We start from the raw sequence: 52,161 nt of genomic DNA, 5'->3' as shown, positions 1-52,161 counted from the left end.
AATTTAATTTATCTGCCTTTGAGTTTTTATAATAAGAACGACTATTTAGGGTCGTAAACGGTCAGTGTTTCATAGCCTACACTACGACCTTCATCACCGAGAAATCCTTGCTGTCGCCATACCTCATATAAGCATATTGCCACACTATTCGACAGATTCAAACTGCGCGAATCTGCCAACATTGGCAGTCGCAGCCAATTGTCAGCGCCAATATCTTCACGTATATCATCTGCCAATCCCGCTGTTTCTGAGCCAAAAACCATCGCTATATTATGTCCTACAGACTCACTGTCTGCTTGTTTATCAACTTGCCCGCTAAAATCGTAGTCATAGAAAGGCTTACTTAACTTGGTCGTCAGCGCGGTGATTATATGACAGCCAGCTTCTTGCAGTGCCTGTTTTGCCATTGACCAATCGTCATGTACTTGCAGATCAGCATATTCATGATAATCCAATCCCGCACGGCGCAATTTTTTATCATCCAATTCAAACCCTAACGGCTTGACCAAATGTAGCTGTGCACCGCTATTGGCACACAGGCGAATGATATTACCTGTATTACTAGGCATTTTGGGCGCTACTAGCACAATATGAATGCTCATACTCTCTCCGTCGTTGCAATTGGGACTAAGGTTGTTATTCTGGCTTATATGGCAAAGGTAATTAAAAGTTACAGTTTACTGTCAATAATTACATTTTGATACTGGGCACTGATTTTAACTTTGATTATGATGGCTGTAACAGATAAAGGGATAATATAAAAATATTGTCATCGTCTGTTATCATTTTTCAGTGAAACTTAGGATACCTTTTAGATTTCACTGTTACCACACTACTTATATCTGTCTTTTTTGAGGAACACACTATGAAAAAATTAGTTATCGCATCTTTGGCTGCTATGTTTGTATTAACTGGTTGTAATACTTTTAAAGGTCTTGGTCAAGACGTATCAAGTGCTGGTAGCGCTGTAAGTGGTACTGCACAAGAAGTACAAAACAAAATCTAATTATTGAAATTGTTAGATTGCTTTTAAAGAGGCTTATCATTTATTTGGTAAGCCTTTTTTGTATTATTACTATTTTTTAGCATTAGCCAATCGATAAAAATATCCTATTATAAAAATTCTCTTAATATTTGATTGAGATATCTTTTACCAAGCTCGGTTGGTTGCAGATGTTGAGAATTATCTATTAGCAACCCTTGCTTAACCAATTGACTCACTTGTATTGCAATGCTGTCATAGCTAAGCCCTGTACGCGCTGTAAATAACGGCCAAGCAACCCCATCATGCAAACGTAAGACATTGAGCATAAACTCACTGACCAACTCGTCACTGGCAATTGCTTGCCAGCCAACCATTTTTGGTGCTGATATTAATGTATTGTCTTGCCGATCAACAGACTGATATTCCATATAGTCTTTTGGCATACGAGATTTACTAAAGCGATAGATAGCTGAACCATGGTTTTTATCATCAACGCTCCCTTCATTACCTATTACCTCATTGCTTATATTTTGTCTGATAATATCTTGCCCAATAGTAATTTTGCCATGAGCGCCCGCCCCGATTGCTAGATAATCACCAAACTGCCAGTAGTTGGTGTTATGACGACAAGGCTTATCTGCTGTCCCTGACCATGCCGACACTTCATAATTGTGATAGCCTAAATTCTGTAATAATTTTTGCCCTGCTTGTTCTATATCCGCCAAACGATCCTCATCAGGCAAAATTGGCTGACTGCGATAAAAGACGGTATTGGGCTCAATAGTCAGCTGGTACCAAGATATATGTGTCGCACCAGCATCGTGTGCCGTTTGAATATCCTTCAGCGCCTCATCCATAGTTTGCTCTGGTAATCCGTGCATCAAATCGACATTGACGCGCTCAAAGCCTGCCTCGCGTGCTGCTTTAATCGCAGATAACGCTTGAGCAGGATTATGAATACGTCCAAGCGTGGTTAATTGTTCAGCAGAAAAACTTTGCACACCTATCGATAGACGATTGATACCTACCGCTAAATACTCAGTAAATGGTGCATGCTCAAGAGTACCCGGATTTGCCTCCATCGTGACTTCAATGTCATGAGCAAATATAAAAATCTCGCGCAAACCATTAAATAAGCGCTGATACTGGACAATAGGCAGTAATGAAGGTGTACCGCCGCCAATAAAGATTGAGCTTATTTCACGCCCTTGGGCCAATACCTGCTGCATAGCAGCGTCTTCTAATAGCGCATCGACATACTCATCATACATAGACAGCTGACTGTCAATCGGTAACTCATGCGAATTAAAATCACAATAAGGGCATTTTTTCACGCACCACGGGATATGGATATATAACGCTAACGGAATGTCTGCCACCACGATGTCACTCTTATGAGCATCATAAAAAGGTTTTGTATGAGCAGATGGGTAACTTGATTTGATATTTGACATAAGCGGACTTATCTATAGATAGGTAACTGCCATCAATAGCAGAAAATACTGCTAGGATAACTTCTAAACAACGCAAAAAAAAGCCCAGCGTTAAGAAAATTCCATCATTAACAAGACAAATCATAAACGCTCCTATTAATAATGATTTGTTATAAGCAGAATAGCTGACAACATTTTATAAAAAAACATGCATAACCAACAATTATAAAAAGGATAATACCATGGCCTATTGGCTGATAAAATCTAATCCACGCTGTTTTAATATCAACGACTTACAACGTGCAGGCACCGAGATGTGGGATGGTGTACGTAATTACCGCGCACGCAACTTTATGCGCGATGATATGCAAGTGGGTGATAAAGCCTTATTTTATCATTCAAGCGCTAAGCCTTCTGGCGTAGCCGGTATCGTAACCATTAGCAAAGCTGGATATCCTGACACGACTCAGTTTCATCCGGAGCATCGGCACTATGACCCCAAAGCGACTGAAGAAAATCCGCGCTGGTATATGGTGGATGTGAGTTTTGAGCAAACCTTTAATGATATTTTGCCGCTATCAGAGCTAAAATTTTTGCCGGCGCTTGAAGATTGTTTATTACTCAGAAAGGGCTGTGAGCAATTAACCATCATTCCACTGGAGCCAAAACATTGGTATGCGATTCTGGATATGGCAGAAGAGCTGCATCTAATAGAGAATGCAGCGGACTCTATTTAAGTATTGATACGCTTGACCTGTAGTAAGCCACTCTAGAATATTGACATCATAGCTTCGCATCTTTACTATTCTATCAACTGATAACCTGTCAATTCATCATTTGAATTGACAGGTTATTTTTATTTTAGCGTCAGCGATTCTTTTCTACTCTGCTTATATATTCTTATTTAAAATGGGCTTGCTCATATTATTTATCGGAGTATTATCGTCGCACAAACCTCCTATTTTTCTGTCTCGCTATTGCTTTATTGATGCCCGTATTCGTTCATCAATAACCTTTAATTATCAAAAATAATTATCGCAAAGAATAAAAGTTGCTCATTATGGTTTTCCCGTTGTCTTTTGTAGATTTTAAAAGTTACAGTTTACGCTTAGGTATACTCGCACTTCCTATTTTAATCACCCAATTTTGTCAAGCAGCCCTCGGTGTTGTCGATGCTATCATGGCAGGTCAAGTCTCCGCACTTGATTTGGCTGCCGTCGCTGTCGGTTCTGGCATCTGGTTGCCGTTATTTTTACTCGCGACCGGTATTTTGATTGCCACCACACCCTTGATTGGTGAAGCCATCGGCAAAAACGATCTCAAACAAGTACCGCATATCACCCAACAATCATTATGGACAGCGGGTGTCATTGGTATCATTGGTTTTATCGTTGTCAATTTCGCACCCAATGTCCTGAGTGTTATGGGCGTCCCTGCCAATATACAACCGATAGCAACGCAGTACTTGCATGGGGTATCGTTTGGTTTCCCTGCAATTGCTGTTTATGCAGTATTACGTAGCTACTGTGAAGCACTCGGTCGCCCAGAGCCTGTGACGGTTATCAGTATCATCGGGCTACTTGCAGATATTCCACTTAACTATATTTTTATCCATGGTTTATTTGGTATGCCTGAGATGGGCGGTGCAGGTTGCGGGGTCGCAACTGCCATCGTTCTATGGATTAACGTTTTATTATTAGCAACTTACACCAGCTTTACTAAACGTCATCAATTTGCCAATACACGCTTTTTTTATGGTTTTTCTAGCCCCAATAAAGCACAAATCAAAAAACTTCTCAAACTGGGTATTCCTATTGGCGTCTCTATCTTTTTTGAAGCAAGCCTATTTAGCTTAGGCGCACTGGTCATCAGCCCACTCGGTGAGTTAGCAACTGCATCACATCAAGTTGCTTTATCAGTGACCTCACAGTTATTTATGATTCCCATCTCAGTCGCTATGGCACTGACTATTATGGTATCCAATCGCTTTGGTGAAAAGAACTTGATGGCACTGCGTCAAGTGCAAGCGACCGGTCTTATATGGACGGTGCTTATCGCATTTGCTTGTATGATTGGGGTTTGGTTATTTAGACCTCAATTGGCCGCGGCGTTTACTGACAACCCTGTGGTACGAGCACAAGCCATGCATCTGCTTATCTTTGCCCTTGCTTATCAGCTATTTGATGGCTGGCAAGTCAATGTCGCAGGGATATTACGCGGTATGCAAGATACCACCGTGCCTATGTGGGTGACGTTATTTTGCTACTGGATAGTGGCGCTGCCGCTTGGTATTTATCTCGTGCGCTTTACCGACCTTGGCCCGCAAGGTTTTTGGATGGCTTTAATTACAGGGCTATTTTTATCATCCATTTTATTGACCATACGCTTGCGCTATCAACAAAAGCGCTTATTGGCAATGTGGGGTTAAAAATGCTGGATTTATCTAAAGTGTATTGCTGACAATCATCACTGGCACTCACAAGCCACATAGACTATGATAAATCCTTGAGCATTTCTTTCTCAAACACGTGCTTACGTCATAATATGTAAAAAAACTCAGTTAACAACTGTACATCGATTGCTCATTGCCGTGAATATAGGTATCATTAGCAATTATCTGCACAATATTTAGTTACACTATTTTCTCGAATTTGGCACAAGGCAAACATAAAACTATGGATATTGAAAGAATACGCACCCTTATTGCACTCATGGAAGAAAGCGAACTGGTGAATTTAGAAATTAGCTCAGATGATGAGCATATCAGTTTGACTCGTCACTATGATGCCCCTGCTCCAACCATGATGGCCGCTCCTACTGCTGGCGCTGTTCCTATTGCCGATGAAGCGAAGCCTGCTGGCAAAGCCGGTAGCGTTGAGACCTCGCCTATGGTTGGCGTTTATTATTCAGCCCCTAGTCCTAATGATCCACCGTTTATTAAGGTTGGGCAAAAAGTACAGGCTGGTGATACGCTTGGCATCATCGAGGCGATGAAAATCATGAATCCTCTTGAAGCGACGCAAAGCGGTGTCATTGATGAGATTTTGGTCACGAACTCTGAAGTTGTACAGTTTGGTCAGCCTATCGTACGCTATAAAGCGTAACCTTATTCGCCAATCTTTACCCCGTTATGATAGAGAGTTCGCTATCGTATTTCTGCCGCGTTATTACACCATATCGTTACTTAGGCTATTTCAATTTAATAATCCTTAGTTTCGTAATTTTTTATTCTAATAATAAGGTTTGATAACGCCAAGATAGCGACTCTATCAATAAACGCCGCTTCAACAAGGATGACCCCATGATAAAAAAACTGCTCATCGCCAATAGAGGTGAGATTGCCCTACGTATCGTTCGCGCTTGTAAAGCCCTTGGTATCGAAACCGTCGGCATTTATTCTACCGCTGATGCCAACCTGATGCACTTACGCTTTGTCGATGAAGCTATCTGTATCGGTAAGCCTAATGCCAATCAAAGCTATCTTGACATCAATACCATTTTGACTGCGGCTGAAATCACTGGCGCTGACGCCATTCATCCCGGTTATGGTTTTTTGGCTGAAAATGCTGAATTTGCTGAACGCGTCGAAGAAGCGGGTTTAACCTTTGTCGGTCCTACTGCAGATCATATTCGTCTGATGGGCAATAAGGTTTCTGCTATCAATGCTATGAAAAAAGCAGGTGTACCGACCGTACCGGGTTCAGTGGGTGCTGTAACTCTACATAATGCTGAAGAGCAAGCGCGCAATATTGGCTTTCCGTTGTTGATTAAAGCGGCATCTGGTGGCGGTGGTCGTGGTATGCGTGTAGTTGAGCGCTTTGAAGAGATCATCGGTCAGGTACAAGCGGCTAAGCAAGAAGCTGAATTGTGGTTCGGTGATGACACGGTGTATATGGAGCGTTATCTTCAAAACCCGCGACATGTAGAAATACAGGTATTAGGCGACGGCAATGGTAATGCCATTCATTTATATGACAGAGATTGCTCATTACAGCGTCGTCATCAAAAAGTTTTAGAAGAAGCCCCTGCCCCTGATATCCCTGACGATGTCCGTCAGCCTATCTTGGATGCTTGTGTAAAAGCGTGTAAGCTGGTCAAATATCGCGGCGCTGGTACTTTTGAATTTTTATTTGAAAATAATGAATATTTCTTCATTGAGATGAACACTCGTGTGCAGGTTGAGCATACCATTACTGAGATGATTACAGGTATTGATGTGGTCGTTGAGCAGCTAAAAATCGCAGCAGGATATGGTTTATCTTATCGTCAAAGCGAGATCGAAATTCAAGGTCATGCGATCGAATGTCGTATCAATGCTGAAGATCCAGTAACGTTTATGCCATCACCTGGTACGGTTACTCAGCTGTATTCACCTAGTGGGGCTGGTGTGCGCTTTGACTCACATCTTTATCCTGGCTATGAAATTCCAAGTTACTATGATTCTTTGATTGGTAAGCTCATCTGTCATGGTCAAACGCGTCAGCAAGCAATTTCTAAAACGCTACAGGCACTTGACGAGTTGGTTATCGAAGGTATTAAAACCAACATTTCAATGCATCGTGATGTGATTTTAGCAGATGATAATTTTATCCATGAAGCACAAAATATTCATTATCTCGAAAGAGAGCTATTAACTGAGAAGAAGAAAGTAGATTCGATATAACTATTAAATTCCTCTTATATTAATCGCAGTTATCATAAAAAAACCGCTATCTAAACAAAGATAGCGGTTTTTTTATGGTAGGTAATTTTATCAAAAATGGTGATAACTATAACTGGCTACGGCAGGATTCTATTAAAGTTCATAAAACATTCTGTTCCATCAGGGTCGGCGCACCACTGCATTTTATTACCATCATGATTTAAAAATGCAATCAGCGCCTCGTCAGTCTGGTCTACCTGATTGCCTGAGCAATCTACCTCATTATTATCATAGACTGTCTTGATGGCGATAATAGGCAATCCTTCTTCACGATGGGTCACCAAGTAACGACCGTACGTCCACTCCTTACCGCTTACTGACCACATCTCATTATCGGCAGCAAAGTTATACAACTCACGGCATTGACTAGATTGCGCTGCTGCTGCCATCATTTTTTTATTGGTATTGGATTGAATATTAATGCTGCGCTTCTCGTCTTGGGTCAGTAGCCCAGCACCAGCATCGACTTTCGGTTCATTGGTTTTTATATTTTCACTGCTCTTTGACGCCGCTCGCCGAGCTGCGGCTTCTTTAGTCATGGTGATATTGCTATTTAAATCAATCTCCCACTGACCAGCGATGGCAGGACTAATATGAGTCGTAATTGTCGGCTTATCAACCTCTTCACCATTTACTGGCAGTGATGCCAAAATAGCAGCTAATGAAAATGACGCAAATGAGATAGGTTCCATAATTAACCTTTTTATTTATGTTTTAATAATAATTAATATTTACATTAGCGTAAGTCTTGGACATCAAAAATACAAGTAACATTATGCTATTAGTCTAAGATTGTGCAGTAAAAAATTATTATTTATTAAAAATAATAACGCCATAGCGGTGCTTGTTAAAACAAGGCGCTATGGCGTTATTAAGATAAACTGTAATTTTATAGTTAACTTATACTAAGCAGCAACGCTGTTTACTGCTTGAGCAAAGGCTGATAATGCGCCTTTTAACATTGCTGAAACTGTACTACTACAAGTACCGATACCTGAATACACTTCACCATCGACATTTAGCTGGATATAAGCTGCCGCATGGGCATTGGTTTTGTTATCGTTATTATTGTCATCGTCGATACCATTGCCGCTATTGTGCTGCGGATTAATCGCATGTTCAGCATAATTGATAACATGGATAGCTTTACCTGTATGCTGCGCTAAGCCATCGATGAACGAAGATAATGGACCGTTACCTTTACCATCAATAGTAATGGTATCGCCATTCATCTGTACTTGACCATCAAAGTAGACATCACCGCCTTTATTATTGACCGTATAATCTAAAAGCTCAAAGCTACCTTGCTGTAGATAAGTGTCTTCAAAAGTTTGTAAAATCTCATCATTCTGCAATTCGCGCGCCGCGGTTTCAGCTTGTTTTTGTACCACGCCACTAAAGTCGATTTGCATCCAACGTGGCAAGTTGAAACCGTAGTTACGCTGCAAGATATATGCAACGCCCCCTTTGCCTGACTGACTGTTGATACGTACCACATCCTGATAGCTGCGACCAATATGAGCTGGATCAATTGGCAAATAAGCCACATCCCAGATATTTTCAGTTTTCTCAACATGTTGTTCATTATAGTCGAGGCATTTTTTGATAGCATCTTGATGCGAGCCACTAAAAGCCGTAAATACCAGTTCACCCACATAAGGATGGCGCGGATGTAGAGGTAAGTTATTACATTCACTTACGACTTGTACAATTTCACTCATATTACTAAAATCAAGCTCAGGATCGATACCTTGGCTAAATAAGTTCATCGCCATGACCATAACATCCATATTGCCGGTACGCTCGCCATTACCAAGTAAGGTACCCTCGATGCGATCAGCGCCAGCAAGTACACCAAGCTCGGCTGCCGCAACTGCGCAGCCGCGGTCATTATGCGTATGTAGACTAACCGTCACATGCTCGCGTTTGGCAAGGTTACGGCAAAAATACTCGACTTGGTCAGCGAATACATTGGGTGTTGATGCCTCAACCGTTGCAGGTAAGTTTAGAATAACCTCTTGACCATTTTCAGGCTTCCAGATATCACAAACAGCGTCACAGACTTCTACGGCATACTCAGTCTCAGTTTGGCTAAAGCTCTCTGGCGAATACTGGAATACCCATTCTGTTTCAGGATATTTAGCAGCATATTCGACCAATAATTTTGCGCCAGTAATCGCAATTTCTTTGATTTCAGCTTTATCTTTACCGTATACTTTTTCGCGCTGGATACGACATGTTGAGTTATAAACGTGAACGATAGCACGTTTAGCACCTTTTAAAGATTCAAAAGTACGTGCAATCAAATGCTCACGCGCCTGTACCAACACTTGCAAAGTCACATCAGCTGGGACATGACTTTCTTCAATTAATTTGCGAGCAAAATCAAATTCGACTTGCGCCGCTGATGGAAAACCAATTTCAATCTCTTTAAAACCCACACCAACCAAGGTCTCAAAAAAGCGCATTTTTTGCTCAATGGTCATCGGATCAATCAGCGCTTGATTGCCATCACGCAGATCCACACTTGCCCATATCGGTGATTTCTCAAGCGTTTTGCTCGGCCATGTGCGATCTGGTAACAGTGGCGCAAATGCAAAAGGACGATATTTACGGAAATCGAAAGCGGCATTTTTTGGTGTAATCTTTGCAGCAGATGCTACAGGGCGTGTTGTTTGGTCAGACATAATCAATCCTTAGATGGCATGAGGGTTATATTTTTAATGAGGCAATCAATGCCAAAATCCTACTTTATCATACGAGATAATACGAATTTATGCCATTATAATAACAAAGTTTGTGAAGTGTATATCCGCTTTATAACGAGTATATTTAAACAAAATTAGTGAAATAATATAATTTAATGATTATAATTAGTGTAATTCCCTAATATTATAACTTCCTATGCAACATACTCACTCTAGAACTCTATTAGCCGCAGATATTGATGATACCGATAGACGCCTATTGCGCTTATTGCAGACCGATGCCCGTATAAGCATTACTGAGCTTGCTGAGCGGGTCAATCTATCGGCAACACCATGTGCGCGTAGACTCAAGCGCTTAGAAGATAGTGGCGTTATCACAGGTTATCATACCCAAACCGATGCCCAAAAACTCGGTTATCCTTTAGCTGTATTCATCGCCATTAGCATGGATCGTCATACCGCCGATCGTTTTGAGCAGTTCGAAGATAAAATCCAAAGTTTTGATGAGGTGATTAGCTGTAGTATTGTCACCGGTCGCACCGAAGACTACCTTATTAAAGTGCGCGTACGCGATATGGCACATTATGAGGAATTTTTATTACACAGGTTAAATCGTATCGAGGGCGTGGCACAAGTACATACCAGTTTTGAGCTGCGCGAAGTGTTTAATCGCGGCATGCTGTAAGTGCAGTATAAAAACGATATAGCAGGACTGGTATGGGTTTATCCACTTAAACGCTTGCTCTTGTTAGTAGAGTTGATTGACGCCAAAAAAAGAATACTAAAGCCAATCCTATCAGCAGTCCCACAGCGGCTACCAATAACCCTGCATTAAAATTATCATTTTCCCCCGCCAGTGCTACCGTCACTAATGGACCTACAAATTGCCCTAACGCATATGCCAATGTTGCCAGTCCCATTAACAGATTAGAGTAAATCGGATTAATATTCTTCATTAAGGTAAGCGTCATAGAAACCATACCGACGAAAGTTAATCCCAAAATCATAGCATTAGCATATAAGCCAATAGCCCCATCAATCCCTATTGGCAAATACATGCCAAGCGCTTGCAATAAGGTTAAACCCATTAAGGTTTTGATCTCACCAATACGCTTGGCAAGTGCGCCCCATATCGGATTTGAGAGCATGGCAAAAATACCCACCACCAACCAAATAGACAATCCGGCATAGGCTTGTGTTGTCAAACGTTGGGCTGCCATAACTGGCAGAAAGGTTGCCGAGGTAATATAGCCAAACCCTGCTAGCATATAGCTAGCTAGTAGCAAAGCGATAGGCTTGCTATGACCTGCAGCTGCCTCATATAAAGAGCGTTTAAAATTGATATAGGTTTGGCGAATTGAAGATGTCTGATGATTATGAGGCTGTGAGGTAATAGAATCTGTCGGACGGATGGCATATAGCAGCCACAAGAGAGGTAAGCTTATCAGACCAGCATTCAGCCATATCATCTCAAAATGATAGCCAATAGACAATAACCACCATGTTAATATGGCAGAGGCGCTGATACCAACGCCAATACCCCCATAATGTACCGCTGAGAGCACCGAGCGGCGCTCATGATTGAAGCTTTGAATAACTAACGATGAGCTTAAAATCATCGCTACACCGCTTGCGATACCTGACACTAGCCGAATGACATACCATAGATTTAATGACATATTTGGCACGACTAACAGCGTCGTAGTGATGACACTGACGGTCGTCCATAAGATAAGCATACGCCATGTCAAACGCTGCGGCACAAACATCGAAATGAAAGCACCGATAAAGTAACCAATATAATTGATGGAAGCCAGCCAGCCAGCTATGGTCGTCGATAGCGGCAATTGGGTCATAATATCAGGCAGGGTTGCTGTAAATAAAAAGCGCCCAAACCCCATCACTACTGCCATACAGTACATACCAATCAACGCAATCGCCGTTTCATTGGTGATACTCATAGCAGCACGGCTTTTGAGAGCAGTCATCATGACAGAGCCATTTTGTGGCAGTAAGCACACAATCCTTTGTGTTAAAACAGTTAAAAGCAATGATAAGCAGGTGATTATTTACAGTACGAACTACGCATTACATACTGTACTGACTCAGTTGCTTAATCTTATGTTACCTACTAAAAAGCATCTAGAATTAAAAGCTATTTATATCTGTATGTTTTATTACTAAACCGTTTCAGCGTGTCCCAGCATCTGCACGCGCTGATCACTAAACATATCCATATCAGGGGCAAGCGTGCGCATAAAACGATCAAAATATAGCATCTGCTTGGTCAATAAAGCAAAATCACGTGGAAAATGAATACCATGACGCTTACCAACGTCAACAATTTCAAGCATCATTTTATTGAGTTCATCAGCTTGCTCTTTGGTATTAAAAGGCACACCACTGGTAAAGGCTCTATCCTCTGCCATGATGGACTTCATCATACGCTGCAAGTCATCACCCAATGCCACGACATCGACCTGATTGTCGTCATGAGTCATTTCCATATCGACCATATTACGCGCCATCGCATAATAATCATTATCTTGCATCGCTTGCATCATGCCCATGCAGGCACGCCAGCTTTCAGCTTTTAATTTACCGACGATACCAAAATCTAAAAACCCAATACGTCCATCAGTTAGCAGCATAAGATTACCTGCATGCAAATCCGCGTGGAAGCTATTACAAAGCATCAGGCTTGCAAACCACGTATTTAGCGTATCAGCCATTACTTGTGCAGGGTCAGCACAGTATTGACGCATCAGAGACTCATCTACCATAGAAACGCCATATAAGCGGCTCATGGTCAGCACACGCTTGGTAGTCAGCGCTTCGTATACAGTTGGTGCAACGACGCGCGTGTTGCCCGATACTGCCAAAAACTGCTGAAAATCACGAATATTTTGCGCTTCAGCAATAAAATCTGTCTCTGCAAGCATCCGCAGACGAATCTCATCGATAATTGGTGCAATACTGGCAAATTTCATCGATGGCATCAGCAGCTCAACCAGTTTTGTCACGCCATGCAATACGCCTAAATCCGTTTGCATGATGGTCTCAACGCCAGGTTTTTGCACCTTTAATACGACCTCATCCCCATTATGCAAGCGTGCGGCATGGACTTGTGCGATAGACGCAGATGCCAATGGTTTTGAGTCAATATGCGCAAACGTATCTTCAAGGGTCAGTCCATCAACGGCCAACTCTTCTTTTAAAACCTGCTCGATATAAGCATAAGACAGTGGCGTCGTTTGATCCAAGCAACTTTGAAAGGCTTGTACATATTCGCGCGGAAATAATGACGGTGTACTAGCAATAAACTGTCCTATTTTGATATAGGTAGTACCCAACTGCTCAAAGGTTTCTTTAAGCAGCATCGCATCAGGTTTTTCACCTTTTGCCACTCTAAGCGCTGATAAACCGGCGACACTTGCCGTTTGACGAACACGATTAACGACATTAAAGGTATGCTTTAATAAATGCGGACGATGTATTTTCATAAAAACAACTGTGCTTATATAAAGGATGTTTGAGGATGGGTGATGATAGCGATCAAAAGACAAGCGATCAAAATTAACAAATATGATTGCAAATAGGACACTCTACGTCTTTTCGATAGCCCATCAATCGTTGCTGCATCTGACTACCATCCCATATTAACAGCTTATTCTTTAGTGGGTTTTTAGTTAAACCTAAATATTGTAGAGCAGCATTAGCTTGCAAATTACCCATTATAGCTGTGGTACTAGCAAGCACTCCTGAATTGGCACAAGTACGCTCATCAGCTACGGCATCTAATACCACCGAACCAAATACGCAGTGATAGCAGCCGGTATCTAAATGTGGCTCATACAGTGCCAACTGCCCTTGCATGGCAATAGCTGATGCCGATAATAACGGAATCTGATAACGCACACTAATACGATTAATGATATCGCGAGTCGCAAAATTATCTGTGCAGTCTAATAGCAAATCTGGCTTACTAGATACCATATCAAATAACTCATAAGCATTGTCTTCACTCAGACGCGCCACTGTACCGCGAGCAGTTATCAAAGGATTGATACGCTCTAGCATCTTAGCAGCTGTCAGTGCCTTAGGCTTACCGATGTCTTCAGGTAAAAATAGCGTTTGCCGCTGTAAATTACTGGCTTCAATTACATCATCATCAATCAGATGAACGTACCCAAGTCCCGCACGCACTAAGGTTTCAGAAGCCGGACAGCCAAGACCGCCTGCACCTATCATGATGATACGCGATGATTTTAGTCTTAATTGGGCATCAATATCCCAACCATCTAATAATATCTGCCGCGCATAACGCAGTAGCTCATCGTCTAATAACATCTCTGTTTCTACAAGCTCACTCATATTTACGACCATTACTTAAGATTAAAGCGCATATTTAATAAACTGTCCAAGCGTTACTCTATCGTTGCCACCAAAATCTTTAATCGTTTGTACATCAGCAAAGTTATTATCAATAAACAATTGATGTACTACTAACCCTTGATCAAAGCCGTGCTCAATCGCCAGTAGTCCGCCTTCTTGCAAATATTTTGGTGCATATTTAATAATGTGCTCAATATCAGCTAAGCCCTGATTGGACGCACTTAAAGCACTAATTGGCTCTGCTAACAAACCAGCCAAATGCTCATCTGCTTCATCAATATAAGGCGGGTTAGAGACAATCACATCAAATAGTTGTTCATCTTGAGTAGACAGCGCCTCATACCAAGTACTATAGACAAATTCAACATCTACCCCATTACTGACAGCATTATGCTGAGCCACCTTTAAAGCCTCTGTTGATAGATCAACAGCAACGACTTGCCAGCTTACTTGTTTCAATTTACGAGCCAGCTTTAACTCATGGGCAAGACTAATAGCAATACAACCAGAACCCGTGCCCAAATCAAGCAGACGCTTATTGCTAGTATCAGCATTAGGCACAAGCTCTTTATCAGCAGTATTTATCCAATGCAGTACTTGTTCAACTAAGACTTCAGTATCCGGTCTCGGTATAAGCGTATGCTCATTCACTTTAAAATCAAGCGACCAGAATTCCTGTTTGTTCGTTAAATAAGCCAACGGTATGCCCTGCTGCATTTTGGTCACGCCAGCATTGAATTGTGCAAGCTCTGTAGCACTCAGCTGATAATCTTTATCCATCATTAAAAACAGCGCTGGCTTATCAATGACAAACAAGAGCCAATCTGTTATCCAAAATACTGGAACCGCTAAATCTTTAGCAGTTTGCATTGCTTGCTGTTTTATTTGCTCTACTGTCATATCTGCTGCTTTAGGCGCTGTCATAAACGATTCTTAATAGTTATATGCATTTTATCCTTTGTACTCTCCATTCTATTCAGAAGCGCGTGGTGGCTCATTGGTATTTGATAAGTTAGGGTTGGCTTTGACTAATTCAATACCTTTGCTATCTCCACTATTATTATCGTCATCACTATAGATATCATCGTTATCACCAATGACAATATACTTATCAACATAATAAATAAGCGCTAAAATAGGAATACCAATTAAAAAGGTGAAGATAAAGAAGAATTGATAGTTAGTATTATCAACGATAGTGCCGGAATAACCACCTAAGACCTTGGGTAATAAAGTCATCAATGAAGAAAAAATCGCATACTGTACAGCGGTGAAACGAATGGAGGTCAATGCTGACAAAAAGGCAATGAATACAGCACTGGCAAGACCAGCGGCCAAATTATCAAGACTCACTGCCAAATACATATAAGGCAAACTACCTGGATGATAGGTCAATAGAACAAATAGTAGATTGGTCACGCAGGCGAGGATCGCCCCAACCATCATGGCACGCATGATGCGCATTCTTTGTGCTAATAATCCACCTAAAAAGCCACCGGCAATGGCCATAATGACCCCGAATAACTTCACCGCATTGGCAATCTCAATCTTAGTAAAACCCATATCTAAGTAGAAAACATTGGAGATTACTCCAGCGACAATGTCAGAGACACGGTAGAGACCAACTAATGCCAGCAATAGCAATGCTTTTTTACCATAACGACGGAAGAAATCAGCAATAGGCTCAACCCACATCTGCATGGCCATTTGTTTTTTTACCACACCCGCTTTTACTAAACCATAACCAATGATCACAGCAGCGGCTAAGCTTAATGCTAGGTGTACTACCTCTAACAAGAATCCCAGCACTGCACTGTCAGTTTCGGGCAGTAGCGCACCAGCGGTAATAAATGCCCAGACAAAACCAGAAACAGATAAGACAAATACTAAAAATAAACGCGCGTAGTCTGATGTTTTGCGAGGCATCTGAAGCTGATCGCCGTCTGGTGTATTGGTAGTGAGCACCTGACTAGTAGCAGGCTCATGAATAATCAAGGTGGTTACAACGCCCGCTCCCATGACTGCTGCCATGACCCAATAGGTGTTACGCCACGCTTCATAGCTATACAAGGATTCGGTAGAGCCAAAATAATCAGCCAAATACAATGCCCCAGCTCCCGCGACAATCATGCCTATACGGTAGCCTGCGACATACATGGCAGACAATACTGCTTGGAGGCTAGGTGGTGCCAGCTCAATACGATACGCATCAACCACGATATCTTGCGTCGCTGATGAGAATCCGAGCAGTACCGCACCAACTGCCATCAGCGTGAGACTATCCTCAGTAATCGGGTTGACACTTGCCATGATACAAATCGCCAGAATGATTAATAGCTGTGCGACCAATATCCAAGCACGCCGACGACCCAGCAGTTTGGTCAATATCGGCAAGGGCACCGCATCGACCAAAGGCGCCCAAATAAACTTAAACGAATAGCCAAGCGCTGCCCAACTAAACATCGTCACGACGCCACGATCAATCCCTGCTTCACGTAGCCACAATGACAGACTGGAGAAAATGAGCATAATAGGAATGCCAGCGAAAAAGCCCAAGAACAGCATGATCATCGCGCGGCGGTCAAGATAAGCTTTAGCCGCCTCACCCCATGGTTTTTTGACGACTGGAGGATTAGGCGAAATAGGTTGGACAGCAGACATAGAAAATCACCGAAAATTTAGACAAAAATACGACAGCGCGCTATCTTTTATCCAAAAATATTATCTACTGGCAGTCTTCTATTGCTACTATCAGGATAAAAAAGGACAAAAAATTGCCTAGCTCTGTACAAAGAAAATGACATTTGCTGCAAAAGTGAATAATGGTACTTGAGAACGTCTATCTTGACTAGGTGTTTTTGCATTAACTGCTTGATTGAGCTTCTCGGCTACACTCTATAGCCTGCCTTGTTAATTCAATGTATCTTAACCTTTCTCGACTATAAACCACCCTCTGCTATTTATAAAACTTCCCATCAAACCTCTGTATAAGAGGCAGATGAACAACCTTTTTATATTCCATATATGTATAAATAGATACCTATTTATTATATACAAGAATAATAACTATAATCTACACTATGTTCTTGTTATATTTTTTGGGCTTTAGCTTTTATAAAGACGACTGACGCTTTATATAATGGAATTAATTTATGGCAATCGACGTAGTAGTCAATCAACGACATTTACAAATTCAACTCAAGCAGTTGGAGACAGTGTGGCATACCGTAATTAATGGCTATAATTTAAGTCAGGCAGCCACAGTATTGCACACCAGCCAATCAAGTCTATCAAAGCATATCGCGGCGCTTGAAAATCAGCTTAAAACCGAAGTGTTCGTGCGTCAAGGCAAACGATTAACCGGACTTACTACAATGGGCACTGCGCTCATGCCGCATATCGAATCTATTTTTGCCGAGATTCGCACCATTGAAAACTTAAGCTTAGATTTCAATAATCCCAATATTGGCACACTGACGATTGCAACGACTCACACACAAGCGCGTTATGTCCTGCCAGAGGTAGTGAAAGCGTTTAAAGAGCTTTTTCCTAAGGTTAATCTAATTCTACAGCAAGCCGATCCCGAAACCATCGCTCAGATGGTGATACGTGGACAAGCTGATATTGGCATTGCCACTGAGTCTTTATTGCATAATAACTATCTACGTTGTTATCGCTATTATGATTGGACGCATCGCGTTATTGTGCCAAGCGACCATGAACTTGCCGGCTTGACTTCTATTGACTTGCCTACCCTTGCCAGTTATCCGATTGTGACTTATCACGGCGGTTTTACCGGACGCGGCGCGATTGACAAGACCTTTAGTGACGCAGGCCTTGAGCCAGATATTGTACTCGCCGCACTTGATGCCGATGTGATTAGCACCTATGTAGGCTTAGGTTTGGGGATTGGTATTATTGCAGAAATGGCGTTTGAGCCAAGTCATTATCAGAACTTAACGGCGATACCAGTTGACCATTTCGGGCGTTTTACCAGTTGGATGGCGGTACGTGATGATGCGGAGATTCGTCAATATGGACGTGCCTTTATGGAGCTATGCCAAAAGCAATTTAGTCAGTAGTCTTGTTACGCATATCACTATCGCCAATCCTTATAGCCATTTTTATAAAATTCTGGAGAATAGATTGGTTATAGTTTATTGCCGTCTAGGGCTATAACCCACTTATCATCTCGATTTTGACTTTAAATGATCCCAAGTGTAAGTTGAAGTCAGATGAATTGACTCACTCATTTAGTTTTTCTTTGCGCTCTTATTGAGTATCAAAGGTTTTATTATTTTAGATGACCTACTATTGAACTGCTTGCGATACCACTTTGCCCTATCTTCGAAAAACTTAGGATTAAGCAAGTGCTCGCCAGCCGCATATGGCGGGCACGGGTCTTCAACATAACATGTGGTTGACAAGCCTTTAGGATCAAAGCTTTGGTACAGACCCGATTGCATATAGCGCTCATCAAACATCTCAAAAACCTTTCGAGCCTGTACGTCATCTTTAGCTAGCACGTGTGCATCTACTTTATCCAGCAGTGCCAAAGCGACCAGTTTTTGTGTGGCTGCATTCTTATCATCTTGATATTCGCTTATTACACGCTCAAGGAGCTGCAGATGCGCTGCAGTTTTTCCAAGGTTTTTCATGGCGGAGCTTTGATTGAGCAATAAGCCTGCAACGACTGTTCTTAAATGTGGGTCAGTATGCTGCTCGAAGCGAACTATGGCAGCTTTTGCCACTTCGCTTGATTCGGCATATTTCTGCTGACTATTTAGCAAATAAATCCGATTATTCGTGCTGCGCGCAGCCAACTCAAGCAATATATCTGAGTATGTCATTGACTTTTCTGCCAGCTCAGCAAAACGCTGAATAGCGATGTCAGAATTTCTTATACGACTAATCTGATTGAATTCAAGCTGCTCAGGTGTCAAAGAAGAGAAACATGTACACACCGTGAGTATCGTCAAAATACAAAGTGTACGAGACATATCACTACCTCTTAAATTTACGTGCTATCAGTAAAATATCTAGTTTAGTCAATAGAGCGCATAACCTTTAAGTTTCAAACTTAGCATAAAATTTAGCACCTAATGTAAAAAAGCACTCAAGATTAAAGTCTTGAGTGCTTTTTTACAGCTATTTTTAGATAATAATAAGCTATTGAGCTATTGAGCTATTGAGCTATTGAGCTATTGAGCTATTCTTTACCAACCATGATACTGCTAGCTTTGATGATAGCAACGACTTCATCTCCGATACTAAGGTTTAAGCTCTCGGCAGATCCTGTCGTAATACTAGAAACAACCTCTGCACCATTTACGTCTATCACTACTTCTGTAGACACAGGTCCCGTTTTAATCTCTTTTACCGTACCTTTAAGCTGGTTTCTTGCTGAAATAATCATATAGCTACCTTAATTACAGTGAATCATTATAATTTTTAAAAATCTAACCTCTAATAGGTTATTCAAAAAAAGCCATCAAGTAATTGATTTGAATGGTTACCACTATACTTGCAGTCATTACCCTCTGTCAAAAAATGTGCTGCACCTCAATACTTTTAAGGTATTAAAACATGATTAAATGGTGAGATTTGTTATCGGTAGTGATAAGACCTTTTTATCTCGTTGATTTGCCCCATTATAGAAGATGTGAATCATTCAGCACCTGTTTCGTTATTAGTAGATTGCAACAAAGCTTCTAAGAACAAGACTGATTTTAAAATAAAAATATCTGCTGAATATTATAACCACATGATTCTATAATAAATAATACTACCATTAACCATATGGTATTTAAAAATAGGTGATTTATGAGTAACTCCATTCCTTTATCTTTCTTAGACTTAGCCCCCGTTCCTACTGGCAAGACCATTGCTGAAGGTATTGCCCAAACCGTTGAGATAGCACAAAAAGCAGAAAAAGGTGGCTTAAACCGCTATTGGATGGCAGAGCATCACAATATGCCAGGTATCGCGAGTGCAGCGACCTCGGTATTACTGTCGCATATTGGCGCTCAGACCAAGCACATACGTATTGGTGCAGGCGGCGTGATGTTACCAAACCATGCACCACTTATCATTGCAGAGCAGTTTGGTACTTTGCAGGCCTTATATGGCGACCGTGTAGACTTAGGATTGGGACGTGCGCCCGGTACAGATGGTGCTACCTTTCAGGCATTACGTCGACAGATGCAAGACGCTGATCGCTTTCCACAAGATGTCCAAGAGTTGATGTATTTCTTGGGCAATGGCACAGACGATAGCCCTGTACAAGCATTCCCAGGTGCAAAATCGAATATTCCTATTTGGATACTGGGTTCATCACTCTTTGGTGCGACGTTAGCCGCACATTTTGGGCTACCATATGTATTTGCCTCACACTTTGCCCCGCAAATGCTTGGGCAAGCGATTACCGCTTATCGTGAGCAATTTAAGCCATCGGCTTATTTAGACAAGCCTTATGTGATGTTAGCTGCAAATTTATTGCTGGCGGACGATGAAGCGACGGCACAATATCACTTTACTTCAGCACAGCAGAGCTTTGTACGTTTGCGCCGTGGTGAAACGGGTCAAATGCCCAAGCCTACTCATGATATGGATAGCATTTGGAGCCCTGCTGAGAAAATGATGGTAGATAGCGCTTTATCAGTGTCGTTTATCGGTTCCGTTGAAACGGTCAAACCAAAGCTTGAGGCGTTCCTTGCTACTTATCAACCAGACGAGCTGATTGTGACGGCAAATATTTATGACCAAGCGGCACGTCTGCGCTCACTTGAGCTAGTTTCGGAGCTACACTTATTTACTTTACAATAGAGCGTAGCACTCGCATAATTATCAGATAAATCTGATGGGATTACGGTTATGGAACCCTCTGCTGCTATTGAATCATCAATATTTTTATATATTTTGGCTTTTATCGCAGTCATGATTGTTGCTGGTTATTTTACTTATAATATTAGTCCTCGCGGGAAAAAACGTCGCGAAGAGAAACGTAATAACCGCCGTTAGCCAATATATAATCGTAAAAGCCTCCTATTCATATATGAATAGGAGGCTTTTTATATTTATTTTTGATAATTGTAATCAGTACGACTGATTTTTGTTATTAGCACATGTTAAGAACTTAGGAAAGTGCAACCTTTAAGATATCCCAGTACCTAATATAAAAAACACCTATGATAGAGCATCATTTAAAACAGAACAGTACCAAGATTTTTCTTCTGAGCCAATTGCATCATATATATTGCCACTGCAGCATCAAAGCTTGCGGCACCGACTGATTTAAATAACGTAATACCTTTGTCAGATTCAGAGCTCGTTTTTTCTTTTAATTCACCTGTCACCAAAGATTGTAAGTCGCCACTGAGAGCGTCCCATGTCCACGCACAGTCTTTTGCGTCATGCGCTTGGATTAAATCACCAGCTTCATGACGACTGCCTAGCAAATCATCGACCACAACTAGCTTACTGCTTGCAATTATATCATTACTAATCTCTTTCATAGAAGGTTGATAAGCACCGACTGCATTGATATGAGCATCAGGCTTTATCTGAGCTTTATTAAATAACCCGCTCTCAGCACGCGTTGCTACGTTGATAATATCAGCATCCTTGATAGCAGCACTTAACTCCTCGCAAACAATCAGCTCAACATTCCATTGTGCATACTCTTTAGCAAAGCGTGTTTTGAATGCCTCTGCGCCATTAATGTTTCTATTCCATAATCGAACTATTTGGATATCAGGGCGTACCGTGAGTACCGCATTTAGCTGCTCGTAGGCCATACCACCACAACCAACGACAGCAGCGCTTTGACAGTCTGCTTTTGCCATATATTTGGTGGCAACTCCTGATAATGCTGCCGTGCGCACTTGGGTAATATAGACCCCATCCATTACTGCTAAAATCTCACCATTGGCATTATCAGACACGGTAATAATCGCAGTGGTGGTTGGCAAATTACGGCTTGGATTATCGGGACAAATAGTCACTAACTTGACTGCAGAAAACTCCCTTTTACCATCATAAATCGTCGATGGCATCGATAAATGAGAGCCTGTACTGTTTTTATCATCTTCAGTAAACGTCTCAATAACTAAACGTTCAGGCGCTTTGACCCAATTTGGATGCGCTGCTTGTAAGTGCAGCAATGCCTCAATCGTATCAATCGTTGCTTGCATCGTTAAATGCTCGCTAACCGTCTGTTTATTTAACCATTTCATGATAGTGATTCCATTTATTTATAAGGGTTGTTAAATCAAACCCATGGCGCGCAATATGGCGGCGCCGATAGCCATACCAAACATTCCTACCACCGTAGTAAACCCTAAAATATTGGCCGCTAATACATCATTACCACCCATCGCTTTTGCCATGACATAGCTTGCTGCTGCTGTCGGTGCTGCTGCCATTAAAAACAGCACACCCATGTGCATACCGGTCAGTCCAAAACCAAGCCCTACCGCGATTGCTATCAGCGGCGCAATAACGATGCGACCTATACTTGCCTGCATTGATATCCCTGAAGGGCTGAGCATAGACTTCAAATCAAGACTGGCACCTGCGCAAATTAGCGCTAATGGTAAGGCAACTGCTGCAAGCAAATCACCAGTAATATGAAAAACGCCCGTTATTGGCGGTAACGATAGCGCCTTATAGGTAAAAGCAGCCACTAAGGCAATCATCAGTGGATTAGTAGCCAATTTTTTGACAATTAAAATAGTGCGATTTATCCAATTATCACTTGGACTTTTAGATACACGGCTAAGGGTAATCACCGCTAAAATATTAAACAATATGGTAACAATGCCCATATATACTGCGCCGATACTTAAACCTATTTCTCCATAAGCGTTGGCAACGGTTGCTAGACCAATAATCGCCATATTGCTGCGGAACACACCTTGTACAAAAACCCCTTGGTTAGCAGGGTCGCTGATAAATCGACTGGCATACAGCTCAGAACCAATATATAAAATAAAGGTAACAATAATGCCCGCAGCTATCAATAGCACTTGCTTGGCATAATCGACATCACTATCGACCACGCTAAAAAATAATAAACATGGCAAACAATAATTAAAAACAAAATTAGACGCTTGATCGATAAATAGCTGACTCGCCTCGCCGCGTCTTTTCATAAAAAACCCCAAGCCCATTAAGGCAAGGTTTGGCAAGACAATGGTTATAGCAAAGACAATAGCAGCAATCATAAACAGGCTCAATTCGGTGATAAGCCCATCATATTATGGACAACAGCAGGATAAAGTAATGAATAACAGGTAAGCTGGTTTGTGACATTAGTATAGAGACAAAACAGTAAATAAGACAAGCCGGTAGACGGCTTTCTTTAGATAACGGTAATGTTTTGGCAATAAAAAAACCCATAACGATTTCTCATTATGGGTTTTTTTGTGCCTAAGCATTTGAAGCTTTGAGCTAATATTTTTCGAAATATTATTATATTACCTTCACACTTTTATCTTTCAAACTATTGCTACGAAGCATTCAGTGCTGCTTGTACTTTTTTCTGTTTTTTGACTGTCATTGCGAGCAGCTGAATAGCCGCAGGTGTGACGCCGCTAACACGCCCAGCTTGCGCCAAAGTTGCCGGACGAATTTGCGTCAATTTTTGCACAATCTCATTGGACAATCCAGATACCACACTATAATCAAAATCCATTGGTAGTGCGGTGTTCTCCAAACGCTTCATCTGATCGATATCTTCTTGCTGACGGTCGATATAGCCGGCATATTTAACCGATATCTCTATTTGTTCTCCAACTTGGCTATCGACTTCTGAGCCTGTAATCTCAGCAATATCATTAAAGTGAATTTGCGGACGTTTAAGCAAATCATAAGCAGTTGATTCTTTAGAAAGCACTTCTCCTGTTTGCGCTGTAACTTTCGCCCCTAACTCATTGATAGGTGTTGCCCAAATATCTTTAAGACGTGAGGTTTCTGTGGCTATCGCTTCCATTTTTTCTTGATAAGCTTGCCAGCGCACATCATCAACCAAGCCAAGCTTGCGACCGGTTTCCGTTAAGCGCTGATCAGCATTATCTTCACGCAACAGTAAGCGATATTCGGCGCGACTGGTAAACATACGATATGGTTCAGTGGTGCCATGAGTAATCAAGTCATCGACAAGCACACCAAGATAGGCTTCATCACGGCGCGGTGTCCAGACATCAAACTCACTGTTTTCACAGGTGACTAGTGCCGCATTGGTACCGGCTAACAAACCTTGCACACCTGCTTCTTCGTAACCCGTTGTACCATTGATTTGACCGGCAAAGTACAAGCGCTCAATAGATTTGGTTTCAAGCGTTGGCTTTAGATTTTGCGGGTCAAAATAATCATACTCAATCGCATAACCGGGACGGGTAATATGCGCATTCTCTAAGCCTTTCATGCTATGGATAAATTCTAACTGCACATCAAACGGCAAACTGGTTGAGATACCATTTGGATATAGCTCATGGGTGGTTAAGCCTTCTGGCTCAATAAAGATTTGATGACTGTCTTTGTCTGCGAAGCGGTGGATTTTATCTTCAATAGACGGACAATAACGTGGACCTACCCCTTCGATTTTGCCAGAGAACATCGGCGAGCGATCTAAGTTTTCACGGATAATGTCATGAGTGCGGGCATTGGTATGGGTGATATAGCAATTGACCTGCTCAGGATGCATGGACACATCACCCATATAACTCATGACCGGTAGCGGCGTATCGCCCGGTTGCACTGTCATCACACTAAAATCAACACTACGCGCATCAATACGGGCTGGCGTACCTGTCTTTAGACGACCAACAGGTAGTTTGAGCTCACGTAAACGATCAGCAAGCTTGATAGAAGGCTGATCCCCTGCGCGCCCGCCTTTTGAGTTCTCAAGACCAATATGAATAACACCGCCTAAAAAAGTACCTGAGGTCAGTACCACAGTTTGAGTGTTAAAAACAATACCAGTCGCGGTCACAACTGCTGTTGCACGACCATTTTCGACTACAATATCATCAGCAGCTTGCTGAAAGATATCAAGATTTGGCTGATTCTCAAGCGTATGACGAATAGCGGCTTTATAAAGAATACGATCTGCTTGCGCACGCGTAGCACGCACAGCGGCACCTTTGCGACTGTTCAGTACACGAAACTGAATGCCAGATTTATCTGTTGCCAATGCCATTGCGCCGCCAAGCGCATCAATCTCACGCACCAAATGCGATTTACCAATACCACCAATTGCAGGGTTACAGCTCATCTGCCCTAGCGTCTCGATATTATGCGTCAACAGTAAGGTTTGCGCCCCCATACGTGCGGCCGCCAAAGCAGCTTCGGTGCCAGCATGACCGCCACCGATCACTACCACGTCGTAATTTTTTGGGTATTGCATGTAATGCCTCACTTGACTCTTAACGTTGCCTTTAGCCATAAACGATATCGAATAGTATGTATAAAAAAGCTTGGCTGCCGGCAAATAAACGTCAGTCGAATTTAAAAAGAGATAACGACTCAGACAAGCCGCTAAAGATAGATTAGATAACCGTTAATTATAACAATTTTTTGCCATTTAAAAAACGTTATACGAAAAACTATTGAGATTAACTCGCAAGGTATTTTGATAAATATCGATAGCTTAACAAGCGACCTTGATAAAAAGGTCTTACGATAACTTATTTACTAGCATTTATTTACCAGGGCTTAGCGGTACAATACGATCCGCCTGCCCACTCGCCAGCATATGTTGGCTACCATAACCTTCTGGATTAATCTGCAAATAGGCATTCATCTGCCCAATTGCATCGCCATCATCACTCGCCAATATAAGCTGTTTAATCATCTCAACAGGTGGCAGTGGCAAGTTTTTTAGTAATGCCAAACGCTGAGTGTTATCGCCTTTTTTGACCACCATCTCAATAAGCTGACGCGCGTCAATCGGCAAGTCCGGCGTATTTTGCGCCAATAGCGCCAAATGATAAGCACCTGCAGCATCTTGATCGGCAACAATACGCTGTTCAATCGCCACGTAAGTTGCTTCGGTTGCACCGCCCGCCACACTTAGCTGATGAATACATTTAAGCGCTGAATAAGGCTCGCAGGCAGCAATATCAATGATACGTAGCGATTCACTTTTTAGGTACTCACGACGTTTTTCAATGGCGGCTTGTTCAGCATCTTGTAATGGTGCTTCTTGGCTGTTTTCTACTTTATTTGTCATAGAACTCTCTTATTATTAATTCAATTATTGAGCGTTAGCATTAGGGCTTATATGGGGATAAAACTGACAAAAACAATCAATCTTGCCAGCAATATACCAATACACATTGAAGAATAAAAAATCCGAGCAACCTTTCATAAGGCTACTCGGATTTGGGTGCTTAAGCTTTATAATTCAATTATATATCAATGCCTTTAGATCACCACTTTTATATCAATGCTTGAATACTACTCAAAGTGCTAGACATAAACGGCGATAGAAAGTGCAATCGCTATTAAGCAGCTGGGCTGTTTTCTTCAACCAAAGGCTTAAGCTCGCCTGATTGGTACATTTGTAAAATAATGTCTGATCCACCCATCAATTCACCACCAATCCACAGCTGCGGAAAAGTTGGCCAATTAGCGATTTTTGGTAAAGTAGCGCGGATTTCTGGGTTTTCTAAAATATTAACAAACGCAAATGGACGACCAATTTGGGTCAAAACTTCAATCGCCTTGGCAGAAAAACCACACTGCGGAAACTGCGGCGTGCCTTTCATATAAAGAATGACTTTATTGTCTTTAATTTGATCACGAATCAGCTGTTCAACATCATTTGCAGCAGTATTTGGGGTTTGCTCGCTCATAAAAGCTCCTATTTATTAAAACTATTTATCAAAAAAAGTTATGTCAATTAAATTTGGCATGTTGCTGCTAAATGGGGCAATCTCAACCCTATTTCAAGCACTTTTGATAGCTGGCAGCAATCAGATGCACTGACATGCTATTGTAAATTAAATGCCAGACGTATTCGGCACCAATAATACCATGGCATTGGCCATAATGCCCTCTTGCCGACCGGTAAAGCCAAGTTTTTCAGTAGTGGTAGCTTTAACACTGATGTTGCTGACGTCAGTTTGTAAATCACTGGCAATATTGGCACGCATGGCTAAGTTATGTGGCGCCAGCTTTGGGCGCTCACACATGACGGTAATATCAGCGTTGCCCACAGTATAACCTGCGGCTAACACTTTACCATACACATAACGGAGTAGGACGCGCGAATCTAAACCAGAGTTTGCGGCATCGGTATCAGGGAAATGCTGCCCGATATCACCAAGCGCCAAGGCGCCAAGCAAAGCGTCAGCAAGCGCATGCAATACCACATCGCCATCAGAGTGCGCTAACAAGCTATGCGTATGCTCAATTGGCACGCCTGCTAGCACCACGTATTGCTGCTGCTGACCATTATTATGAAACGCATGTACATCAATACCTTGACCAATTTTTATCATTGTCACTCCAAGTAAATTCCTGGTGATTAGAATAAATTAAAACCACTATCTAAATTTTTAAAGCTGTTTTATAGGTAGTAGGACGCCTTAGCTCGCCACCAGTTTCAATTAACTGGTATAATATGACGCTTATTTTATCATAATACCAAATCCAAAAGATAAATCGGTACTGCTAACTTGCTAGGCTCATTATCATAGTGCTTGCATTAATTATTAGTACCATTATAAAGCTTGGATAACGTATAAATAGTTGAGCCGCTCTATGTCAGCCATGCCAAACACCTCAAGCCTACCCGTTTCAGATTCTTTTAACGCTCATCGTCCTTTAACACTTACCGATATCGAAAATCCTAGCGAAAAGCATGTCATCGTCGGTATGTCAGGCGGCGTCGACTCTTCTGTCTCTGCCGTCTTGCTGCAGCAAGCAGGCTTTAAGGTCGAAGGTCTGTTCATGAAGAACTGGGAAGAAGATGACGGTACCGAATACTGTACAGCGATGGAAGACTTAGCAGATGCGCAGGCTGTGTGCGATAAAATCGGTATCAAACTACATACCGCTAACTTTGCCATGGAATATTGGGATCGAGTTTTTGAGCATTTCTTAGCGGAATACAAAGCTGGACGTACGCCTAACCCTGATATCTTATGTAATAAAGAAATCAAGTTTAAAGCGTTTTTAGATTATGCTTTAACGCTTGGTGCTGATTATATTGCCACTGGTCACTATACCCGCCGCAGTATCAATTATAAAAATAGCGATGGCGTAGAAGTCGCTCAGCTATTGCGTGGTTTAGATAACAATAAAGATCAAAGCTACTTTTTACATGCAGTCGGCGGTGACAAAATTGCCAAGACTCTTTTTCCAGTCGGTGAGCTTGAAAAACCAGTGGTTCGTCAGATTGCTGAACAACATGACCTGATTACTGCTAATAAAAAGGACTCTACCGGTATTTGCTTTATCGGTGAGCGCCGTTTTAAGGACTTCTTGCAACAGTACTTGCCGGCACAAAAAGGCGATATCGTCACTGATGATGGCATCACTATCGGCACCCATGATGGGCTGATGTATTACACCCTGGGTCAGCGCGGCGGCATCGGTATCGGCGGTGTCAAAGACCGTCCGGAAGAACCATGGTTTGTCTTAGCAAAAAACTTAGATAAAAACCGTTTAATTGTCGGTCAAGGTCACGAGCATCCGATGATGCTGAGCAATGAGCTGCACGCTTATAAGCTCGATTGGGTCGATGGTCTACCGCCTGCAGATATCTTTAGTAATGAAGGCTTACGCTGTATGGCAAAGTCTCGCTATCGCCAGCCCGACCAAGCTTGTACCGTATTTGCTAGTAATGAAGATGGCTCTGAGGTACGAGTGGTATTCGATGAGCCACAGCGTGCGGTCACTCCGGGTCAATCAGCCGTATTTTATATTGATGAGGTCTGCTTGGGCGGCGGGGTGATTGCGTCTATTGATGCGCCGTGTGGGTTTTAGAATAAATATAAAGAGCAAAAAAGATGGTTATCGTCGTAGCTACTATTTGGATCTCAATCTTATTATTGCTCGTTTTTAAGCTTTTCACATTCGCCAATAAAAACAGTCCTAAATACTCTAAAAATAAATACCTCTTATTATGGGCAGCTTTACTTATCCATATTGTTATTTTACTCGCTTTTATAATGCTCATATTATCGTTTTCTGATACAGCCACTTCTATTTGAGCAAAAAGCAATAAGTCTCAATTACTACCTAAATGTTAAATTAGTTTTATTTTGCCACTTCAATTCTTGTAACGTTAAAAATTAAATTTAATTACACTCACTGACTAAGCTAAAGGATATTTATGACCACCTCTTTATCTGCTTTAACCGCCCTATCTCCAATCGATGGTCGCTATGCGTCCAAAGCTGATAGTTTGCGTCCTTATCTATCAGAATTTGGTCTGATTAAAGCCCGCGTGACCGTTGAGATTCGTTGGTTACAATCATTGGCTGATAATAGTGCCATTGTTGAATTGGCTGCATTTGATGCCGATACCAATGCGTTTTTAAATGCTATCGTTGATAATTTTAGCGAAGCCGACGCGCAAGCGATTAAAGATATCGAAGCGACCACCAATCATGATGTAAAAGCGGTTGAGTATTTTATCAAGGACAAGTTCCGTGGTCAGGATGCTTTGATTGACTCATTAGAATTCATCCATTTTGCTTGTACCAGTGAAGATATTAATAACTTATCATACGCATTAATGCTCAAAGACAGCCGCGAAATCGTCGTTGCCAAAATGCAAGAAGTGACTGATAGCATCGTTGATTTGGCGCTTACTCATGCTGACCAGCCAATGTTGTCACGTACGCATGGTCAAACCGCTAGCCCAACGACGCTTGGTAAAGAGATGGCTAATGTGGCTTACCGCCTAGCCCGCCAAATCAAACAAGTCGGTCAAGTCGAGCTATTGGGCAAAATCAATGGCGCGGTTGGTAACTATAACGCTCACTATGCCTCATATCCTGATGTTGATTGGCAGACCCATGCAGAACGCTTCATTGATGAAAGTCTTGAGCTGACTTTTAACCCTTATACCACGCAAATTGAGCCGCATGATTATATTGCTGAGCTGTTCGATGCAGTAAAACGTTTTAATACTATCTTAATCGATTTTAACCGTGATATTTGGCAATATATTAGCTTAGGCTATTTTAAGCAGCGCCTAAAAGACGGTGAGGTCGGTTCTTCTACCATGCCGCATAAAGTCAACCCAATTGACTTTGAAAACTCAGAAGGCAACTTAGGTGTAGCCAATGCGATGCTTGCTCATCTAGGTGAAAAGCTGCCAATTTCACGTATGCAGCGCGATTTGTCAGACTCTACTGTGCTGCGCAATATCGGTGTTGGTTTAGCACAAAGCATGATTGCCTATGATGCTTGTTTAAAGGGTGTGAGTAAACTTGAATTAAACGCTCAGCGTTTAAATGATGACTTAGATAGTGCGCAAGAAGTGTTAGCAGAACCGATTCAAACGGTTATGCGTCGCTACCGTGTTGAAAACCCTTACGAGAAACTAAAAGCACTCACGCGTGGTAATGCCATGACTCGTGAAGCAATGCTGACGTTCGTTGAAAGTGATGAATTATCTGCGGTTAGCGATAGTGATAAAGCGCGCTTACGTGAGATGACACCTGCGACCTATATTGGTAATGCAGCTGAGCAAGCACGTACCATTAAAGAGTGGATTGCTAAGATTTAACTAGCAGCAAACTCATCGTTATAAAATGTAAAAAAAGATATAAATGAGCACTCATTTATATCTTTTTCAATAAAAACCTTACTCTAAACACTATGATTTTTTGAAAAAACATAGTTGATGGGTGAGGTTTTATTCTTTATCGTCTTTGTCTTTCTTATCACTGCTGTCGCCCGGTATGATAGCTTTGGTAACCGCAACAGTGCCTTTGACCACGCCTTTGGTAGTTTTGTAGGCGACCTTTACAGGTACGGTAACAATCTTATGCACACAGGCTTGTAATAAAAACATGCTGGCGATAATGACGATAAAATGCAGTTTTTTCATAAATTTCCTAGGATTAATGAGATGCTCTGACGATAATCATCATGTAGGTGATAGTCATCAGACAGACAATAAGCATAAACTATTAAAACCTTCCTATAAAGCCTCTCTTATTATTAATACCCTACCCATTCAACCATACGGATTTATCCATGACTTCTATACCACTTTGTTTACCCGATACTATTACTCCTGAACAGTTTTTAAGCGATTATTGGCAAAAAAAGCCACTACTCATTAAGCAAGGACTGCCACTACTCATTGGTATGTTCGAGCCGGAAGATATTTTAGGTTTATCAATAGATGAGGACGCTACCGCAAGGCTATTGACGCAAGCTGCTTGCAAGCAAGGTAATCAGCCACAATGGCAACTTAAAAAAAGCCCGCTGACTGAGGCAGATTTTGATAATTTGCCTGAGCAATGGTCGGTGCTAGTACAGAACCTTGAACAGTGGTCGCCGGAGCTTGGTGCTCTATGGCAAGCATTTGATTTTATTCCGCAGTGGCAACGCGATGATATTATGGTCTCTTATGCGCCAAAAGGCGGCTCAGTTGGAAAACACTATGATGATTATGATGTATTTTTAGCGCAAGGGTTTGGCTCTAGACGCTGGCAGTTAGGTAAGTTTTGTGATGAACAGACTGAATTTGTCGCCGATGAGCCGATACGACTGTTTGATGATATGGGTGAGATTATCTTTGATGAGATTTTAGAAGCCGGTGATGTACTTTATGTGCCACCAAAGCTGTCACATTTTGGCGTAGCACAAGACGACTGTCTAACTTTCTCGTTTGGCTGTCGTCGTCCTAATTTGATGCAAATCATTGATAGCCTCGCCGATATCGCCACCAACGATAGCGACTTATTTATCCCAATGCTATTGCCACAAACAATACAAGCATCAGGGGAATTAAAGGCGGATAGTATTGAAGCAATTAAAAGCCAATTGCTACAAATGCTGCAATCTGAGCGCGGTGATATGATTATTTGCCAAGCCGTGTCCGAGGTAGTTAGCAAGCGTCAATATGATGCGCTGATGCCAGAAGAAACGTTGGATACCGATGAGCTGATGCAAGCCTTGACTGAGGGCGCAACGCTACAAGCAGATTATAGCAATCGTCTTTTATATAGTCAGACGGATGATGGCATCGTACTATACGCCAACGGTCAGCGTATTGATGGTTTAGATGATTCAGCCATAGCGACTTTGGTGCGCTTAGCAAATGGTGAGCCTTTGCAAGCCAGTGATGTCGCTGCTATTGACCCTGATGAAGTGATGGAATGGCTAGAGAATGGTTGGATATGGCTTAATTATCCGGAGTAATGCCATCGTTATTAGCTAATTTGTACAGCATATTGGCTATTAAGCATTATTAAAAAACCATCAGCGCCTATTTACCAAGATTTAAATATCTTAATAAATAGGCGCTGATTTTCATATAAAGACTCTTATTTAAGTAACCTAACTTAAGCCATTTAACTCAAGCAAAAAATATTTTTAATATTTTCCGCTACGCAGTAACTGCTTTTTTATAACGACTGACACCAGCGATAATCGTTTCTTCAATGACTCTATCATCACCTAACATCATCAGCACAAATAACTGCTCATCAAGCGTCTTAGTTTGTGTCATACGGCGCTCCATTAAATCAGTACCACCCATATCTATCACTACAAAATCTGCTTCTTTATTAGGCATAAAGTTACCGATTTTATCGTCTAACAATAATGACTGGGCGTTGCCCAAGGTGATTTGATATAAGCCTTGATGCGCTGATAACGGATTACTCTGTAATTGCTGAACTTTATAGGCTTCTGATAGCGTAGTCAGCATCGACAGACTAGTCCCTGCGCCCACATCCGTTGCGATACTAACGCCGGTATAACTTAGAGTCTTAGATAAATCAAACAGACCGCTGCCCAAAAATAAGTTAGACGTCGGGCAATGGGCTATTTGAGTGCCAGTATCACGTAACACTTCATACTCTGATGTCGATATATGAATGCCATGCGCCAACGTCGTATGCCTACCAAGCAATCCCATATCATGATAAACGTCCAAATAACCTTTATGATTGGGATAAAGCTCACGTACAAAGGCGATTTCGTCAATATTTTCAGCCAAATGCGTTTGTAGATAAACGCTGTCATAGCTACGATATAGCTCACCAGTCATTTGTAGTTGCTTCGGCGTTGAGGTAATGGCAAATCTTGGCGTAATCGCCACATGCTGACGACCGCGCTCATGCCATTTATCAATGATGTTTTGCGTATCGCGAATGCCCTGCTCTGTTGGTACACACAGATGTTCAGGGGCATTTTGATCCATCAATACATTACCCGTAATCATACGCGTATTCAGGCGACTGCTTTCGTTAAAGAACGATTCTACTGATTGCGGATGGCTAGTGGAGAACACCAAAGCGCTGGTTGTACCATTAGCAAGCAGCTGATTCAAAAAGAATTTTGCCGTATCATCAGCAATCTTTGCATCGCCAAAATTGGCTTCGGTTACAAAGGTATAGTTATTCAACCAATCAAGCAATTGCTCACCAAAGGCAGCAATCATATCTATCTGCGGATAATGCACATGAGTATCGATAAAACCTGGCATGATAAGCTTATCTTGATAATCATGAATTTGTACTGGCGCTTTGCCTTCTCGGCTACTGGCGTTGCCGTACTGCGCCATAATTGACGCACAGTTGCCATAATCTACTACACAACCGGTCGCATCGTCGACTACTAAGGCACAATTAGCGATATATTCAGGATAAATTTTGACACCTGCTACAACGGGTAGCAAAGTGACGTTCTTCTCTACTACCGTGATGCTAGGACGCTCAGCATTGGTTAAACTAGAATTGGTTGAATCATCCGTATCTAAATGGGCACGCTTGGCTCTGTCAGCCAAATTTTCTTCTGTTAAATAATGCAGCAATTGTGCTTGATAAATATGTATGGTCATAAGAAAGTCTCACAATAATAGATAAGTATTTTGGTTAAAAATTCATCCATATTATGTGTCTACCCTAATACAATTATAGAAATACAAGCACAAGGTTACTGAACGCAGCCTATATCGTATGATGGCTGACGACGCTGAGAACTATGTCTTACTTTCTTAATGTCTTGAGGGCAAACCGATAAATAGAGAATTCAAAAATGGTCAATTAGGATTAATATTAGTTATAAATCATTATAAAGCTGCATTACTTGCGCCGCGATAGAGATAGCGACTGCCATTGGCTCTTTTCCGCCAGTATTAAGTCCGATTGGCATGGTCAATTTATCGACGATTTGCTCATTATAGTCACGCTGCAGCAGGCGATCTCTGAAACGCTTGGCTTTGGTGGCTGAACTGATACAACCGAGATAAGGTAATGAAGTTAATGTGCTACTGTTATCAGAGCCAATTTTTACATAAGCATCAAGCGAGGCACGTACCAAATCAAAATCGAGGCTGTGGTCATGAGTCATCACTAGGATAAAATACTGAGTACCCTTTTTCATTGAAGCATTTACTGATGCGCTTCTCATACTATTAGCGACAAACGGTTGGATAAAATCAACCGGATCTTCATCAATATGTGGGCGAATATGTGCCGGTAACTGATAAGCTGCTTGCTGAGCAGTCGCGACAGACTCTGGCGTTAGATAACGCTGAAACATTTCAGGACGGCTATCTACCCAATCGACCTGACAAGGTAGCTCAGCAAGTATGGTCATTAATGCCGCGGCAACGTGTCCGCCACCAAAGACCAGCAATGACATAGGCGGTATCACGTTAAAGCATTCAAACATGACGGTAACACTACCACCGCAACATTGAGCCAATTTGGCACCCAATGGATAATGCTTGGTATAGACTGCATCGCGGCGTACGGCTTGTGCCTTTTCAGACTTGCCTTTTTTTAATGGTTGCGGGCTTCTAGCGTCAGTGGCATTAATTTCGCCATTGAGCAGTTGCCGCGCTGTTATCGTCACGTCATGTTCGAGGCTACCGCCGCCCAAGGTATCGCAACGGTCATCAAGGGTGACAATCATTTTAGATTGCAGCTCTCGGGGTGCCGAGCCATTCACAGCAACGACAGTCGCCAAAACATGCGCAATACCTTGATGCTGATACTGCGCAAGTCCGTCATACCATTTAGTTGGTGGCATCGGCGTGATAAGTGACTTATTCACTATGAGCCGGTCCACGAGCCGTCGAAACATTAGGGTTTTCTATAGCTTCAGGCTGCTCGTCAAATAATTGACCTTCAGACTCTGGTGGATTTACATCCTTACCATGAGGCACTTGCTGCGGCAACACTCGATCATCATCGATACCACAATCGTCATCATCTGGCGTTAAGCTCTGCACAGTTTTCGCTTCTGCTTTAGTAGCGATTTCCCATTCTTGACCTTGGAGACGCATGACTGCTTTTAGTACCGCCTCTGGCGTGGCAGGCATAGTCAAATCTGGATTTTTCTTATAATCACCTAAACTTGCCACTGCATTATTAATCGCACACCAAACACTGGCTGCTAGCATAAATGGCGGCTCACCAACGGCTTTGGAGTTATAAATAGTCTGCTCTTCGTTTTTGCGATCAAACAGTTTGACGCTCCATTGCTTAGGCAAATCATGCGCTGTCGGAATCTTATAATTGGCCGCGCTGTTAGAAGCTAAATTACCTTTTTTATCCCAAATCAATTCTTCAGCTGTTAGCCAGCCCATCCCTTGTACAAAAGCACCTTCGATTTGACCAATATCGATAGCAGGATTAATCGACTGCCCAACATCGTGCAAGATATCACAGCGCAATACTTTATATTCACCGGTTAAAATATCAACCTCAACTTCGGCACAAGCAGCACCTAAGGCAAAGTAAAAGAACGGGCGACCCCACGCTTTTGAGCGATCATAAAATATCTTGGGTGTTTTATAGTAACCAGTAGAAGACAGACTAATACGATGCTGATAAGCCAATAAAACAAAATCGGCAAAGGTAAGCACTTCTTTGTCGCCTATATGCACATGATTACATTCAAACTTGATATCTTCTGCAGCGACTTCGAAATGCTCAGCGGCAAACTCAACCAAGCGATTTTTAATCGTGATACAAGCATTTTGCGCCGCTTTACCATTCATATCGGTACCCGACGAGGCAGCCGTTGGCGAGGTATTTGGCACTTTATCCGTGCGAGTGGCAGTCGCTTTTACGGTATCTAAATCAACATCAAATTCATTAGCAACGATTTGGGCAATTTTAATATATAGCCCTTGACCCATCTCAGTGCCACCATGATTGACCTGAATGGTGCCATCAGTATAGATAAGTACCAAGGCTCCAGCCTGATTCAACGTCTGCACGGTAAATGAAATACCGAACTTCACAGGCGTTAGCGCAAGACCCAGACGCTTATCACTACCCTCAGCTTCAGCCTTTTTATTGGCTTCTGTAATTTGCTGACGACGCTTATCATACTCATTGTCGTCTGCTAGCGTCTGCATAATAGTAGCTAAGTCAAAATGCTCAATCGGCTGACCATAATGGGTACTTTGTCCGTTTTGATATAAATTTGCCAGTCGTACTTGTAAAGGGTCTTTGCCTAAAGTGTAGGCGATATGATCCATCATATATTCAGCAGTCAGCAGACCTTGCGGACCACCGAAACCTCGATAGGCAGTATTAGATACGGTATGAGTCTTGCAGCGGTGACCGGCTATCTGTGCAGCTGGATAATAATAGGCATTGTCACAGTGGAACATCGCCCGATCGACGATAGCATCAGACAAGTCTGGTGAATAACCACACAATCCTGACAGCTGCATATCAACGCCAAGTACCTGACCTTCATCATTGACACCGACATCATATCGATTAGAGAACTCATGACGCTTACCAGTTACGACCATGTCATCTTGACGATCTAAGCGCATACTTACTGGCACGTTTTGACGTTTGGCAACGATACCGCAAAGACACGCCCATGCAGCGGCTTGGGTTTCTTTACCACCAAAACCACCACCCATGCGGCGCACAACTGTCGTTACAGCATGAAAAGGCAAATCAACCACTTCGGCGACCAGCTGCTGCACTTCACTTGGATGCTGCGATGAGGTATAAACTTCAAGACCACCATCATCACAAGGGACGACATAAGACACCTGCCCTTCCAAATAAAAATGCTCTTGCCCAAGCATATGAATATGCCCTGCAACACGTGTCGGTGCAGCCTCAAGCTCAGCTTGAGCATCGCCGCGCTCCATAAAATGGCTGGGACGCACAAAATGCTGTTGTTTTAACGCATCCTCTACTGTGAGAATTGCTGGTAATGGCTCATACTCTACAACAGCGTTAAGCACGGCTTTTTTAGCTGCACGATGGCTGGTCGCAACCACAGCAAATAGCGTTTGGCCGACATACTCTGTAATCTCATCAACCATCAATGGATCGCCGTCAAACACCGCACCGATATCGGTTTTGGCTGGTAAGTCTTTAAAGGTGATGACGTCAATGACCCCATCTGCTGCTCGTACGGCACTCAAATCCATATTCAGTACGCGGGCGTGAGCATGCGCGCTTTTTCCAACCGCTAAATGCAGGGTACTTTCTGGCTTTAGCATGTCATCCACATAGGTGGCTGTGCCCATCACATGACTAATAGCACTATCATGTTTGGCTCCGGTACCGATTTTATTTTTAGGTGGACGTTCTCGGCGAATACTATAACTGTCAAATAATGAAGAATGATGGCTCATGATGGCTCTCTCTTATATTTTTTGCAAAACCTATAATGTCTGCTTATAGCGTTTTGACGGTATGGTGACAGCTATGTGGCAACTGCTCTTCAAGAGGCTATTTAAAAAGCTGCGTTGCAAAACCATAGCGCTCATCAATAATATTTTATGATAAATATCAGTATTTATAGCAAATATCGATGTCTGGCTATATCTACGTGAAAGCGGACTTAGATGTTAAAAGGCTCTATGCAACGTTAATAAACGTTAAGCACTCACCGTCTGTAAATCAGCAACTAATTGCTTACCACACTTAATAAGCAGACGCTGCATCACATGCATACGATACTCTCGGCTGGCTCTCACATCCGTCATTGGTGACACATCACTAGATAGCATCTGTGCCGCCTGCTCAAAGCTAGCAACCTCAACGGACTGTCCAATGAGCGCTTGCTGGCAACTTTCTGCCAATAACGGTATCGCCGCCATGCCACCAAGTCCAAATTTTGCATTTTGGATAGTGGTACCATCTGCTGACAAATCGATTCTTGCCGCCAACAAGCATGCTGAGATATCATCCTCGTAGCGCTTACTAATTTTATGAATATAGAGGTGCTGATGGTCTTGCATCAGCGGAACATGAAGGGACACCACGTAACTACCAGCACGTAGCTTGGTCTTTTTATAATCTAAAAAGAATTCAGATATAGGAATGATTTCATCAATGCAAGACGCTTGCTTTGAATCATCATCAACAGCCGCACAATGACGTATATGAATATGAGCATCTAATGCCAATAAAATTGGCGGTAAATCACCAATCGGTGAAGCGTTAGCGACATTACCACCGATGGTACCCATATTACGGATTTGCGGTGAAGCAATACGCTCAAATAAGTTGGCAAACTCAGGAAAATGCTGTTCAAGAACTGGCAGCATGCTCTTATAGCTCATGCCAGCGCCCAATACTAAAGACTGTACTGCAGAAGACGCTACTGCCGACTCTACTTGGTTATGCCCTCTTGACTGCGCATCAGCATTTTGACCTAAATCTTGTAGTGACCAAGACTTTAGCTCGTCAATCGCTGACAGTTGGACGATAACATCGTGATCAAACAAGTGTTGCGTCACACTCAAACCCAAGTCCGTACCACCTGCCCAAATCGTCGCTTTTGGATGAGCAGCGAGCACTTGATTGAGCTCAGCAATAGACTGTGGAATGAATAACTTACGTGACCCTTGAGTAAGCGCAGGCGCGATAGTGCCCGTTTCGCTTGAAACGGCTTGTCTGCTATTTGCCATCGCATCTGTCGCTAAACTTATGCTCAAGTCTTTGGCTATGGTTTGATTAGCATCACGTTGTCTACCAATCTCACTCATTGCTAAGCCAGCATCGATAATAGGACGATAGCCTGTACAACGGCAAAGATTGCCACCAATTGCAGCCACGATATCATCGTAGCTTAAGTCGTCCGTGATGGTTCCTTTTGCGACTTGCAGACGATGATTCTCATAGGTACTGGCCAGTGTCATCACAAATCCAGGCGTACAAAACCCGCACTGCGAGCCATGGCATTCGACCATTGCTTGCTGCGCTGGGTGCAATAAAGCACGATCTGGATGATTGGCAGGGTTGTCCGCGATATAAGCTGACGTCATTATATGATGACCATCCATCAATGACAGTAGAGTGATACAGGCGTTAAGGGTATAAAAGGGCAAATCAGAAGAATCTTCACCACTGCTAGGCAAGCGCTGTGCCATCACCGTACAAGCGCCGCAGTCGCCACTGCCGCAGCCTTCTTTGGTATCAGTCTGGCGTTCGTGCAAGCGTAAATACTCAAGCACCGTGGTATTCGGATTGAGGTCAGTTAATTGCTTATATTGACCGTTCAAATAAAAATGAATCATAGCAATGCTCAGCTGTCAAAATAAAAGGAAGATAAAAAACACTTTATCTTTAATCGAATAATAAAATTTTAACAATCAGTATCTTAAAGAATAGCCGCACACAAATGGGCTGTCCTTAAGTTAGTACTTAATTACCATGTTAATAAAATTTATACGATGATGATCATCATACCTACATCAATACTGATAGTTATAACTGTATTGAATAAGCTGACTGCCTATCTGACTACTGACTTGCTCAGGCTTAATCTGTTTGCGGTTTTAGCTCTTTGATTTACCAATGATTACGAGCATCTTCAGTAAAACCAAAAGCGTTAATGGGGGTTTGGGTATCGTCTTAACTACCCTATCGGAAAATCGAGGAGTATAAGCACCGTTAAAACATCCTGTTGTGGCTTAACTTACATCAACATTCCATGTCAAAGGGAGTTATCAGCCATTTAGTAAATAATTGCTGACTAAACAGTTAAACTCATATTATCACTATCTTTATTTAACTTACAACTCAAAAATTTGTCCTTTCGGTTGGAAAGCCAAAAAATTTATAACAATAGTCATTATTTACTAAAACGCTTAACTATCCTTGCTCCAATTTATTCATTAAATTTAAGAATAAAAAAAACGATCAGCAACTATTCACCAAAGTTCTGAGAATAATTGCTGACCGTCGTTTTTAGTATTAAAGCTATTTCTGCATTAACAACGATTTTTTTAACTATCTACAAAACCATTAAATACTCAGACTGCTATGTACCAAGCTCTAACAAGCTTGCGTTTCCGCCAATCGCCGTCGTATTAATCGTTTTTACACGCTCAGTGACGAAGCGGTATAGATAATCAGGCGTTAGCATCTCTGATAAGCCGTCCATATCTGTGACACTAATAACTTGCGTTAACATACCATCGGTCTTTGCAAGCTCTTGACTGACAGCCTGCACTTCTTGTCGATTACCAGAGACAGCTACTTGCGCGAGACGATCGATATATAAAAGCGTGACGGTTTGCGAGTCATTTGCCACACTCAGTACATCATCACTGATGCCAGCCTCATACAGAATTTTTGCCGATTCAATACACATCTCATCTTGGCTTGGGCAATGCAATATCACCTCATTACCCGTTAGTAATGCTGCTAGCAATTGCCCGAGTACTGCGATTGCACGAGCAGATTCGCCGCCGATGACCATAGTTTTACCGCGACCTGTTACATATAGGTGATTGGACTCGCCCGTCGCGCCAGTCATACGGTGCTCTTCATCTAGCATGGGTGCGGCGCTCAATAAATGATTGAACAGGCGCTTTGCTTTATTGGCATCACCGGTCAGCAATGCCAGTCTTGGTGCAGCTTCTTGTAGATAAGTAGCGCGATTCACCGCACCGAGTAAACTCCAGGTTTCACAAACTTGGCCATGATTTTTTTTGAATTCAGTCGCCATAGTGCTACTCCTTATACGGTTGTTGTTTGAGTGATGGTGTTGATGCTAGTGTCTATCGCAGCTGCTTGCTTATTAGCTAACTGCTCAGTCGTTAATGTCATGAGACGCGCAACATAGTGCGGACCACCGGCTTTCGGACCAGTGCCTGATAGACCACAGCCACCGAACGGTTGTACGTTGACCACTGCACCAATTTGGTTGCGGTTGATATAAGTATTACCGACAAAGGCACGGCGCTCAATATGCTCTACGGTGTTTTCGATACGACTATGAATCCCCAAAGTCAGACCAAAACCTGTGGCATTGATGGCATCAATCAGTTTATTCAAATCACGTGCTTCATAACGCAGAACATGCAGAATAGGACCAAAATGCTCGCCGCCAATTACATCGATACTTTTTACTTCAATCGCCGTTGGCAATACAAACGTTGCTTGATCTTGACTGACTTCTGAGCTATCACTCATCGGTGTCTGCGCCAAAATCGTAGCCGTTGGCTCAGCGCGCATGCGTTCGATATGCGCTTCAAGTCCACGCTTGGCATCGACATCAATCACAGGACCGACATCTGTGGTCGCATATAGTGGATTACCAACGATTAGTTCAGCCATATTGCCTTGTAGTAGCTCAATCAAATCATCGGCCATCTCTTCTTGCACACACAATATACGAGATGCTGAACAGCGCTGACCTGCTGAGCCAAAGGCAGATAATACTGCATCTCTAACCACTTGCTCAGGCAATGCTGTCGAATCAACAATCATGGCATTCTGTCCGCCAGTCTCGGCGATAAACACAGGCAGCTCGCCACTGACTTGGGCATGAGCGTTTAAGCTTTGGTTGATGCGCTGTGCCGTTTGGGTAGAGCCAGTAAATATCACGCCTGCGATATTATCAGCGGCCGTTAGTGCACTGCCAACATCGCCCGCACCAATCACAAGTTGTAACGCTTCTACTGGCACGCCAGCTTGATACATCAGCTGCACAGCAAAATGCGCAATCAAACTGGTTTGCTCAGCAGGTTTTGCCACCACCGTATTACCTGCAGCTAGAGCAGCAACTACCTGACCGGTATAAATAGCCAATGGAAAGTTCCAAGGACTGATACAAATAAAGGTGCCACGAGCCTTATACACTTGACGTGATGGCTTGCCTGACAAATCGGTAAACTCGTAAGTCACATCGTTCAAACGCTCGGCTTCATCCGCATAAAAACGGCAAAAATCTACCGCTTCTTTGATTTCATCAATGCTATCTTGTAAGGTTTTACCGGCTTCCACTTGACACAATGCCATCAGCTCTGCATAGTTTTCTTCATACAAGTCTGCTATTTTACGCAGTATTGCTGCACGCTTAGTAGCGGCAACCGCTTGCCACTCGCTTTGTCCGGCGATTGCTGCAGCGATTGCTTGTTGTGCGATATCTGCATTAGCATAAACGACTTCACCGGCGATAACTTCATGGTTCCAAGGCGCACGTACGGCTTGTTTATCAAGCTGATGAGTATCGCCGTCTAACTTATTATTACCATGGACTGAGCTACCATTAATAACAGAAGTCGCTGACCACGTTTTATGCACATGCTTGTCGATAGCGGCTTTCAGCGGGAGCCACTGCGACTCTACAAAGATGTTGGGACCGAAGCTGGCTTGGCGCGCGCCATAAATAGCTAACGGTAATGGAATATCGGGATTGTGTAGCGTTGCATTGGTCAATAGTTTGTCGTATGGATGCACCGTTAGCTTGTCAATTGGATAAGACTTGTCTAATAACTGATGGACAAATGAGCTATTGGCACCGTTCTCAAGCAATCGACGTACTAGATACGGTAGCAAGTCTTTGTGGGCACCAACTGGTGCATAGATACGTACAGGGATTTGATACGCTTGCAAAATATGGTCATATAATGCATCGCCCATACCATGCAGACGCTGAAATTCAAAATCTCTATGCGCACTCATGGTCATGATTGACGCTAGCGTATGTGCGTTATGAGTCGCAAACTGTGGCCAGATAAGACCGCGCAGATGCTCTGACAATAAGAAACGCGCGCAAGCAAGATATGCCGTATCCGTGCCTTCTTTACGTGTCCAAACCGGATAGCCTGATAGACCTTTTTGCTGAGCAAGCTTGATTTCTGTATCCCAATACGCGCCTTTTACCAGACGTACCGGAATACGATCGCCAACCTCAGTCGCCAAGCGCGCCATCCATACCAAAATAGCAATCGCACGTTTCGAGTAACCTTGTACCACTAAGCCTAAACCATCCCAATCCGCCGTCAAATTGTCACGGTATAAAGACTCAAATAGTTTTAGCGATATCTCAAGACGGTCGGCTTCTTCGGCATCAATACTAATATCAACATTGACCTCACGAGCGGCTTCAATCAACAATAAGCAACGTTGGCGCAATAGCCCCATGACTTGCGCCTCTTGAGTCGCTTCATAGCGTGGGTGCAATGCCGATAATTTGATAGATACTGACGGCTTAGGCATGCCCTCTTTAACTTTGATACTTGCCGTGGCTTTAATGGCATGCAAGTAATCGTTGAAGTACTTTTCAGCATCTTTATGAGTAATAGCGGCTTCACCCAGCATATCAAACGAATAGGTATAGCCTTTATTGCGATACGGTTGGCTATTTTTATTAGCGCCCTCAATCGTCTCGCCAAGTACAAATTGATGTCCCATGATACGCATGGCTTTTTGCATCGCACTTCGAATAACAGGCTCGCCCATCTTCTTCGTCATACGATCCAAAAACCCAGATGCCGTCGTACCACTATCGATACTGACGACACGCCCCGTCATCATCATGCCCCACGTTGAGGCATTAACCATAAAACCATTATCGTTTTTTAGATGTTTTTTCCAGTCAGCCACGCTCATTTTGTCATGAATCAGCGCATCAGCCGTGTAATTATCCGGCACTCGAATCAAGGCTTCTGCCAAGCTCATCAGCAAGATACCTTCTTGGGTATCAAGGCTATACTCAAGCAATAATGAATCGACCATCTTGACCGCTTTACCATCATTGCGTACGTGCTCAACCAACTGCCTTGTCTGCGTGGCAGCCGCTTCACGTTCTGCATCGCTAGGCTTAGCAAGTGGCAACAACTGCGTCAACCAGCGCTCTTCATCCACGCTATACAAAGGCGATATACGCGTATGCAGCTCTGTTGACGACTGAGTCATATAGTCTGGTGACAATAAATCGATAGGATTAAATAAAATTGGCTCTTGCGGGGTAAATTGCTCTACTGGGTTCATAACAACTCCATAACTATCGTTTAAAATCCATCATGAATGATGCGTTGCGACGTTTTATTGCCTTTTATTATTAAAAACCATTGTCAGATGAACCAAGCAAACGACTGTATTTAAAAAACAAGAAAATCCAGCATCAGCTGGAAAAAAATCAAGTAAATCGTTTGTTATATGAAACGGACTACGTTAACAATATAAAGGCAACAACATAAAACTAAGCAGCATTAGTGCCTTCTTCTTGTTAGTAGTGAAAAGAGAGTGATTGCAATGTCAAATAACAACATGCAATGCTAATTCACTGATAAGAAAAACCTCTACGGCGTTGATTGAGGTGATGCGCTTAATATCCGCATGGTAGCATGAAAAAAAATATCAAACTAACAATATTACGTATTTACACCAATCATAATAGTGTTAAAAAACAAATAGTTATTGAATGCAATTTAAATGTGACGCTTTGGTTATAATTCATAACTTGCTACTCATTATGAATTGCTCTATGAATCAAACAGTTGCGATGCTAACGAAAAATTGTGGTGATATTTAGCATAAAAAACCCTTCTTATCATAGGATGACAAGAAGGGTTTAAAATTTATCGCTTTATTAATATCAGCTTCGCCTAAAATCCTGCATCAGCTGATATAAGACACTAGATAAAGACAATCTTAGCCAGTAAGACTGCCGTCAATAACCAAACAGGAATGCTGACATCAGAGAATTTACCAGCTACTACCTTGATGGCAGTAAAGGTGATAAAGCCAAGCGCAATACCGTCAGCAACAGAATAGCTCAAAGGCGTAAATAACAATACCACTACGACTGGCGCCGCTTCTGTTAAATCATTCCATTTGACGTCTTTTAATGTTTCCATCATCAGTACAGCGACATAAAAGATAGCGCCTGCTGTCGCATATCCTGGAATCATACCAGCAAGTGGTGAAAAGAATAAGCTGAGTAAAAATAACACGCCAACGGTCACTGCCATCAGTCCAGTACGACCACCTGCAGCAATACCTGATACACTTTCAACATAACTGGTCGTTGATGACGTACCAAGTAACGTACCTGCCACAGTCGCCGTCGAATCTGCTAACAGCGCTTTACCCATATTCGGGATTTTACCATCTTTACCAATCAAACCTGCTTGAGTGGTGGTTGCAATCAACGTGCCTGCGGTATCAAACAAATCAACGAATAAGAAGGCAAAGATAACACTAATCATGCCAACATCAAATGCACCAGCAATATCAAGCTGCATTAGCGTTGGGGCGATAGGTGGCGGCGCTGAGATAATACCGGTGAACTGCGTATTACCCGTGATAAGGCTAATGAGCGCTACCAACAAAATACCAATGGTAACCGCACCTGGTACTTTTTTATGTGACAAACCAACGATGACGATAAAGCCAAGGGCTGCCATTGCTGGGGCAAACGTGGTCATATCACCAAGCCCTACTAGCGTCGCATCATTATTGACGATAACGCCTGCCGTTTGTAGCGAGATAAAGGCCAAAAATGCGCCAATACCAGCAACAACGCCTTGTTTAATACTATCCGGAATAGAGTTAATAATGACTTCACGGATTTTAAATAAACTTAACAGGATAAAGATACAACCGGACAAAAATACCGCGCCAAGCGCCGTTTGCCAAGCGTAGCCCATCCCTAAAACCACACCATAAGTAAAGAAGGCGTTGAGCCCCATACCAGGCGCTAGTGCCACTGGCAGGCGGGCATAAATGCCCATAATAAAACAACCAATCGCCGCGGCAAGACAGGTGGCTACGAATACCGCGCCTTTATCCATACCTGCATCAGCAAGTACGTTAGGGTTTACAAATATAATATAAGCCATCGTCAAAAACGTGGTTATACCAGCTAAAATCTCTGTTTTGATCGTGGTGTTTTGACCATCGATGCCAAAATATCGTTCAATTGCGTTCATAGGAGTCGCTTCCAAATTGCAGTAAGTAAATTATCATTATCATTATCAAATGGTACTGATAACTGTCGCTTCCAAATTGCGACGGTAAATGCCGCTTTTAACTCAAACATAAAAAAGATACACCCAAATTGCGACGATAAATGACGCTTCCAAATTGCGACTGTAAATGACGCCTACATAACTACGGTTGGAGATGATGCTTTTAGTCCTTTAGCCACACATGATTTGCCAAAAATAAAACCACCACGAAAGATTATAGCAACAAACCATAATATTTTATTGAAATCAATACATAATTTCAACGGATGAAATGATCTTGTAAGTACAAGAACAAAAATTAGTTGACGATATGGACAATATTATAAAATCCAAACGCTGTCATCATTTATTTAAAAAAACTTCATTCCAATAGGTAATTCACACATTATTAATGATATTTGCCGAGATTAGCAGTACACTAGGGGGTTGATATGAATGCGCCAGCTAGATTGGTTATTATTAATTGTCCATGAGTCTTTTACATGCCTGAATCCTTAAATATTATCGACCTTATTACTCAAGCGAGCCTATTGGTTCAGATCGTGATGGCTCTGTTGTTATTAGCATCTTTACTCAGTTGGGTGATTATTTTTCGCATGAGCGCGCGCCTTGGCACTGCTCGAAACTTCGACCAACAGTTTGAGACATGGTTCTGGTCAGGTGAAGATTTGGCAAAATTGTACCAAGGTATTCAGGGCTCACCTGAGCGCCAAGGGCTTGAGCAAATTTTTTATGTTGGCTTCTCTGAATATTTAAGAATGCATAAAAAACGCCAACCAAAGGATGACATCATTGATGGCGTTGAGCGTAAGTTAAGGGTTGGTTTAGGTCGTCAGCAGCTGCTTTTAGAATCTGGACTGACGACGCTTGCCAGCATTGGTTCCGTTGCGCCCTACGTCGGTCTATTCGGCACCGTCTGGGGCATTATGAATGCCTTTTTGGGTCTATCACAAAATGAGCAAGCGACTTTAGCCGCTGTGGCACCGGGTATCGCAGAAGCCTTGATTGCCACTGCTATGGGTTTGTTTGCTGCTATTCCTGCGGTATTGGCTTATAACCATTTTACTGCCAAATCTAGTCGTTTATATGATTCACGCGCCTTATTCTGTGATGAGATGACTGGTATGCTGCAGCGCGAAACCAGTAATGAAAGTCCGCTACCTAGCACTCAAGTAAGCCAAGCCAATCTAAGCACTCAGGTGGCAGGTCTATGAAACAAAGTCCCTATCGCCGTGAGAAAAAAGCGCTGAATGCGGAGATGAACGTTGTTCCTTATATTGATGTGATGCTGGTACTGCTAGTGATATTTATGGTAACCGCACCGATGCTGATTACTGGTGTCGAGGTTGACTTACCAAAAGAGCAAACCAATACCATGAGTCAAAGTCAACTACCAGTGATTGTATCTCTGACCGGTAATGGCGAGATTTTTATCAGTTACGATAGCAATGTTGACTTACCGGTTAGTGAGCCTGAGCTGATTGATACGCTCGCTACCTTGCAAAATCAAAGCAGTGATGCCGGTGCGCAGCCAGTACAAGTAATGATTAATGCCGATCAAAACAATCAATATGGCGCTATCATGACCTTGATGGCAACCTTGCAGCAAGCAGGTATCCAAAAGGTTGGGCTATTAACCGGCGCGCCCTTGCCTACACCGACACTATAGTCGTTACGGTAATGTTAAAAGCTGCCTGTTTGGTATATTGAGCCAGAGCGAAACCGGTAAGCAAATAAAGCAGATAAGCGAATAAAGCTTGTTTTTTAGTATCACGTTTTTGAGTATCACTACCATGCATAAGGCTCCAACCGTTTATGTACCAACCGAACCAGAAGGCAATGGGCTAACCTTACCCACATTGCTTAGTTTGTTGGCACATGGTCTTGTCATTGGCATCCTTATTTATACCTATCAAAATATGGACGTTGAGACCGCAGGTAGCATTGAAACCACCATGGTATCTCCCGAACAGTTGGCAGAAATGCAAGGGCAAATCCTTGCCAATCGCGCCGCGGCAGCAAGCGCTATGCAAGCGGAAAGTGGCTCAAGCAGTTCAGCTACGCCAACCGAAGCCTTCGATAGCAATCTTCCACCAAATCCCAATCAATCAAATACACAGTCTGTCCCAGTCTTCACTCGCTCTAATGAGTCTTCCAGTGCTCCTATGTTGATGAGTGAAGAGCAACAGCAACGCCTGCTTGAGCAAAACCAAGACTACGAGCGCAGTATGGCTGAGTGGGCATCACAATTAGATGAATCAGTCTTAGAAGAGCATGACCAAATTGAAAAAGAGAAAAGACAGCAGCTCATTGAAGAACAAAAAACCCTTGGCGACTTTCGTAATAAACAAAACAATCCTCCCAAGATTAAACGTCCAACTGCCACCGATCGTAATATAGAAATCAATACGGGCAGCTCAGGTCAAAACCTAAGCTTATCAAGCGATGGTCAATCGAGCCTATCTGGTGATAGCACAACCTCAAGCCCTTCAAAAGGCAGTAGCCGCTCCGCATCAAGCGGTGCTCGCGGTGCCAGCAACAGTGAAATCATCAACCTCATCAAGCGCAATTATAGTCCACCGACCGCAGCAAAAGGCTCAACTCAGCGTACTACTCTCACGATTACGGTCAATGCCAGCGGTAATGTCATTAATGTTACTGCGTCAGGACCTGACGAAGCCGTCAATGAAGCGGCAAAACAAGCGGTTTTGAGTACCGGTAGTTTACCAATCGATGCTGACGACCCGAAATACCCCACCTTTACCGTCCAGTTTAAGGGCAGCAATTAATCAGTTGCTCATGCTTTATATTATTGATAACGTTACCTTAAATAACTTGTACTGTAGAAGGCACTGCCTTATCTTGATGGCGGACTAATAACCTATAAAAATGATACTCATATTGCTTTAGGAGCTTAACTTACTCATGCGCACCCATAAAAAACTACTCATCTCGTTACTTGCTAGCGCCTCAAGCTTGCTGATCGCGCCAAGTGTATTGGCAGCGCCCATCGTTTTAGAGTTAGATTACGATATTCCTGTACAAAAAAGCCAAGTGGCTTTTGTGGCTTTTGCTGGTGATAGTGTGTTATCACCTATTATTTTAAATGACTTGAGCAAAACTGAGCTAAAAATTACCAACCAAAATCTACCGCAGCAGCCGCGCAGTAGTAGCGAGCTGGCAGGGACATTGCCAGTATGGCAAAGTATGGGCATCCCCTATCTTGTGGTAGGCAGCACGCGCAGTAGCCGCGGTAAAGTGGTCACCGACTATGAAGTGATTGAGGTTAAAACAGGACGTGTGATCGAAGGTAAACAAACTTTAACCGCTGATAATAACAAAGACAGCATGCGCTATGCCGCTCACGTTATCGCTGATAAGGTCTATGAATTGATTACTGGGATCCCAGGTGATTTCTCAGGGCGTATTGCTTATATCGAAGAAATTGGCACTGGCAAAGCCAAAGTATCAAGTTTAAAAGTGATGGATGCCGATGGCGAAAATGCTAAAACTATTACTGAAGTTGCAGGCTCTATCTTTGCACCAGCATGGTCACCTGATGGTAACCGTATCGCCTATTCGGTGCAGCGTGACAAATCTTATCCTGTTATCTATGTACAAAGCGTCAGCGGCGGCGGTGCAACGCCATTAACACCTTTTCCTGGTAGTAACTTAAGCCCTTCATTCTCACCAGATGGCAGCAAAATCCTGTTCTCTAGTAGCTTTGAGGGTAGCGCTGATATTTATGAGATGAGTGCTAGCGGCGGTCAACCAAGGCGTTTAACCAACTGGCCAAGCAGTGAAGTACAGCCAAGCTACGCGCCTGACGGCAAATCTTTTGTCTTTGTCTCTGACAAAGCCGGGTTTAACAAGCCGCAGATTTATCGTTATGAGTTTGGTTCTGGGCGCACCACCAAGGTATCCAATAGTGGTTATGCGACCAGCCCGCAGTTTAGTAGCGATGGCACGCAAATTGCCTTTTTAAATGGTCGCTCAGCAGCTGTTATGAATAGTAGCGGTGCGGTCACTGCCAATTTAGGCAATACTGGTATCGATGAAGCACCAAGTTTTTCGCCTAATGGTAAGCGTGTCGTTTATGCCTCAAAGCAAGGCGGTAAAGGTATATTAACTATCAAATCATTAAACGGCGGCGAAGCCTTTGGTAAATCTGGTCAAGGTACTATCCGCTCACCAGTATGGTCATCTAGCCCTAAATAACTCAGCAATCTTTATATCGTAGAATATAAATAAGGCGTGTTCAACGTTTACAAACAACAAAAGCGCTCGATAATAATATCGGGCGCTTTTTATTTCGAAAGAAACAATGAATCGCTTTTTCTCTTAGTAATTAACACTTAAAAGTGATTAGCTAAAAGTAGAAATAACAACCTTACTCATCACTTGGATCGCCAGCTGATGGATTGGCGTGTCTGAGTTTTGCGACGTCTTCAGCTGTGACTGTATCAGTAAAAACATTTAAATCACTGACCACATATTGAGTAACGGCTGCCATCTGTTCATCGTTCATCATGCCATGGAACGATGGCATTCCACGAAAGCCATTAATCAAGATATCAATAATGTAGTATTTCGACTGCATTTTACTATTATTAGCCAGCGGCGGATAATATCCTGCTCCTTTTGCGCCCTGCCCTTCATGCATATGACAGCCCGCACAAGAATCATGATACAGTTTTTTACCATCCGTAGTTACAAAGGCATTTGTGCCTTCAAACTTTGCTTCCCACTCGGTAATACTTGAGTCGTTTTCCATAGTCGGTAGTGAGCTGTCGTCCACGATATTATTCGGAGGGGCTGCGAGCTCCTCACGACTCATATAGACACTGCCCCAACTCCCTGTATTTCGGCTTGCCTGATTGTCAGTCGTTTGTGCATCGTGCTTACTAGCCAAAGTTTCTACACCATCTGCCTGATGGCTACAGCTTAATAATGCCGTACTGCTCATCATAGTCAGCAACATCGTAGTCAGCATTTTGGGTGTCATGTTTTTCATGATTGTTTTCTTCACGATTGGATTGTCCATGATAGCCTCGGAATTTATTATAGTTATCCATATTAACCAAGTGTTTAACCCAGCATTTTCGCTTTTTTGTGTAAACGTTTCGCGGCATCCATGCCAGATAAAATGGCGCCTTCTTGCCATGCAGGAATGTGAGAGCAATGCTCGCCTGCTAGTACAATACGGTTGTCTATACTGCAAAGTGTGTCGTAATACTGACGACGAGTCGATTCATTCCAAATACCATAACAACCAAGTGTCCACGGTATACGGTGCCAAACTACTGACGTACCCGCTTTAAACTCTTTTGGGTACTGTGGATGGATATATTTACCGTAAGCAAGAGAGACGTTGATGCGCTCTTGCGGCGTTAGAGTATTAAACTTATATGAAGTTTCACCAAATCCATACGCGCCTAATAGCACACCCGTCCCTGTTTTAAACATGTTTTGTGAGGGATAGGAAATCTGAGTAATAGGCATATCGGTATAAGTAACACCGCCATAGATCCATTCGT

43 protein-coding genes (1 of these 43 cut by a window edge) are annotated in these 52,161 nt (G+C 42.6%); 16 read left to right on the top strand and 27 right to left on the bottom strand.

The features are described 5' to 3' along the window. Positions 1-41: 41 nt before the first annotated feature. Positions 42-602, bottom strand: coding sequence for a tRNA (cytidine(34)-2'-O)-methyltransferase (locus ACMHKH_RS06165; RefSeq protein ID WP_413519765.1), 561 nt, complete (start codon positions 600-602; stop codon positions 42-44). Between the two features lie 263 nt (positions 603-865). Between ACMHKH_RS06165 and ACMHKH_RS06160 the strand changes: the two genes are divergently transcribed. Further along, complete coding sequence (locus tag ACMHKH_RS06160; RefSeq protein ID WP_011280495.1) at positions 866-1,006, top strand: entericidin A/B family lipoprotein; 141 nt, start codon at positions 866-868, stop codon at positions 1,004-1,006. A gap of 107 nt (positions 1,007-1,113) precedes the next feature. Here ACMHKH_RS06160 and hemW read toward each other — a convergent pair whose 3' ends face one another. Beyond that, positions 1,114-2,439, bottom strand: a complete 1,326-nt coding sequence (hemW, locus tag ACMHKH_RS06155) for a radical SAM family heme chaperone HemW (RefSeq protein ID WP_413519764.1) — start codon at positions 2,437-2,439, stop codon at positions 1,114-1,116. A 221-nt stretch (positions 2,440-2,660) separates the two neighbouring features. Between hemW and ACMHKH_RS06150 the strand changes: the two genes are divergently transcribed. The 4 genes from ACMHKH_RS06150 to accC all read left to right on the top strand — a co-directional run bounded on the left by ACMHKH_RS06150 (position 2,661) and on the right by accC (position 7,081). After that, entirely contained in the window at positions 2,661-3,155 is a 495-nt protein-coding gene (locus tag ACMHKH_RS06150) for an EVE domain-containing protein (protein WP_413519763.1), read from the top strand. Positions 3,156-3,478: 323 nt separating this feature from the next. Continuing rightward, positions 3,479-4,846 (top strand): MATE family efflux transporter, encoded by a 1,368-nt coding sequence (locus ACMHKH_RS06145; protein ID WP_413519768.1) that lies wholly within the window; start codon positions 3,479-3,481, stop codon positions 4,844-4,846. A 247-nt stretch (positions 4,847-5,093) separates the two neighbouring features. Beyond that, positions 5,094-5,522 carry an acetyl-CoA carboxylase biotin carboxyl carrier protein gene (gene accB / locus ACMHKH_RS06140; protein ID WP_413519762.1) on the top strand — a complete coding sequence of 143 codons (429 nt, stop codon included), beginning with the start codon at positions 5,094-5,096 and terminating at the stop codon, positions 5,520-5,522. 197 nt (positions 5,523-5,719) lie between these two features. Continuing rightward, positions 5,720-7,081, top strand: coding sequence for an acetyl-CoA carboxylase biotin carboxylase subunit (gene accC, locus ACMHKH_RS06135; RefSeq protein WP_413519761.1), 1,362 nt, complete (start codon positions 5,720-5,722; stop codon positions 7,079-7,081). A 116-nt stretch (positions 7,082-7,197) separates the two neighbouring features. Here the strand turns inward: accC and ACMHKH_RS06130 are convergent, their stop codons facing one another. Together ACMHKH_RS06130 and leuA are read right to left on the bottom strand one after the other, a co-directional pair. Further along, entirely contained in the window at positions 7,198-7,812 is a 615-nt protein-coding gene (locus ACMHKH_RS06130; protein WP_413519760.1) for a hypothetical protein, read from the bottom strand. 213 nt (positions 7,813-8,025) lie between these two features. Next, a complete protein-coding gene (gene leuA / locus ACMHKH_RS06125; RefSeq protein WP_413519759.1) occupies positions 8,026-9,807 on the bottom strand; it encodes a 2-isopropylmalate synthase in 1,782 nt (593 codons plus the stop codon). Positions 9,808-10,024: 217 nt separating this feature from the next. Here leuA and ACMHKH_RS06120 point away from each other — a divergent pair, with 217 nt between their 5' ends. Next, positions 10,025-10,513, top strand: coding sequence for an Lrp/AsnC family transcriptional regulator (locus ACMHKH_RS06120; RefSeq protein WP_413519758.1), 489 nt, complete (start codon positions 10,025-10,027; stop codon positions 10,511-10,513). A gap of 46 nt (positions 10,514-10,559) precedes the next feature. On the opposite strand, the gene ACMHKH_RS06115 is transcribed toward ACMHKH_RS06120, so the two are convergent. The 5 genes from ACMHKH_RS06115 to ACMHKH_RS06095 form a co-directional block, all read right to left on the bottom strand. Continuing rightward, complete coding sequence (locus tag ACMHKH_RS06115; RefSeq protein WP_413519757.1) at positions 10,560-11,819, bottom strand: YbfB/YjiJ family MFS transporter; 1,260 nt, start codon at positions 11,817-11,819, stop codon at positions 10,560-10,562. A 189-nt stretch (positions 11,820-12,008) separates the two neighbouring features. After that, positions 12,009-13,331 carry an ABC1 kinase family protein gene (locus ACMHKH_RS06110; protein WP_413519756.1) on the bottom strand — a complete coding sequence of 441 codons (1,323 nt, stop codon included), beginning with the start codon at positions 13,329-13,331 and terminating at the stop codon, positions 12,009-12,011. A gap of 73 nt (positions 13,332-13,404) precedes the next feature. Then, positions 13,405-14,202 carry a HesA/MoeB/ThiF family protein gene (locus tag ACMHKH_RS06105; RefSeq protein WP_413519755.1) on the bottom strand — a complete coding sequence of 266 codons (798 nt, stop codon included), beginning with the start codon at positions 14,200-14,202 and terminating at the stop codon, positions 13,405-13,407. Between the two features lie 21 nt (positions 14,203-14,223). After that, entirely contained in the window at positions 14,224-15,147 is a 924-nt protein-coding gene (gene prmC / locus ACMHKH_RS06100; RefSeq protein WP_413519754.1) for a peptide chain release factor N(5)-glutamine methyltransferase, read from the bottom strand. A 48-nt stretch (positions 15,148-15,195) separates the two neighbouring features. Then, a complete protein-coding gene (locus ACMHKH_RS06095; RefSeq protein ID WP_413519753.1) occupies positions 15,196-16,884 on the bottom strand; it encodes an AmpG family muropeptide MFS transporter in 1,689 nt (562 codons plus the stop codon). A gap of 491 nt (positions 16,885-17,375) precedes the next feature. Between ACMHKH_RS06095 and ACMHKH_RS06090 the strand changes: the two genes are divergently transcribed. After that, positions 17,376-18,305: a LysR substrate-binding domain-containing protein gene (locus ACMHKH_RS06090; protein WP_413519752.1), complete on the top strand. Its 930-nt coding sequence runs from the start codon at positions 17,376-17,378 to the stop codon at positions 18,303-18,305. 171 nt (positions 18,306-18,476) lie between these two features. Here ACMHKH_RS06090 and ACMHKH_RS06085 read toward each other — a convergent pair whose 3' ends face one another. Both ACMHKH_RS06085 and ACMHKH_RS06080 read right to left on the bottom strand, forming a co-directional pair. Further along, positions 18,477-19,223, bottom strand: coding sequence for a hypothetical protein (locus ACMHKH_RS06085; protein ID WP_413519751.1), 747 nt, complete (start codon positions 19,221-19,223; stop codon positions 18,477-18,479). Positions 19,224-19,432: 209 nt separating this feature from the next. Beyond that, positions 19,433-19,639, bottom strand: coding sequence for a TOBE domain-containing protein (locus ACMHKH_RS06080; RefSeq protein ID WP_413519750.1), 207 nt, complete (start codon positions 19,637-19,639; stop codon positions 19,433-19,435). A gap of 407 nt (positions 19,640-20,046) precedes the next feature. On the opposite strand from ACMHKH_RS06080, the gene ACMHKH_RS06075 reads away from it, so the two are divergent. After that, positions 20,047-21,048 carry an LLM class flavin-dependent oxidoreductase gene (locus ACMHKH_RS06075; protein ID WP_413519749.1) on the top strand — a complete coding sequence of 334 codons (1,002 nt, stop codon included), beginning with the start codon at positions 20,047-20,049 and terminating at the stop codon, positions 21,046-21,048. 48 nt (positions 21,049-21,096) lie between these two features. Then, positions 21,097-21,243 (top strand): hypothetical protein, encoded by a 147-nt coding sequence (locus tag ACMHKH_RS06070; protein WP_413519748.1) that lies wholly within the window; start codon positions 21,097-21,099, stop codon positions 21,241-21,243. A 182-nt stretch (positions 21,244-21,425) separates the two neighbouring features. Here the strand turns inward: ACMHKH_RS06070 and ACMHKH_RS06065 are convergent, their stop codons facing one another. The 6 genes from ACMHKH_RS06065 to ispF form a co-directional block, all read right to left on the bottom strand. Next, the gene (locus tag ACMHKH_RS06065; protein ID WP_413519747.1) at positions 21,426-22,457 is read right to left on the bottom strand and encodes an ornithine cyclodeaminase family protein; all 1,032 of its coding nucleotides are present in this window, start codon (positions 22,455-22,457) and stop codon (positions 21,426-21,428) included. Positions 22,458-22,487: 30 nt separating this feature from the next. After that, a complete protein-coding gene (locus ACMHKH_RS06060) occupies positions 22,488-23,447 on the bottom strand; it encodes an AEC family transporter (RefSeq protein WP_413519746.1) in 960 nt (319 codons plus the stop codon). A gap of 284 nt (positions 23,448-23,731) precedes the next feature. Beyond that, entirely contained in the window at positions 23,732-25,630 is a 1,899-nt protein-coding gene (gene mnmG / locus ACMHKH_RS06055) for a tRNA uridine-5-carboxymethylaminomethyl(34) synthesis enzyme MnmG (protein ID WP_413519745.1), read from the bottom strand. A gap of 294 nt (positions 25,631-25,924) precedes the next feature. Further along, complete coding sequence (locus ACMHKH_RS06050; RefSeq protein WP_413519744.1) at positions 25,925-26,455, bottom strand: hypothetical protein; 531 nt, start codon at positions 26,453-26,455, stop codon at positions 25,925-25,927. 274 nt (positions 26,456-26,729) lie between these two features. Further along, a complete protein-coding gene (gene grxD, locus ACMHKH_RS06045) occupies positions 26,730-27,080 on the bottom strand; it encodes a Grx4 family monothiol glutaredoxin (protein WP_413519743.1) in 351 nt (116 codons plus the stop codon). A 147-nt stretch (positions 27,081-27,227) separates the two neighbouring features. Further along, the gene (ispF, locus tag ACMHKH_RS06040) at positions 27,228-27,728 is read right to left on the bottom strand and encodes a 2-C-methyl-D-erythritol 2,4-cyclodiphosphate synthase (protein WP_413519742.1); all 501 of its coding nucleotides are present in this window, start codon (positions 27,726-27,728) and stop codon (positions 27,228-27,230) included. Between the two features lie 262 nt (positions 27,729-27,990). On the opposite strand from ispF, the gene mnmA reads away from it, so the two are divergent. Together mnmA and purB are read left to right on the top strand one after the other, a co-directional pair. Further along, complete coding sequence (gene mnmA, locus ACMHKH_RS06035; RefSeq protein ID WP_413519741.1) at positions 27,991-29,217, top strand: tRNA 2-thiouridine(34) synthase MnmA; 1,227 nt, start codon at positions 27,991-27,993, stop codon at positions 29,215-29,217. A 349-nt stretch (positions 29,218-29,566) separates the two neighbouring features. Next, the gene (purB, locus tag ACMHKH_RS06030; RefSeq protein ID WP_413519740.1) at positions 29,567-30,970 is read left to right on the top strand and encodes an adenylosuccinate lyase; all 1,404 of its coding nucleotides are present in this window, start codon (positions 29,567-29,569) and stop codon (positions 30,968-30,970) included. A 129-nt stretch (positions 30,971-31,099) separates the two neighbouring features. Here purB and ACMHKH_RS06025 read toward each other — a convergent pair whose 3' ends face one another. After that, positions 31,100-31,294 carry an NF038104 family lipoprotein gene (locus ACMHKH_RS06025; protein ID WP_413519739.1) on the bottom strand — a complete coding sequence of 65 codons (195 nt, stop codon included), beginning with the start codon at positions 31,292-31,294 and terminating at the stop codon, positions 31,100-31,102. A 149-nt stretch (positions 31,295-31,443) separates the two neighbouring features. On the opposite strand from ACMHKH_RS06025, the gene ACMHKH_RS06020 reads away from it, so the two are divergent. After that, positions 31,444-32,616, top strand: a complete 1,173-nt coding sequence (locus ACMHKH_RS06020; protein ID WP_413519738.1) for a JmjC domain-containing protein — start codon at positions 31,444-31,446, stop codon at positions 32,614-32,616. Positions 32,617-32,803: 187 nt separating this feature from the next. Here the strand turns inward: ACMHKH_RS06020 and guaD are convergent, their stop codons facing one another. The 7 genes from guaD to ACMHKH_RS05985 all read right to left on the bottom strand — a co-directional run bounded on the left by guaD (position 32,804) and on the right by ACMHKH_RS05985 (position 46,585). Further along, on the bottom strand, positions 32,804-34,261 hold the full coding sequence (guaD, locus tag ACMHKH_RS06015) for a guanine deaminase (protein WP_413519737.1): 1,458 nt from the start codon (positions 34,259-34,261) through the stop codon (positions 32,804-32,806). Between the two features lie 221 nt (positions 34,262-34,482). Further along, complete coding sequence (gene xdhC, locus ACMHKH_RS06010) at positions 34,483-35,481, bottom strand: xanthine dehydrogenase accessory protein XdhC (protein WP_413519736.1); 999 nt, start codon at positions 35,479-35,481, stop codon at positions 34,483-34,485. Further along, the gene (gene xdhB, locus ACMHKH_RS06005) at positions 35,474-38,044 is read right to left on the bottom strand and encodes a xanthine dehydrogenase molybdopterin binding subunit (RefSeq protein WP_413519735.1); all 2,571 of its coding nucleotides are present in this window, start codon (positions 38,042-38,044) and stop codon (positions 35,474-35,476) included. Before xdhB ends, xdhC begins: the two co-directional genes overlap by 8 nt. A 246-nt stretch (positions 38,045-38,290) precedes the next feature. Further along, positions 38,291-39,934 (bottom strand): xanthine dehydrogenase small subunit, encoded by a 1,644-nt coding sequence (locus ACMHKH_RS06000; protein ID WP_413519734.1) that lies wholly within the window; start codon positions 39,932-39,934, stop codon positions 38,291-38,293. 746 nt (positions 39,935-40,680) lie between these two features. Next, a complete protein-coding gene (locus ACMHKH_RS05995) occupies positions 40,681-41,370 on the bottom strand; it encodes a 1-pyrroline-5-carboxylate dehydrogenase (RefSeq protein ID WP_413519733.1) in 690 nt (229 codons plus the stop codon). 11 nt (positions 41,371-41,381) lie between these two features. Further along, the gene (gene putA / locus ACMHKH_RS05990; protein ID WP_413519732.1) at positions 41,382-44,642 is read right to left on the bottom strand and encodes a bifunctional proline dehydrogenase/L-glutamate gamma-semialdehyde dehydrogenase PutA; all 3,261 of its coding nucleotides are present in this window, start codon (positions 44,640-44,642) and stop codon (positions 41,382-41,384) included. Between the two features lie 647 nt (positions 44,643-45,289). Continuing rightward, entirely contained in the window at positions 45,290-46,585 is a 1,296-nt protein-coding gene (locus tag ACMHKH_RS05985; RefSeq protein WP_413519731.1) for an NCS2 family permease, read from the bottom strand. A gap of 521 nt (positions 46,586-47,106) precedes the next feature. Between ACMHKH_RS05985 and tolQ the strand changes: the two genes are divergently transcribed. The 4 genes from tolQ to ACMHKH_RS05965 all read left to right on the top strand — a co-directional run bounded on the left by tolQ (position 47,107) and on the right by ACMHKH_RS05965 (position 50,842). Beyond that, complete coding sequence (gene tolQ / locus ACMHKH_RS05980) at positions 47,107-47,838, top strand: protein TolQ (protein ID WP_413519730.1); 732 nt, start codon at positions 47,107-47,109, stop codon at positions 47,836-47,838. Further along, the gene (gene tolR, locus ACMHKH_RS05975; protein WP_413519729.1) at positions 47,835-48,293 is read left to right on the top strand and encodes a protein TolR; all 459 of its coding nucleotides are present in this window, start codon (positions 47,835-47,837) and stop codon (positions 48,291-48,293) included. Before tolQ ends, tolR begins: the two co-directional genes overlap by 4 nt. Before the next feature lie 124 nt (positions 48,294-48,417). Continuing rightward, positions 48,418-49,413 (top strand): TonB C-terminal domain-containing protein, encoded by a 996-nt coding sequence (locus ACMHKH_RS05970; RefSeq protein WP_413519728.1) that lies wholly within the window; start codon positions 48,418-48,420, stop codon positions 49,411-49,413. Positions 49,414-49,549: 136 nt separating this feature from the next. Next, entirely contained in the window at positions 49,550-50,842 is a 1,293-nt protein-coding gene (locus ACMHKH_RS05965; protein WP_413519727.1) for a translocation protein TolB, read from the top strand. A 172-nt stretch (positions 50,843-51,014) separates the two neighbouring features. Here ACMHKH_RS05965 and ACMHKH_RS05960 read toward each other — a convergent pair whose 3' ends face one another. Together ACMHKH_RS05960 and ACMHKH_RS05955 are read right to left on the bottom strand one after the other, a co-directional pair. Then, positions 51,015-51,668, bottom strand: a complete 654-nt coding sequence (locus ACMHKH_RS05960; RefSeq protein ID WP_413519726.1) for a c-type cytochrome — start codon at positions 51,666-51,668, stop codon at positions 51,015-51,017. A 44-nt stretch (positions 51,669-51,712) separates the two neighbouring features. Beyond that, positions 51,713-52,161, bottom strand: the 3' end of a protein-coding gene (locus ACMHKH_RS05955) for a flavin monoamine oxidase family protein (RefSeq protein WP_413519725.1). It continues 1,153 nt past the right edge of the window; 449 of the gene's 1,602 nt are visible here — the last part of the coding sequence; its start codon lies off the right edge, out of view; its stop codon occupies positions 51,713-51,715.

It is taken from the genome of Psychrobacter glacincola (assembly GCF_965118485.1).
GTDB classification, from domain to species: domain Bacteria; phylum Pseudomonadota; class Gammaproteobacteria; order Pseudomonadales; family Moraxellaceae; genus Psychrobacter; species Psychrobacter glacincola_D.
Note: the sequence above shows the minus strand (reverse complement) of the source record. Positions and strands in the feature narration are given on the sequence as shown.

Excerpts from the sequence above, each read along its gene's own strand:
- xdhB (WP_413519735.1), bottom strand. The coding sequence starts at position 38,044 with ATGAGCCATCATTCTTCATTATTTGACAGTTATAGTATTCGCCGAGAA.
- ACMHKH_RS05985 (WP_413519731.1), bottom strand. The coding sequence starts at position 46,585 with ATGAACGCAATTGAACGATATTTTGGCATCGATGGTCAAAACACCACG.
- ACMHKH_RS06145 (WP_413519768.1), top strand. The coding sequence starts at position 3,479 with ATGGTTTTCCCGTTGTCTTTTGTAGATTTTAAAAGTTACAGTTTACGC.
- ACMHKH_RS06160 (WP_011280495.1), top strand. The coding sequence starts at position 866 with ATGAAAAAATTAGTTATCGCATCTTTGGCTGCTATGTTTGTATTAACT.
- ACMHKH_RS06120 (WP_413519758.1), top strand. The coding sequence starts at position 10,025 with ATGCAACATACTCACTCTAGAACTCTATTAGCCGCAGATATTGATGAT.
- accB (WP_413519762.1), top strand. The coding sequence starts at position 5,094 with ATGGATATTGAAAGAATACGCACCCTTATTGCACTCATGGAAGAAAGC.
- accC (WP_413519761.1), top strand. The coding sequence starts at position 5,720 with ATGATAAAAAAACTGCTCATCGCCAATAGAGGTGAGATTGCCCTACGT.
- putA (WP_413519732.1), bottom strand. The coding sequence starts at position 44,642 with ATGAACCCAGTAGAGCAATTTACCCCGCAAGAGCCAATTTTATTTAAT.
- ACMHKH_RS05995 (WP_413519733.1), bottom strand. The coding sequence starts at position 41,370 with ATGGCGACTGAATTCAAAAAAAATCATGGCCAAGTTTGTGAAACCTGG.
- ACMHKH_RS06085 (WP_413519751.1), bottom strand. The coding sequence starts at position 19,223 with ATGTCTCGTACACTTTGTATTTTGACGATACTCACGGTGTGTACATGT.
- ACMHKH_RS06050 (WP_413519744.1), bottom strand. The coding sequence starts at position 26,455 with ATGACAAATAAAGTAGAAAACAGCCAAGAAGCACCATTACAAGATGCT.
- ACMHKH_RS06095 (WP_413519753.1), bottom strand. The coding sequence starts at position 16,884 with ATGTCTGCTGTCCAACCTATTTCGCCTAATCCTCCAGTCGTCAAAAAA.
- ACMHKH_RS06020 (WP_413519738.1), top strand. The coding sequence starts at position 31,444 with ATGACTTCTATACCACTTTGTTTACCCGATACTATTACTCCTGAACAG.
- ACMHKH_RS06070 (WP_413519748.1), top strand. The coding sequence starts at position 21,097 with ATGGAACCCTCTGCTGCTATTGAATCATCAATATTTTTATATATTTTG.
- ACMHKH_RS06065 (WP_413519747.1), bottom strand. The coding sequence starts at position 22,457 with ATGAAATGGTTAAATAAACAGACGGTTAGCGAGCATTTAACGATGCAA.
- ACMHKH_RS06025 (WP_413519739.1), bottom strand. The coding sequence starts at position 31,294 with ATGAAAAAACTGCATTTTATCGTCATTATCGCCAGCATGTTTTTATTA.
- mnmG (WP_413519745.1), bottom strand. The coding sequence starts at position 25,630 with ATGCAATACCCAAAAAATTACGACGTGGTAGTGATCGGTGGCGGTCAT.
- guaD (WP_413519737.1), bottom strand. The coding sequence starts at position 34,261 with ATGACCATACATATTTATCAAGCACAATTGCTGCATTATTTAACAGAA.
- tolQ (WP_413519730.1), top strand. The coding sequence starts at position 47,107 with ATGCCTGAATCCTTAAATATTATCGACCTTATTACTCAAGCGAGCCTA.
- ACMHKH_RS06090 (WP_413519752.1), top strand. The coding sequence starts at position 17,376 with ATGGCAATCGACGTAGTAGTCAATCAACGACATTTACAAATTCAACTC.
- ACMHKH_RS06105 (WP_413519755.1), bottom strand. The coding sequence starts at position 14,202 with ATGAGTGAGCTTGTAGAAACAGAGATGTTATTAGACGATGAGCTACTG.
- ACMHKH_RS06115 (WP_413519757.1), bottom strand. The coding sequence starts at position 11,819 with ATGATGACTGCTCTCAAAAGCCGTGCTGCTATGAGTATCACCAATGAA.
- leuA (WP_413519759.1), bottom strand. The coding sequence starts at position 9,807 with ATGTCTGACCAAACAACACGCCCTGTAGCATCTGCTGCAAAGATTACA.
- mnmA (WP_413519741.1), top strand. The coding sequence starts at position 27,991 with ATGTCAGCCATGCCAAACACCTCAAGCCTACCCGTTTCAGATTCTTTT.
- ACMHKH_RS05970 (WP_413519728.1), top strand. The coding sequence starts at position 48,418 with ATGCATAAGGCTCCAACCGTTTATGTACCAACCGAACCAGAAGGCAAT.
- ispF (WP_413519742.1), bottom strand. The coding sequence starts at position 27,728 with ATGATAAAAATTGGTCAAGGTATTGATGTACATGCGTTTCATAATAAT.
- grxD (WP_413519743.1), bottom strand. The coding sequence starts at position 27,080 with ATGAGCGAGCAAACCCCAAATACTGCTGCAAATGATGTTGAACAGCTG.
- ACMHKH_RS06150 (WP_413519763.1), top strand. The coding sequence starts at position 2,661 with ATGGCCTATTGGCTGATAAAATCTAATCCACGCTGTTTTAATATCAAC.
- tolR (WP_413519729.1), top strand. The coding sequence starts at position 47,835 with ATGAAACAAAGTCCCTATCGCCGTGAGAAAAAAGCGCTGAATGCGGAG.
- prmC (WP_413519754.1), bottom strand. The coding sequence starts at position 15,147 with ATGACAGCGCCTAAAGCAGCAGATATGACAGTAGAGCAAATAAAACAG.
- ACMHKH_RS06165 (WP_413519765.1), bottom strand. The coding sequence starts at position 602 with ATGAGCATTCATATTGTGCTAGTAGCGCCCAAAATGCCTAGTAATACA.
- purB (WP_413519740.1), top strand. The coding sequence starts at position 29,567 with ATGACCACCTCTTTATCTGCTTTAACCGCCCTATCTCCAATCGATGGT.
- hemW (WP_413519764.1), bottom strand. The coding sequence starts at position 2,439 with ATGTCAAATATCAAATCAAGTTACCCATCTGCTCATACAAAACCTTTT.
- ACMHKH_RS05960 (WP_413519726.1), bottom strand. The coding sequence starts at position 51,668 with ATGGACAATCCAATCGTGAAGAAAACAATCATGAAAAACATGACACCC.
- ACMHKH_RS06060 (WP_413519746.1), bottom strand. The coding sequence starts at position 23,447 with ATGATTGCTGCTATTGTCTTTGCTATAACCATTGTCTTGCCAAACCTT.
- ACMHKH_RS06110 (WP_413519756.1), bottom strand. The coding sequence starts at position 13,331 with ATGAAAATACATCGTCCGCATTTATTAAAGCATACCTTTAATGTCGTT.
- ACMHKH_RS06075 (WP_413519749.1), top strand. The coding sequence starts at position 20,047 with ATGAGTAACTCCATTCCTTTATCTTTCTTAGACTTAGCCCCCGTTCCT.
- ACMHKH_RS06080 (WP_413519750.1), bottom strand. The coding sequence starts at position 19,639 with ATGATTATTTCAGCAAGAAACCAGCTTAAAGGTACGGTAAAAGAGATT.
- ACMHKH_RS05965 (WP_413519727.1), top strand. The coding sequence starts at position 49,550 with ATGCGCACCCATAAAAAACTACTCATCTCGTTACTTGCTAGCGCCTCA.
- ACMHKH_RS06130 (WP_413519760.1), bottom strand. The coding sequence starts at position 7,812 with ATGGAACCTATCTCATTTGCGTCATTTTCATTAGCTGCTATTTTGGCA.
- ACMHKH_RS06000 (WP_413519734.1), bottom strand. The coding sequence starts at position 39,934 with ATGATTCATTTTTATTTGAACGGTCAATATAAGCAATTAACTGACCTC.